53 protein-coding genes and 1 pseudogene (1 of these 54 cut by a window edge) are annotated in these 57022 nt (G+C 74.8%); 40 read left to right on the plus strand and 14 right to left on the minus strand.

Features of this window, described 5'->3' with window-relative positions; genetic code table 11:
• The 3 genes and pseudogenes from GYH36_RS06605 to GYH36_RS06615 all read left to right on the plus strand — a co-directional run.
• A pseudogene (locus GYH36_RS06605) lies at positions 1-281 on the plus strand (hypothetical protein); the annotation flags it as partial.
• Between the two features lie 63 nt (positions 282-344).
• On the plus strand, positions 345-1661 hold the full coding sequence (locus tag GYH36_RS06610; protein WP_115942487.1) for a UDP-glucose dehydrogenase family protein: 1317 nt from the start codon (positions 345-347) through the stop codon (positions 1659-1661).
• Positions 1658-2233, plus strand: a complete 576-nt coding sequence (locus GYH36_RS06615; protein WP_115942488.1) for a CAP domain-containing protein — start codon at positions 1658-1660, stop codon at positions 2231-2233. The genes GYH36_RS06610 and GYH36_RS06615 overlap by 4 nt, the downstream gene beginning before the upstream one ends.
• 156 nt (positions 2234-2389) lie before the next feature.
• Here the strand turns inward: GYH36_RS06615 and GYH36_RS06620 are convergent, their stop codons facing one another.
• The 3 genes from GYH36_RS06620 to GYH36_RS06630 are packed head-to-tail and all read right to left on the minus strand — an operon-like array spanning position 2390 to position 4297.
• The gene (locus GYH36_RS06620; protein ID WP_162289445.1) at positions 2390-3478 is read right to left on the minus strand and encodes a hypothetical protein; all 1089 of its coding nucleotides are present in this window, start codon (positions 3476-3478) and stop codon (positions 2390-2392) included.
• Positions 3475-3876 carry a hypothetical protein gene (locus GYH36_RS06625; protein WP_162289446.1) on the minus strand — a complete coding sequence of 134 codons (402 nt, stop codon included), beginning with the start codon at positions 3874-3876 and terminating at the stop codon, positions 3475-3477. The genes GYH36_RS06620 and GYH36_RS06625 overlap by 4 nt, the downstream gene beginning before the upstream one ends.
• Positions 3869-4297, minus strand: coding sequence for an XRE family transcriptional regulator (locus GYH36_RS06630; protein WP_115942491.1), 429 nt, complete (start codon positions 4295-4297; stop codon positions 3869-3871). Before GYH36_RS06630 ends, GYH36_RS06625 begins: the two co-directional genes overlap by 8 nt.
• A 322-nt stretch (positions 4298-4619) precedes the next feature.
• Here GYH36_RS06630 and thrS point away from each other — a divergent pair, with 322 nt between their 5' ends.
• The 8 genes from thrS (at position 4620) to GYH36_RS06670 (ending at position 12528) form a co-directional block, all read left to right on the plus strand.
• Positions 4620-6647 (plus strand): threonine--tRNA ligase, encoded by a 2028-nt coding sequence (gene thrS, locus GYH36_RS06635; RefSeq protein ID WP_376739807.1) that lies wholly within the window; start codon positions 4620-4622, stop codon positions 6645-6647.
• 49 nt (positions 6648-6696) lie between these two features.
• Entirely contained in the window at positions 6697-7281 is a 585-nt protein-coding gene (locus GYH36_RS06640) for an HIT family protein (RefSeq protein WP_312028534.1), read from the plus strand.
• A complete protein-coding gene (pgsA, locus tag GYH36_RS06645; RefSeq protein ID WP_115942492.1) occupies positions 7281-7943 on the plus strand; it encodes a phosphatidylinositol phosphate synthase in 663 nt (220 codons plus the stop codon). Before GYH36_RS06640 ends, pgsA begins: the two co-directional genes overlap by 1 nt.
• Positions 7943-8923, plus strand: coding sequence for a phosphatidylinositol mannoside acyltransferase (locus tag GYH36_RS06650; protein ID WP_115942493.1), 981 nt, complete (start codon positions 7943-7945; stop codon positions 8921-8923). Before pgsA ends, GYH36_RS06650 begins: the two co-directional genes overlap by 1 nt.
• A 2-nt stretch (positions 8924-8925) precedes the next feature.
• Positions 8926-10131: a glycosyltransferase family 4 protein gene (locus GYH36_RS06655; protein ID WP_187308733.1), complete on the plus strand. Its 1206-nt coding sequence runs from the start codon at positions 8926-8928 to the stop codon at positions 10129-10131.
• A complete protein-coding gene (locus GYH36_RS06660) occupies positions 10128-10778 on the plus strand; it encodes a hypothetical protein (protein ID WP_115942495.1) in 651 nt (216 codons plus the stop codon). The genes GYH36_RS06655 and GYH36_RS06660 overlap by 4 nt, the downstream gene beginning before the upstream one ends.
• A gap of 180 nt (positions 10779-10958) precedes the next feature.
• Positions 10959-11903: a pyridoxal 5'-phosphate synthase lyase subunit PdxS gene (gene pdxS / locus GYH36_RS06665; protein WP_376739808.1), complete on the plus strand. Its 945-nt coding sequence runs from the start codon at positions 10959-10961 to the stop codon at positions 11901-11903.
• Between the two features lie 61 nt (positions 11904-11964).
• On the plus strand, positions 11965-12528 hold the full coding sequence (locus GYH36_RS06670; protein ID WP_115942496.1) for an NUDIX hydrolase: 564 nt from the start codon (positions 11965-11967) through the stop codon (positions 12526-12528).
• Positions 12529-12570: 42 nt separating this feature from the next.
• Here GYH36_RS06670 and GYH36_RS06675 read toward each other — a convergent pair whose 3' ends face one another.
• Positions 12571-13290 carry a hypothetical protein gene (locus GYH36_RS06675; protein WP_162289447.1) on the minus strand — a complete coding sequence of 240 codons (720 nt, stop codon included), beginning with the start codon at positions 13288-13290 and terminating at the stop codon, positions 12571-12573.
• Between the two features lie 62 nt (positions 13291-13352).
• On the opposite strand from GYH36_RS06675, the gene pdxT reads away from it, so the two are divergent.
• The 11 genes from pdxT (at position 13353) to GYH36_RS06730 (ending at position 25471) form a co-directional block, all read left to right on the plus strand.
• Positions 13353-14015 (plus strand): pyridoxal 5'-phosphate synthase glutaminase subunit PdxT, encoded by a 663-nt coding sequence (gene pdxT / locus GYH36_RS06680; RefSeq protein WP_162289448.1) that lies wholly within the window; start codon positions 13353-13355, stop codon positions 14013-14015.
• Between the two features lie 6 nt (positions 14016-14021).
• Positions 14022-14783: a YebC/PmpR family DNA-binding transcriptional regulator gene (locus GYH36_RS06685; protein ID WP_024839595.1), complete on the plus strand. Its 762-nt coding sequence runs from the start codon at positions 14022-14024 to the stop codon at positions 14781-14783.
• A 222-nt stretch (positions 14784-15005) separates the two neighbouring features.
• A complete protein-coding gene (gene ruvC / locus GYH36_RS06690; protein WP_024839596.1) occupies positions 15006-15575 on the plus strand; it encodes a crossover junction endodeoxyribonuclease RuvC in 570 nt (189 codons plus the stop codon).
• 161 nt (positions 15576-15736) lie between these two features.
• Entirely contained in the window at positions 15737-16372 is a 636-nt protein-coding gene (gene ruvA / locus GYH36_RS06695; protein WP_162289449.1) for a Holliday junction branch migration protein RuvA, read from the plus strand.
• Between the two features lie 2 nt (positions 16373-16374).
• Positions 16375-17451: a Holliday junction branch migration DNA helicase RuvB gene (gene ruvB, locus GYH36_RS06700; RefSeq protein ID WP_024839598.1), complete on the plus strand. Its 1077-nt coding sequence runs from the start codon at positions 16375-16377 to the stop codon at positions 17449-17451.
• Between the two features lie 176 nt (positions 17452-17627).
• Positions 17628-18077, plus strand: coding sequence for a preprotein translocase subunit YajC (yajC, locus tag GYH36_RS06705; protein WP_034603493.1), 450 nt, complete (start codon positions 17628-17630; stop codon positions 18075-18077).
• A gap of 81 nt (positions 18078-18158) precedes the next feature.
• Positions 18159-20150: a protein translocase subunit SecD gene (gene secD / locus GYH36_RS06710; RefSeq protein WP_162289450.1), complete on the plus strand. Its 1992-nt coding sequence runs from the start codon at positions 18159-18161 to the stop codon at positions 20148-20150.
• Positions 20150-21268: a protein translocase subunit SecF gene (gene secF, locus GYH36_RS06715; RefSeq protein WP_024839601.1), complete on the plus strand. Its 1119-nt coding sequence runs from the start codon at positions 20150-20152 to the stop codon at positions 21266-21268. The genes secD and secF overlap by 1 nt, the downstream gene beginning before the upstream one ends.
• The gene (locus GYH36_RS06720) at positions 21265-21870 is read left to right on the plus strand and encodes an adenine phosphoribosyltransferase (RefSeq protein ID WP_115942499.1); all 606 of its coding nucleotides are present in this window, start codon (positions 21265-21267) and stop codon (positions 21868-21870) included. Before secF ends, GYH36_RS06720 begins: the two co-directional genes overlap by 4 nt.
• A 74-nt stretch (positions 21871-21944) precedes the next feature.
• Entirely contained in the window at positions 21945-24290 is a 2346-nt protein-coding gene (locus GYH36_RS06725) for a RelA/SpoT family protein (RefSeq protein ID WP_162289451.1), read from the plus strand.
• Between the two features lie 74 nt (positions 24291-24364).
• Positions 24365-25471 (plus strand): ATP-dependent DNA ligase, encoded by a 1107-nt coding sequence (locus GYH36_RS06730; RefSeq protein WP_162289452.1) that lies wholly within the window; start codon positions 24365-24367, stop codon positions 25469-25471.
• A 77-nt stretch (positions 25472-25548) separates the two neighbouring features.
• On the opposite strand, the gene ligD is transcribed toward GYH36_RS06730, so the two are convergent.
• The 6 genes from ligD to GYH36_RS06760 form a co-directional block, all read right to left on the minus strand.
• A complete protein-coding gene (ligD, locus tag GYH36_RS06735) occupies positions 25549-26625 on the minus strand; it encodes a non-homologous end-joining DNA ligase (RefSeq protein WP_115942501.1) in 1077 nt (358 codons plus the stop codon).
• Positions 26626-26635: 10 nt separating this feature from the next.
• On the minus strand, positions 26636-27277 hold the full coding sequence (locus tag GYH36_RS06740) for a hypothetical protein (protein ID WP_162289453.1): 642 nt from the start codon (positions 27275-27277) through the stop codon (positions 26636-26638).
• 88 nt (positions 27278-27365) lie between these two features.
• Positions 27366-28661 carry a DUF349 domain-containing protein gene (locus tag GYH36_RS06745; RefSeq protein ID WP_162289454.1) on the minus strand — a complete coding sequence of 432 codons (1296 nt, stop codon included), beginning with the start codon at positions 28659-28661 and terminating at the stop codon, positions 27366-27368.
• 192 nt (positions 28662-28853) lie between these two features.
• Positions 28854-29342 carry an SRPBCC family protein gene (locus tag GYH36_RS06750; protein WP_162289455.1) on the minus strand — a complete coding sequence of 163 codons (489 nt, stop codon included), beginning with the start codon at positions 29340-29342 and terminating at the stop codon, positions 28854-28856.
• A complete protein-coding gene (locus GYH36_RS06755) occupies positions 29339-29707 on the minus strand; it encodes an ArsR/SmtB family transcription factor (RefSeq protein WP_162289456.1) in 369 nt (122 codons plus the stop codon). Before GYH36_RS06755 ends, GYH36_RS06750 begins: the two co-directional genes overlap by 4 nt.
• Positions 29708-29814: 107 nt before the next feature.
• On the minus strand, positions 29815-31194 hold the full coding sequence (locus GYH36_RS06760) for a cryptochrome/photolyase family protein (protein WP_162289457.1): 1380 nt from the start codon (positions 31192-31194) through the stop codon (positions 29815-29817).
• 51 nt (positions 31195-31245) lie between these two features.
• Here GYH36_RS06760 and GYH36_RS06765 point away from each other — a divergent pair, with 51 nt between their 5' ends.
• Positions 31246-32892 carry a peptide MFS transporter gene (locus tag GYH36_RS06765; protein WP_162289458.1) on the plus strand — a complete coding sequence of 549 codons (1647 nt, stop codon included), beginning with the start codon at positions 31246-31248 and terminating at the stop codon, positions 32890-32892.
• A 21-nt stretch (positions 32893-32913) separates the two neighbouring features.
• Here the strand turns inward: GYH36_RS06765 and GYH36_RS06770 are convergent, their stop codons facing one another.
• The gene (locus tag GYH36_RS06770) at positions 32914-33537 is read right to left on the minus strand and encodes a DoxX family protein (RefSeq protein ID WP_162289459.1); all 624 of its coding nucleotides are present in this window, start codon (positions 33535-33537) and stop codon (positions 32914-32916) included.
• Between the two features lie 315 nt (positions 33538-33852).
• Between GYH36_RS06770 and ilvD (GYH36_RS06775) the strand changes: the two genes are divergently transcribed.
• The gene (gene ilvD / locus GYH36_RS06775) at positions 33853-35718 is read left to right on the plus strand and encodes a dihydroxy-acid dehydratase (protein WP_024842121.1); all 1866 of its coding nucleotides are present in this window, start codon (positions 33853-33855) and stop codon (positions 35716-35718) included.
• Positions 35719-35778: 60 nt separating this feature from the next.
• Here the strand turns inward: ilvD (GYH36_RS06775) and GYH36_RS06780 are convergent, their stop codons facing one another.
• The gene (locus tag GYH36_RS06780) at positions 35779-36357 is read right to left on the minus strand and encodes a hypothetical protein (protein WP_151192091.1); all 579 of its coding nucleotides are present in this window, start codon (positions 36355-36357) and stop codon (positions 35779-35781) included.
• 83 nt (positions 36358-36440) lie between these two features.
• Here GYH36_RS06780 and ilvD (GYH36_RS06785) point away from each other — a divergent pair, with 83 nt between their 5' ends.
• The 3 genes from ilvD (GYH36_RS06785) (at position 36441) to GYH36_RS06795 (ending at position 39725) form a co-directional block, all read left to right on the plus strand.
• On the plus strand, positions 36441-38141 hold the full coding sequence (gene ilvD / locus GYH36_RS06785) for a dihydroxy-acid dehydratase (protein ID WP_024842119.1): 1701 nt from the start codon (positions 36441-36443) through the stop codon (positions 38139-38141).
• Positions 38142-38215: 74 nt separating this feature from the next.
• On the plus strand, positions 38216-38890 hold the full coding sequence (locus tag GYH36_RS06790; RefSeq protein WP_024842118.1) for a 4a-hydroxytetrahydrobiopterin dehydratase: 675 nt from the start codon (positions 38216-38218) through the stop codon (positions 38888-38890).
• 37 nt (positions 38891-38927) lie between these two features.
• Complete coding sequence (locus GYH36_RS06795; protein ID WP_162289460.1) at positions 38928-39725, plus strand: hypothetical protein; 798 nt, start codon at positions 38928-38930, stop codon at positions 39723-39725.
• A gap of 21 nt (positions 39726-39746) precedes the next feature.
• Here GYH36_RS06795 and GYH36_RS06800 read toward each other — a convergent pair whose 3' ends face one another.
• Positions 39747-41069, minus strand: coding sequence for a cytochrome P450 (locus tag GYH36_RS06800; RefSeq protein WP_312028533.1), 1323 nt, complete (start codon positions 41067-41069; stop codon positions 39747-39749).
• A 128-nt stretch (positions 41070-41197) separates the two neighbouring features.
• On the opposite strand from GYH36_RS06800, the gene GYH36_RS06805 reads away from it, so the two are divergent.
• The 12 genes from GYH36_RS06805 to GYH36_RS06860 all read left to right on the plus strand — a co-directional run bounded on the left by GYH36_RS06805 (position 41198) and on the right by GYH36_RS06860 (position 55248).
• On the plus strand, positions 41198-42295 hold the full coding sequence (locus GYH36_RS06805; RefSeq protein ID WP_231492930.1) for a 3-oxoacyl-ACP synthase III family protein: 1098 nt from the start codon (positions 41198-41200) through the stop codon (positions 42293-42295).
• Complete coding sequence (locus GYH36_RS06810) at positions 42292-43083, plus strand: glycosyltransferase family 2 protein (RefSeq protein WP_162289461.1); 792 nt, start codon at positions 42292-42294, stop codon at positions 43081-43083. Before GYH36_RS06805 ends, GYH36_RS06810 begins: the two co-directional genes overlap by 4 nt.
• Entirely contained in the window at positions 43080-44351 is a 1272-nt protein-coding gene (locus tag GYH36_RS06815; protein ID WP_203231651.1) for a cytochrome P450, read from the plus strand. Before GYH36_RS06810 ends, GYH36_RS06815 begins: the two co-directional genes overlap by 4 nt.
• Complete coding sequence (locus GYH36_RS06820) at positions 44348-46099, plus strand: class I adenylate-forming enzyme family protein (RefSeq protein ID WP_162289462.1); 1752 nt, start codon at positions 44348-44350, stop codon at positions 46097-46099. The genes GYH36_RS06815 and GYH36_RS06820 overlap by 4 nt, the downstream gene beginning before the upstream one ends.
• Positions 46096-47076: an NAD-dependent epimerase/dehydratase family protein gene (locus GYH36_RS06825; RefSeq protein ID WP_162289463.1), complete on the plus strand. Its 981-nt coding sequence runs from the start codon at positions 46096-46098 to the stop codon at positions 47074-47076. Before GYH36_RS06820 ends, GYH36_RS06825 begins: the two co-directional genes overlap by 4 nt.
• 82 nt (positions 47077-47158) lie before the next feature.
• Positions 47159-47692: a hypothetical protein gene (locus GYH36_RS06830; protein WP_162289464.1), complete on the plus strand. Its 534-nt coding sequence runs from the start codon at positions 47159-47161 to the stop codon at positions 47690-47692.
• Positions 47693-47765: 73 nt separating this feature from the next.
• Positions 47766-49634, plus strand: coding sequence for a glycoside hydrolase family 13 protein (locus tag GYH36_RS06835; protein WP_162289465.1), 1869 nt, complete (start codon positions 47766-47768; stop codon positions 49632-49634).
• Positions 49635-50002: 368 nt separating this feature from the next.
• Positions 50003-51916 (plus strand): acetolactate synthase large subunit, encoded by a 1914-nt coding sequence (locus GYH36_RS06840; RefSeq protein WP_115942868.1) that lies wholly within the window; start codon positions 50003-50005, stop codon positions 51914-51916.
• Positions 51917-51972: 56 nt separating this feature from the next.
• Complete coding sequence (ilvN, locus tag GYH36_RS06845) at positions 51973-52497, plus strand: acetolactate synthase small subunit (RefSeq protein WP_024842107.1); 525 nt, start codon at positions 51973-51975, stop codon at positions 52495-52497.
• A 105-nt stretch (positions 52498-52602) separates the two neighbouring features.
• Positions 52603-53628 carry a ketol-acid reductoisomerase gene (ilvC, locus tag GYH36_RS06850; protein WP_024842106.1) on the plus strand — a complete coding sequence of 342 codons (1026 nt, stop codon included), beginning with the start codon at positions 52603-52605 and terminating at the stop codon, positions 53626-53628.
• A gap of 313 nt (positions 53629-53941) precedes the next feature.
• Positions 53942-54619, plus strand: a complete 678-nt coding sequence (locus GYH36_RS06855) for a cysteine hydrolase family protein (protein WP_162289466.1) — start codon at positions 53942-53944, stop codon at positions 54617-54619.
• Positions 54620-54705: 86 nt separating this feature from the next.
• Complete coding sequence (locus GYH36_RS06860) at positions 54706-55248, plus strand: ASCH domain-containing protein (protein WP_024840687.1); 543 nt, start codon at positions 54706-54708, stop codon at positions 55246-55248.
• Positions 55249-55315: 67 nt separating this feature from the next.
• Here the strand turns inward: GYH36_RS06860 and GYH36_RS06865 are convergent, their stop codons facing one another.
• Positions 55316-56533 carry an ROK family transcriptional regulator gene (locus GYH36_RS06865; RefSeq protein WP_162289467.1) on the minus strand — a complete coding sequence of 406 codons (1218 nt, stop codon included), beginning with the start codon at positions 56531-56533 and terminating at the stop codon, positions 55316-55318.
• A 130-nt stretch (positions 56534-56663) separates the two neighbouring features.
• Between GYH36_RS06865 and GYH36_RS06870 the strand changes: the two genes are divergently transcribed.
• Positions 56664-57022: the start of a 3-isopropylmalate dehydrogenase gene (locus GYH36_RS06870; RefSeq protein ID WP_162289468.1), read on the plus strand. Its footprint extends 685 nt past the window's final position; the window shows 359 of its 1044 coding nt (coding positions 1-359); its start codon is at positions 56664-56666; the stop codon falls past the right edge of the window.

The following is a 57022-nucleotide window of genomic DNA, read 5'->3' on the forward strand; positions in this document are numbered from 1 at the left end:
CGGCGACGGCGCCGGGCCCGTGGGCGCCGGTCGCGGCGGGGGAGGAGAGCGAGCCCGGCGGTCCCGGTGCGGCGGGCACGGCACCCGTGCCCGCACCGCCGCACCAGGCGGGGGACGCGGCCACCGTGCCCGCACCGCCCGACGCGGCCGGGGCGCCGATCGCCCGGGCGCGGACGGGAGCGCGCGGCGAGACCGTCGCCGTCCTGCCCCCGCCGCCGCCCGCCGCGCTCGAGGAGACCGCGTCGTTCGACGACGCGGTGCTGCCGCGCGAGCGGAGATGACCCGCGCGCCCGACTCGCGGGCCGGGCGCGCGAACTGGTGAGGACGAGCAGGGGGACGAGCACATGAGGATCTCGGTGATCGGCTGCGGGTACCTGGGCGCCGTGCACGCGGCGTGCCTGGCGAGCCTGGGCCACGACGTCGTGGGCGTGGACGTCGACGCGCGCAAGGTCGAGGCGCTGCGCGCGGGGCGCGCGCCGTTCTACGAGCCCGGGCTCGACGACCTGCTCGCCGACGTCGGCGCGACCGGACGCCTGACCTTCACGACCGACGTCGCGCGCGCGGCCGACGCGGACGTGCACTTCCTGTGCGTCGGCACGCCCCAGCGCGCCGACTCCTACGCCGCCGACCTCACGTACGTCGACGCGGCGTTCCGGGCGCTCGTCCCGCACCTCGGCCCCGACGCGGTCGTGGCCGGCAAGTCGACCGTCCCGGTGGGCACCGCGGCGCGACTCGCGGGCGAGCTCGCCGCGGCGCGCCCCACGGCGACGCTCGTCTGGAACCCCGAGTTCCTGCGCGAGGGCTTCGCCGTCCAGGACACGCTGCACCCCGACCGCCTCGTCTACGGCGTCCCCGACGACGCGCACGGCGCACGCGCCGTCGACGCGCTCGACGCCGTCTACGCGGAGGCGCTCGCGGACGGCACGCCACGGCTCGTCGTCGACCGCGCGACGGCCGAGCTCGTCAAGGTCGCCGCGAACTCGTTCCTCGCGACGAAGATCTCCTTCATCAACGCGATGGCGGAGCTGTGCGAGGTCGCGGGCGGCGACGTCACGCGCCTCGCCGACGCGATCGGGCTCGACGAGCGGATCGGGCGGCGGTTCCTCAACGCGGGCCTCGGGTTCGGCGGGGGCTGCCTGCCCAAGGACATCCGCGCGTTCATGGCGCGCGCCGAGGAGCTGCACGCCGACCCGGCCGTGAGCTTCCTGCGCGAGGTCGACTCGATCAACCTGCGCCGCCGCGAGCGCATGGTCGACCTCACGGTCGGCGTGCTCGACGGCCGCCCGCTCGCCGGCGCACGCGTCGCGGTCCTCGGCGCCGCGTTCAAGCCCGACAGCGACGACGTGCGCGACTCCCCGGCCCTGGACGTCGCCCAGCGTCTGCACCAGCGCAGCGCGCGCGTCGTCGTCACCGACCCGCGCGCGCTCGCGAACGCGCGGTCCAAGGCGCCGCACCTCGGGTACGCCGAGACCGTCGAGGAGGCGGTCGACGGGGTCGACGCCGTGCTCGTGCTCACCGAGTGGCGCGAGTACCGCGAGCTCGACCCGGGCAAGCTCTACGGCCTCGTCGCCGCGCCGCGCGTCGTCGACGGGCGCAACGCGCTCGACGCCGCGGCGTGGCGCGAGGCGGGCTGGACGTACCGCGCGCTCGGGCGCCAGTGACCGCGCGCCCGCGCCGCCGACCCGCCGCGGTCGTCGCGGGGGTCGTGGCGGCGCTCGCGCTGGTCGCGTGCATGCCGGACGGCGGCGGGACGGACGACGGCGCGTCCGGCCCTGGCGCGCGGTCCGCGCCCGCGACGGCGGGGGAGGCAGCGGAGGGCACGGGGCCGGCGGACGACACGGGGGCGGCTGATGCGGACCCGGCGGACTACGCCGCGCGGCTCGTCGCGCGGACGCAGGAGGTCCGGGACGAGGCGGGGGTCCCGCGGCTCGAGGAGAGCGCGTGCGCTCAGGACGCGGCCCGGGCCCGCGCGGCGGCGCTCGTCGGGGCCCCGCTCGAGCACGCGCCGCTCGACGACGTCGTCGCGACGTGCGCGCCCGCGGGCGGCACGGCCGCGGAGAACCTCAGCCGCGCCGCCGCCGGCCCGGCGGACGTGGTCGACGCGTGGATGGGGTCCCACGGGCACCGGGCGAACCTGCTCGACCCCGCGCTCACGGCCGTCGGCGTCGCGTGCGCGCCCGACCCCGGCGAGGGCGATGGAGCGCTCGTGTGCGCGCAGGTCTTCCTGGGCTGAGCGCACGCCTCGTGATGCCCGCCAACCGTTGAGATTTCAACTGCGAGGCATGTTGCGCCGCCGGTCGTCTGTCTGTAGGTTGAGGCCCGCCGGCCGAGGCTCGGCGCGGGGCCAAGCGCGCAGGGGGAGCTTGGCGTCGGGTCCCGGCGGCGACGATCACACCCCCGCGAGGACGCGGGTCGACTCCTCCAGGCTCGTCCGGTCGCGCAGCGCGCGCCCAAGCCGCCGCAGCGCGTCGTCGTCCGCGAGCAGCCCCGACCAGTCGTCCGGGTCGGCGCTCGGCGCGTCCCCCCGGGCCCGCCGCGTCGCGGCCACGTGCAGCTGGTAGGCGAGGATCACCTCGCGCGGGCTCCCCGGCACGGCGATGCGCACGTGGTCCACGTCGTCGCGCCGCGAGTGCAGCGCGAGCGCCGTCAGCCCGTCGAAGATCTCGATGGTGCGGTGGTACTCGTCGACGGCGGCGCTCGACCCGAGCGACCCGCCCTCGCCGACGGCCGCCACGAGGAACGCGTGCAGGTGGTGCAGGTCGCGGCGCCGCTCCCGGGCGAACGCCGCGGACGAGGCGAGTTGGCCGACGATCCCGACCGTCAGCAGGACGCTCGCCGCGAGCACGAGGTAGCGCGTGCGCACGCCGAGCACGAGGTAGGGCTCGGTGCTCCCCGGCTCGTGCAGGAGCATCGCGACGAAGCTCACGACCGCCCACGCCACCGCGACGACCGCGCCCGCGGCCGCGAGGTCCATGCCCCAGCGCAGCCGCAGCGGGCGCCGCGACCGCGTGCGGACGCACGACACCGCGAACGTCGCCGTCGCCGTGACGAACGTCCCGTAGTACAGCGCCCAGTACCCCCACATGAGCGGGCGGTCGCGGACCTGGGCGTCGAGGTCGTGCGTCGTCCAGGGCCCGCTCGCCACCGCGACGGCGACCATCGCGGCGCCCACCGCGGCGGCCGCGAGCGCGACGTGCCGCGTGCGCGGGGCGCGCCCCGTCGTCGCGCTGTACGCCCACACGCCGACGAACAGGCAGCCGGTGACGAGCGCGACGTGCTTGGCGACCTCGTGCGTGCCCGCGGGCGCGTGCGCCTTGAGCAGCTCGGCGACCACGGGCACCCGCAGCGCGGAGGCGAGCGCGACGAAGCCCAGGCCGACGGGCAGCGACGCGTCGGCGCTCGTGCGCGCGCGCAGGCCCGTCCAGGCCGCCGCGGCGGCGAACAGCGCGACCGCGAGCACCCCGGCGGCGTGGCTCACCGGTAGAGCTCCAGGGACGTCAGCCGCGAGGCCGAGCTGCCGTGCGACGCGATGGAGATCATCAGCTCGCTCGCGAGCCGCTCGACGCGCCGCTCCGCCGGGTCGTCGTACCCGTCGCGGCACGCGCCGGCGGGCGGCGAGCACGACGCGGCGGCGTCCAGGACGTGCACGAGCTCGTGCGCGACGACGTGGTCGCGGTGCTGCCCGGGCAGCGTCTGGCGCGCGTCGACGAGGACGAGGTCACGGTCCGGGAACGCGAGCCAGAGCCCGGTCACCCCGGGTCCGAGGTCGCCCTCGACGACCTCCAGGGGACGGCCGCGGACCGCGGCGACCAGGCGGCACGCCTCCTCGATGCTGCGCGCGCGGTCGAGACCCGCGCCGCGCAGGAGGTCATCCACGGTCGTCCTCGACGGGCGGCAGGTGCTCGAGGCGCCGCACGCGGTCCACGATCTCGATGATCGCGCGCACGTTCTCGGGCGACAGGCCCTGCGCGCGCAGCGCGAACTGCTCGACGCCCTCGTCCGCGAGCGCCGCCCGCAGCCGCGCGTCCGGCGCCTCGTCAGGGTCGACGAGGCTCCCGGTGCTCACGCGGAAGAACGCCGCGATGCCCTCGACGACGCGCAGGCTCGGTGACGAGCGGTGCCCGCCGCGCAGCGCGCTGAGGTACGCCTCGTTGATGGAGTAGCCCTGCTCGGTCATCCACTGGGCGGCCTCGCGGTTGGTCACGGGGCGGCCGCCGCGCCCGCGCGCGAAGAGCTCGTTGAGCCGTCGGCGGAAGACCCGCGCGGTCCGCTCGCCGGGTGCCACGTCGTCGTCCATGGCGATGATTGTGACAGGCCGCGGAGCGGGCGGGGCGCCCGGTCCGGGCCGGTGCTCGCGTCGCGACGCACGCGAGCCCGTGGCCGACGATCGGATCGACCACGTGGCGGAGAGGATCCGGTCCGTCGCGCCGGGCTCGGTCGACCCGCACGTCGACGCCCTCGCCGAGAAGGCCGAGGAGGCCGACGACCGACCTCCGGGTCGGTACGATCGAGGGGCGCCGTCCACGACGGCGCCCTTCGTGCTGTCGGGCAGCGCCCGCCGGCCGCAGGACCGAACCGGGAGCCGCGCGCGCCTCCCGCCAGCAGAACGGAGCACGGACGTGTCTGACGTCGTCTCGACACCCCTCACCATCACCCTCGACGCGGAGGAGACCACGGTGACGGCGGGCACGACGGGCACGGAGCTGTTCGCGTCGCGTCGCGACGTCGTCGTGATCCGCGTGAACGGCGTGCTCAAGGACCTCGACACCCCGGTCGCGGACGGCGACGTCGTCGAGGGCGTGACGATCGACTCGCCCGACGGCCTCGCGGTGCTGCGCCACTCGGCCGCGCACGTGCTGGCCCAGGCCGTGCAGCAGGTCAACCCCGACGCGAAGCTGGGCATCGGCCCGCCGATCACGGACGGGTTCTACTACGACTTCGACGTGGACACGCCGTTCACGCCCGAGGACCTCAAGGCGCTCGACAAGGCGATGTCGCGCATCGTCAAGGAGGGGCAGACCTTCCGCCGCCGCGTCGTGACGGAGGACGAGGCGCGCGCCGAGCTCGCCCACGAGCCGTACAAGCTCGAGCTCATCGGGCTCAAGGGCGGGGCGGCGGACGACACCGAGGGCGCGAGCGTCGAGGTCGGCGGCGGCGAGCTGACGATCTACGACAACGTGCGCGGCGCCGGTCGCGAGAGCGAGACCGTGGTGTGGAAGGACCTGTGCCGCGGCCCGCACCTGCCGAGCACGCGCCTCATCGGCAACGGGTTCCAGCTCATGCGCTCGGCCGCGGCGTACTGGCGCGGGAGCGAGAAGAACCCGCAGCTGCAGCGCATCTACGGCACGGCGTGGCCCACGAAGGACGAGCTCAAGGCGTACCTCGACCGCCTCGCCGAGGCCGAGCGCCGCGACCACCGGCGCCTGGGCAACGAGCTCGACCTGTTCTCCTTCCCTGAGGAGATCGGCTCGGGCCTGCCCGTGTTCCACCCGAACGGCGCGACGATCCGCATGGAGATGGAGGAGTACTCCCGCAAGCGGCACGTGGAGGCGGGCTACTCGTTCGTCAGCACGCCGCACATCACCAAGGCGAACCTGTTCCACACGTCGCGCCACCTCGACTGGTACGCGGACGGGATGTACCCGCCCATGCACCTCGACGAGGAGCTCGACGACGAGGGCAACGTCAAGCGCGCCGGCCAGGACTACTACCTCAAGCCGATGAACTGCCCGATGCACAACCTCGTGTACCGCTCGCGCGGGCGCTCCTACCGCGAGCTGCCGCTGCGGCTGTTCGAGTTCGGGACGGTGTACCGGTACGAGAAGTCGGGCGTCGTGCACGGCCTCACCCGTGCGCGCGGCTTCACGCAGGACGACGCGCACATCTACACCACGCGCGAGCAGATGCGCGACGAGCTGAGCTCGCTGCTGTCGTTCGTGCTCGACCTGCTGCGCGACTACGGGCTCGACGACTTCTACCTGGAGCTGTCGACGCGCGACCCCGAGAAGTCGGTCGGCGACGACGCCACGTGGGAGGAGGCGACCGAGGTCCTGCGCCAGGTCGCCACGGAGTCGGGCCTCGAGCTCGTCGCCGACCCGGGCGGCGCGGCGTTCTACGGCCCGAAGATCTCGGTCCAGGCGAAGGACGCGATCGGGCGCACGTGGCAGCTCTCGACGATCCAGCTCGACTTCTTCGAGCCGGAGCTGTTCGAGCTCGAGTACACCGCGTCCGACGGCTCGCGGCAGCGCCCGGTCATGATCCACCGCGCGCTGTTCGGCTCGATCGAGCGGTTCTTCGGCATCCTCGTCGAGCACTACGCGGGCGCGTTCCCGGCGTGGCTCGCGCCCGTGCAGGTCGTCGCCGTCCCGGTCGCGGAGCCGTTCAACGACTACGTCGCGGACGTCGTCGCGCAGCTCAAGGCGCAGGGGATCCGCGCGGAGGTCGACTACTCCGACGACCGGTTCGGCAAGAAGATCCGCAACGCGAGCACGCGCAAGGTGCCGTTCGTCCTCATCGCGGGCGGCGAGGACGCCGAGGCCGGCGCCGTGTCGTTCCGCTACCGCGACGGACGCCAGGACAACGGCGTGCCCGTCGCCGAGGCGGTCGAGCGGATCGTCGTCGCCGTCCGCGACCGCGTGCAGGTCTGACCGCGTGAGCGACGAGCGCGCGGGGGTGCCCGGCGCGGCCGACGAGGCCGTGCCGGGCGCCGGCGACCCCGGCACGACGGTCGAGTCCCCGGACGACCACCCCGGGTTCGACGACGGCCTCGACCGGCTCTGGACGCCGCACCGCATGGTGTACATCGGCGGGCAGGACAAGCCCGCGGACGACTCGCGCGGGCAGTGCCCGTTCTGCCGCATCCCGGACCGCTCCGACGAGGACGGGCTGATCGTCGCGCGCGGGGAGACGGCGTACGTCGTGCTCAACCTCTACCCGTACAACCCGGGCCACCTCATGGTCGTGCCGTACCGCCACGTGTCCGACTACACGGACCTCACCGAGGCGGAGACGGTCGAGGTCGCGCACCTCACGCAGACCGCGATGCGCGTCGTGCGCGCGGTCTCGGGCCCCGACGGGTTCAACCTCGGGATGAACCAGGGCGCCGTCGCGGGCGCGGGCATCGCGGCGCACCTGCACCAGCACGTGGTGCCGCGGTGGGCGGGCGACGCGAACTTCCTGCCGATCGTCGCGCAGACCAAGGCCGTGCCCGAGCTGCTCGGCGACACGCGCGCGCGGCTCGCCGCCGCGTGGCCCGACCGCGACGCGGAGGGGGAGGCCTGATGTTCGGACGCCTGCGCGCGCTCACCACGCGCCTGTTCACCCCGCTCGCCGCGCTCCTCATCCGCCTCGGCGTGAGCCCCGACGCGGTGACGGTCGCCGGGACCGTGGGCGTCGTCGTCGGCGCCTTGTGGCTGTTCCCGACGGGGCACCTGTTCGCCGGGGTCATGGTCGTCATGGTCTGCGCGTTCGCCGACGTGCTCGACGGCGTCATGGCCCGCCGGGCCGGACGCTCCGGCCCGTGGGGCGCGTTCCTCGACTCGACGCTCGACCGGCTCGCGGACGCGGCCGTGTTCGTCGGCCTCACCCTGTGGTTCGTCCGCGCCGACGACCCGCGCCTCACGCCCGACCTCGCCGCGTGGGGGACGGGCGTCGCGCTCGCGTGCCTCGCGCTCGGGGCCGTCGTGCCGTACGCGCGCGCCCGTGCCGAGAGCGTCGGCATGACGGCGCAGGTCGGGATCGCCGAGCGCGCCGACCGGCTCGTCGCGGCGCTCGTCGCCGCCGGGCTCGTCGGGCTCGGCGTCCCGCCCGTCGTGCTCGTCGTCGTCCTCGGCCTGCTCGCCCTCGCGAGCGCCGTGACGATCGTGCAGCGCGTCGCGACGGTGCGCCGCCAGGCGCTCGCGCTGGTCGCCGCCCACCCCGACGAGAAGGAGGACGGTCGCTGATGGCCCTCGACGCCGGCAGGGCGTTCACGTTCGCCTGGCGCCACGCGCGCAAGGTCCCCGAGCCCGTCCTGCGCGGGCTGTTCAGCGCGATCGCCGACGTGGCGTGGCTCGCGCACGGCGGGGGAGTGCGCCAGCTCGAGCGCAACCTCGCGCGCGTCCGGCCGGACCTGTCGCCGCGCGCGCTGCGCCGCCTCTCGCGCGCGGGCATGCGCTCGTACATGCGGTACTACCGCGAGGCGTTCACGCTCCCGGCCTGGTCGCCGGAGCGCGTGCGCGCGCGGGTGCGCGTGGAGGGCCTCGAGAACCTCGCGTCGCACCTCGACGGCGACCGGAGCCCCGTGCTCGCCCTGTCGCACCAGGGCAACTGGGACCTCGCGGGCGCGTACGCGACGCCGAACATCGCACCCGTGCTCACCGTCGCGGAGCGGCTGAAGCCCGACGAGCTCTTCGAAGAGTTCCTCGCGTTCCGCACGTCGATCGGGCTGGAGATCCTCGCGCTCGGCGACGGCGACGTCTTCCGCGACCTCGTGCGCGGCGCGAGCCGACCGGGCCGGATCATCCCGCTGCTCGCCGACCGCGACCTCACCCACCGCGGCGTCGAGGTCGACCTCTTCGGCCGCCGCGCGCGCGTCGCCGCCGGGCCCGCGGCCCTCGCGGTGACCACCGGGGCGCCGCTCGTCCCGGCGGGGATCTGGTACGAGCGGCTGCGGGGTGCACGACGACGCGCGGCGGGCTCCCCGTGGGGACTCGTCATCCGGTTCTTCCCCCGCGTGGAGATCGCGCAGGACCTCCCCCGCTCCGAGCAGGTCGCGCGCGCGACCCAGGGGTGGGTCGACGCGCTGAGCGTCGCGATCCGCGAGCACCCCGAGGACTGGCACATGCTCCAGAAGGTGTTCGTCGACGACCTCGACCCCGAGCGCTACGCGCGCACGCGGTCGGCCGCGGGCGAGGAGCCGGCGGACGCGGGGCGGGCCGCATGAGCCTGCGCGTGGGCATCGTGTGCCCGTACTCGTTCGACGCGCCCGGCGGCGTGCAGTTCCACGTCCGCGACCTCGCCGAGGCCCTCATGGCCCGGGGCCACGAGGTCTCGGTGCTCGCCCCGGCCGACGACGACACGCCCGTCCCCGACTACCTGACCCCCGCCGGGGGTGCGGTCCCGGTGCGCTACAACGGCTCCGTCGCGCGCCTCACGTTCGGGCCGCGCACCGCGGGCCGCGTGCGCCGCTGGCTCGACGCCGGGCGCTTCGACGTCCTCCACCTGCACGAGCCCGTGACGCCCTCGCTGAGCATGCTCGCGCTGTGGATCGCGCAGGGCCCGATCGTCGCGACGTTCCACACGTCGCTCGTGCGCTCGCGCGCGCTGCAGGTCGCCTACCCGCTCGTGCGGCAGAGCCTCGAGAAGATCGACGCGCGCATCGCCGTGTCGGAGGACGCGCGGCGCACGCTCGTCGACCACCTGGGCGGCGACGCCGTCGTCATCCCGAACGGCGTGTACGTCGACACGTTCGCGGGTGCCGCGCCGAGCCCGGCGTGGCAGGGCACGCCCGACGCGCCGACGATCGCGTTCCTCGGGCGCCTCGACGAGCCGCGCAAGGGGCTGCCCGTGCTCACCGCCGCGATCCCGGAGATCCTGCGGCACGTGCCGGGGGCACGGTTCCTCGTCGCGGGCCGCGGCGACGACGGCCGCGACGCGGCGGTCGAGGCGCTCGGCGAGCACGCGGCGTCGGTCGAGTTCCTCGGTGGCGTGAGCGACGAGGACAAGGCGAGCCTGCTCGCGTCCGCCGACCTCTACATCGCGCCGCAGACCGGCGGCGAGAGCTTCGGCATCGTGCTCGTCGAGGCGATGAGCGCGGGCGCGTGCGTCGTCGCGAGCGACCTCGGTGCGTTCCGCCGCGTCCTCGACGACGGTGCGGCCGGCGTCCTGTTCCCGGTCGGCGACCCCGCGGCGCTCGCCCGCGCGGTCGTCGACGTCCTGGCCGACCCGGAGCGCCGCGCCGTGCACCGCGAGCGCGCCGCCGAGTTCGTGCGCCGCTTCGACTGGTCCGCCGTCACCGACCAGGTGCTCGCCGTCTACGACACCGTGCTCGCGGCGTCCGAGGCCGTGATCCCCGTCCACGAGGACCCGCGCTCGCGGCGCGGCGGACGCCTCCTGGGCCGGGCGCGCGAGGAGGAGGTGGGTCGCCCGTGACCTGGTCCGAGACCGCCGTCCTCGCGCTCGTCCTCGCCGCGCTCGTCGCGTGGCTCCTGTGGGTCGCCGCGTCGCGGCTCGACCGCCTGCACCGCAAGGTCATGGCCTCGCGGCTCGCGCTCGACGCCCAGCTCGTGCGCCGCGCGTCGGCCGCCGTCGACCTCGCCGCGTCGGGCGAGCTCGACCCCGCCAGCTCGGTGCTCGTCGCCGAGGCCGCGCACGCGGTCCTCGACGACGACGCGGACGCGCGCCGTCTCGCCGACCAGGTGCCCGGCCTCGTCGCGCCCGACGGCGCGCCGCCGCGCCGGCTCCTGGGCGGCATGGCCTCCTCGCGCGCGCTCGCGGAGAGCGACCTCACGGCGACGCTGCGCTCGGCGCTCGAGGACGCCGACGACGTCGCCGACCTGCGTGCCGCGCCCGTGGGCGACGAGCTGCTCGACACCCTGTCCGCCGCGTGGTACCGCGCGCAGCTCGCGCGCCGGTTCCACAACGAGGCGGTCGCCCAGGCGCAGCGCGTGCGCCGCAAGTGGTGGGTCCGCCTGTTCCACCTCGCGGGGCACGCGCCGATGCCCGCCACGGTCGAGCTCGACGACGCCGCGCCCGACGCGCTCGTCCGGCCCGCCGCGTCGGCGCCCACGCCCGACTGAGCCGACCGGAGGTCGACCGCTCCGGCGTCGTGCCCTGCGTGGGCGTCCGCGCCGGCCCGGGAGGGTGGACGCCCCGGCGATAGGATGGGAAGGGCGTGGGAGCATGTGCCGTCGAGCATGTTCGACGGCGTCCGCGCGCGTGCGCGCGACGTTCCCCTGAAGCGAAGGTGTGAGGTACCGGTGACCAACGTGGCCGACCAGAACGTCCCTGCCGAGAGCGCTCCGGGCGCCGCGACCGCGGAGGGTGCCGTCGGCACCGCCAAGGTCAAGCGCGGCATGGCGGAGATGCTCAAGGGCGGCGTCATCATGGACGTCGTCACGCCCGAGCAGGCGAAGATCGCCGAGGACGCCGGCGCGGTCGCCGTCATGGCGCTCGAGCGCGTCCCCGCGGACATCCGCGCCCAGGGCGGCGTCTCGCGCATGTCGGACCCGGACATGATCGACGGCATCATCGAGGCCGTGTCGATCCCCGTCATGGCGAAGGCGCGCATCGGCCACTTCGTCGAGGCGCAGGTGCTCCAGTCGCTCGGCGTGGACTACGTCGACGAGTCCGAGGTGCTCACGCCCGCGGACTACGCGAACCACATCGACAAGTGGCAGTTCACCGTCCCGTTCGTGTGCGGGGCGACGAACCTCGGCGAGGCGCTGCGCCGCATCACCGAGGGCGCGGCGATGATCCGCTCCAAGGGCGAGGCCGGCACGGGCGACGTCTCCAACGCCACCACGCACATGCGCACCATCCGCGCGGAGATCCGCCGCCTCACGTCGCTGCCCGAGGACGAGCTGTTCGTCGCGGCCAAGGAGCTCCAGGCGCCGTACGAGCTCGTCAAGGAGGTCGCCGGGACGGGCAAGCTGCCCGTCGTCATGTTCACCGCCGGCGGCATCGCGACGCCCGCCGACGCGGCGATGATGATGCAGCTCGGCGCCGAGGGCGTGTTCGTCGGCTCCGGCATCTTCAAGTCGGGCAACCCGGCCCAGCGCGCGTCGGCGATCGTCAAGGCCACGACCTTCTACGACGACCCCGACGTCATCGCCAAGGTCTCGCGCGGGCTCGGCGAGGCGATGGTCGGCATCAACGTCGACGACATCCCGGTGCCGCACCGCCTGGCCGAGCGCGGCTGGTGACCGGCCGCCGGGTGCGCACCACCGTCCGTCGCCAGGCCGTCGTCGGACGGCCGACGCCTGCATGAGCGAGGCTGCCGGAGCGCCGTCGTCCCTGGGCCCCGACTGGGTGCTCGGGGACGACGGGCTCTACTTCCGCCGCGGCGCGCGCGTGCTGCTGCTCGACGACGCGGATCGGCTCCTGCTCGTGCGCGGGCACGACCTCGACCAGCCCGAGCGTTCGTGGTGGTTCACCGTGGGCGGGGGAGTCGACCCGGGCGAGAGCGACCTCGACGCGGCCGTGCGCGAGGTGCGCGAGGAGACGGGCATCGTCCTCGACCCGGCCACCGTCGTCGGTCCCGTCTACACGCGCAGCGCGATCTTCGACTTCTACCGCCAGCACTGCCGCCAGGACGAGGTGCTCTACCTCGCGCGCGTGCCGGGCCACGTCGCGGCGTCGGGGCTCAGCCGGGACGGCTGGACCGACGTCGAGCTCGACGTGGTCGACGAGATGCGCTGGTGGTCCCTCGACGACCTGCGGCGCGTCGAGATCGAGGTGTTCCCCGCGGGCCTCGCGGACCTCGTCCTCCCGCTCCTGCGCGGTTGGGACGGCGTGACGCGCCACCTCGGGACGGCGCACGAGGACTGAGCCGTGCGCCGCGGGCGCAGGGTCACGGGCGAGCTCGCGGGGTCACGGTCGGCGCGCCAGGACCCGCCAGACGATCCCGCCGACCAGCAGCCCCACGCCGAGCAGCCCGCCGCCGACGGCGACGAACCACAGCAGGACCGTGCCGCCGATCGTCGTGAAGAACTCGCCGAACCGCCAGCCCTCCGTCACCACGAACGTCGTCCCGGGGTCGGACGAGCCCGCGGCGACGGCCACCGTGCAGCGCTGCGACGTCGCTGCGCTCACCTCCGCGACCGTGGTCGCCTCGTACGCGCCGAGACCCGCGTTGCCCGTCACCGCCGGCCAGCCCACCCCGAGCTCGCCGTCGGGACACGTCACCGTGACGTCGGCGACCGAGAACCCGTCGTCGCCGGCCGGGCGCACCGCCCACACGGTGTACGGCTGACCGCCCACCAGGTCGACCTCCGCCTCGCCGGGCACGTCGCCCGACGCGAGCGCGTCCGAGCCGGGACGGCCCGTGGCGTCGACCACGCCCGTGGGCAGGGCGCGCACGAACGTCGTCGCGCCGAGGACGCCCGCGACGAGCGCGAGGACCATCACGACGGCGCCGACCACGACGAGCGCCGTCGCACCCTTCGTGCTGCGGGGCGGGCGCGGTGGGCGCGGCGCGGCGCCCGGGTACGGGGCCGGCAGACCGGCGTACCCCGGGCCGGGATACCCGGGGGCCGGGTACGGGCCCTGCGGGCCGGGAGGCGGGGCGGGCGGTCCGGGCGGGTAGGTCACGACCGCGAGGCTAGCAACCGTCGCGGCCGGAACGGCCGCCCGCCGACGTATCATCACCCCTCGTGACGATCACGATCGGTGTCCTCGCCCTCCAGGGCGACGTGCGCGAGCACCGCGCCGCGCTCGAGTCCGCGGGCGCCCGCACGGTCGGCGTGCGCCGCCCCGAGGAGCTCGCCGCGGTCGACGGGCTCGTGCTCCCCGGGGGCGAGTCGACCACCATCGACAAGCTCCTGCGGATCTTCGACCTCGCCGAGCCGCTGCGCGCCCGGATCCGCGAGGGTCTGCCCGTCTACGGCTCGTGCGCCGGGATGATCCTGCTCGCCGACCACATCCTCGGCGGCACGGCCGACCAGCGCACCCTCGGCGGGCTCGACGTGACCGTGCGCCGCAACGCGTTCGGCCGCCAGGTCGACTCGTTCGAGACCGACCTCCCGTTCGAGGGCCTCGCGCCGGGCGGCGCGGCCGACGAGCAGGGCACGGTCCCGGACGGGGCGACCGGGTCCGTGCACGCCGTGTTCATCCGCGCGCCGTGGGTCGAGGACGTCGGACCCGGCGTCCGGGTGCTCGCGCGCATCCCCGACGAGGAGGCCCCCGGCATCCCCGCGGCCGCCGCCGGTAGGATCGTCGCAGTCCAGCAGGGATCGCTGCTCGCCACCTCGTTCCACCCGGAGATCTCCGGGGACACGCGCGTGCACGAGCTGTTCGTCAGAATCGCGAAGGGGTAGGAACGCATGTCAGGGCACTCCAAGTGGGCCACGACCAAGCACAAGAAGGCGGCCATCGACGCCAAGCGCGGCAAGCTCTTCGCGAAGCTCATCAAGAACATCGAGGTGGCCGCCCGCACGGGCGGCGGTGACCCCGCGGGCAACCCGACCCTCTTCGACGCCATCCAGAAGGCCAAGAAGTCGTCGGTGCCCAACGACAACATCGACCGCGCCGTCAAGCGCGGCTCCGGCGAGGGCGCCGACGCCGTCGACTACCAGACGATCATGTACGAGGGCTACGGCAACAACGGCATCGCCGTGCTCGTCGAGTGCCTCACCGACAACAAGAACCGCGCCGCCTCCGAGGTGCGCCTCGCGTTCAGCCGCAACGGCGGCAACCTCGCCGACCCCGGCTCAGTGTCCTACCTGTTCTCGCGCAAGGGCCTCGTCGTCGTGCCCAAGGCCGACGGCGTGACCGAGGACGACGTCATGCTCGCCGCGCTCGACGCGGGCGCCGAGGAGGTCACCGACGCGGGCGACGTCATCGAGGTGCTGTGCGAGGCGAGCGACCTCGTCGCCGTGCGCACCGCGATCCAGGAGGCGGGCATCGAGTACGACTCCGCCGACTCGATCTGGCACCCGTCCATGGAGGTCGAGGTCGACGCCGAGGGCGCGCGCAAGATCCTGCGCCTCATCGACGCCCTCGAGGACAGCGACGACGTGCAGAACGTCTACGCGAACTTCGACGCGTCGGACGAGGTCATGGCGGAGCTCGAGAACGACGACTGATCTCGCTGGTTCGGTCACCGAGGCCGACGGCGTGGTCGCTCTGGGTGGCGGGGCGAGCGAGGTGCGCGCGGTCTACCATCCGCGGCGCTCGTTCCTCGCGCCGCTCCCGCCAGGCCCGCCACGACCGCGCGCACCTCACCCGCCCCGCCCGCTTCGGCTCGCCGTGGTCCGCGGCCCGCGGGGCGTCCGGGTTTCGTCGTCGGGTCGTGGGAGGGTAGCGGCGTGCGCGTTCTCGGAGTGGACCCTGGGCTGACCCGGTGCGGTGTCGGGGTGGTGGACTCCGCGCGGGGGCGGCGGGCCGAGCTCGTGGCCGTCGGCGTGATCCGGACGGACCCCGAGCTCAGCGTGGACCTGCGCCTGCTGCGCATCGCGGAGCGGCTCGACGCGTGGTTCGACGAGCACGTGCCCGACGTCGTCGCGGTCGAGCGCGTGTTCGCCCAGCACAACGTCGGGACGGTCATGGGCACGGCCCAGGCCGCGGGGCTCGCCATGGTCGGCGCGGCCCGGCGCGGCGTCCCCGTCGCGCTGCACACGCCGTCGGAGGTCAAGGCCGCGGTGACCGGGAGCGGGCGCGCGGGCAAGGAGCAGGTCCAGCGCATGGTCGCCGGCATCCTCGGGCTCGCGGAGCCACCGAAGCCCGCGGACGCGGCCGACGCGCTCGCGCTCGCCATCTGCCACCTGTGGCGCCCCGCCGGCGCGCTGCAGGGCGGCGAGCGGCACGAGCTGACGCCCGCGCAGCGTGCGTGGGCGGCGGCCGAGCACGCGGCCAAGGGGCGCCGGGCGCCGCGGTGACGGCCCTCGTGTCGCTCGTCCGGTGCGTGGGCGACCCTTGCTAGAGTGACCGCGGTCGTACGGGTGTTCGACGCGCTCCGCGGAGCGCCGCCCGACGGCGGTCGTCGGGCCCGGCGGACCATCGGACCAGGCCGGTACCGCCGGCCGGGAGAGGAGCCTGCGTGATCGCGTCCCTGAGCGGCGTCGTGGCGAGCGTCCAGCTCGACCGCGCCGTGCTCGAGGTCTCCGGGGTGGGCTACCTCGTCCACGCCACGCCCGCCACGCTCGCCGGTCTGCGCGTCGGCGAGACCGCGCGGCTCGCGACGAGCCTCGTCGTCCGCGAGGACTCCTTCACGCTCTACGGCTTCGCCGACGACGACGAGCGCGCCGTGTTCGAGACCGTGCAGACCGTGAGCGGCGTCGGCCCGCGCCTCGCGCTCGCGATGCTCGCGGTCCACACGCCGGACGCGCTGCGCCGCGCCGTCGCCGGGGGCGACATCGCCGCGCTCGTGCGCGTGCCCGGGATCGGCAAGAAGGGCGCCCAGCGCATCGCGCTCGAGCTGGGGGACAAGCTCGGGCCGCCCACGGGCGCGGACGCCCCCGAGCCCGGGGCCGCCGCGTCGGGTGCCCCGCGGCGTGTCGACGACCGCCGCGACCAGGTGGTCGAGGCCCTCGTCGGCCTCGGCTGGAACCTCAAGGCCGCCGACGACGCGGTCGCGACCGTGCTCGCCGAGGCGGGCGTCGACGTCGTCGAGGCGCCGGACGTGGCCGGGGCGCTGCGCGCCGCGCTGCGCGTGCTCGGCGGACCGAGGGGCTGAGCATGGCGACCTTCGACCAGGTGGGCGTCGGCGACCTCGGGGGAGACGGGACCTTCTCGTCCGAGCGCATCGTCGCGGCGGGTGCGGACGACCTCGAGCGCGCGGCCGAGGCGGCGCTGCGCCCGCGCCGCCTCGAGGAGTTCGTCGGCCAGGCCGTCGTGCGCGACCAGCTCTCGCTCGTCCTCCAGGCCGCGCTCGCGCGCGGCAGCTCGCCCGACCACGTGCTCCTGTCCGGGCCGCCCGGGCTCGGCAAGACGACGCTCGCCATGATCATCGCGGCGGAGCTCGGCACGTCGCTGCGCGTCACGTCCGGGCCGGCGATCCAGCACGCGGGCGACCTCGCGGCCGTGCTGTCCTCGCTCGAGGAGGGCGAGGTGCTCTTCATCGACGAGATCCACCGGCTCGCGCGCCCGGCCGAGGAGCTCCTCTACATGGCGATGGAGGACTTCCGCGTCGACGTCGTCGTGGGCAAGGGCGCCGGGGCGAGCGCGATCCCCCTGTCCCTGCCGCCGTTCACCGCCGTGGGCGCGACGACGCGCGCCGGTCTGCTCCCCGCGCCCCTGCGCGACCGGTTCGGGTTCACCGGCCACCTCGACTTCTACTCGAGCGACGAGCTCGAGCGCGTGCTCGCGCGGTCCGCGGGGCTGCTCGGCGTCTCGCTCGACGCGGACGCGGCACGCGAGATCGCCGGGCGCTCGCGCGGCACGCCGCGCATCGCCAACCGTCTCCTGCGGCGCGTGCGCGACTGGGCGCAGGTGCGCGGCGACGGCAGCATGGACCTGGCCGCCGCGCGCGCGGCCCTCGAGGTCTACGAGGTGGACCCCATCGGCCTGGACCGGCTCGACCGCGCCGTGCTCACGGCGCTGTGCACGCGGTTCAACGGCGGTCCCGTGGGCCTGACGACGCTCGCGGTCACGGTCGGCGAGGAGGCGGAGACGGTCGAGACGGTCGCCGAGCCGTACCTCGTCCGTGAGGGGCTGATCGGGCGGACCCCGCGCGGGCGGGTCGCGACGCCGGCCGCGTGGGCCCACCTCGGGCTCACCCCGCCGCGCGAGGGCGGGACGCTGTTCGACGCCTGACGGGAGCCCCGGCGGGGCCGGCCCGTGACGGCGGTCACAGGCCCTGCCGACCAGGCCCTAGAATGGTCGGGATCCGAGCGGGCGGAACTCCGCGGCGAGACGGCTCGTTGGTGAACCGTGCGCGCACGCCTAGACTGCGCGCAGATCCCGCACAGAACAGGACACGAGACTCCGTCATGGATATCAGCTTCATCCTCATCCTCGCCCTCGCGGCGGGCGCGATGTTCCTCATGACCAGCCGCACCCGCAAGCAGCAGCGCGAGGCCCAGAACTTCCGGGCGAACCTCGCCCCCGGGCAGGAGGTGATGACGGGCTCGGGCATGTTCGGCACGATCGTCGACGTCGACGAGGAGGCTGACGTCATCACGATCGAGTCCACGCCGGGCAACCAGTCCCGGTGGCTGCGCGCGGCGATCGCCAAGCTCGTCGAGCCGCCGGTCGCGGCCGAGGAGGAGGCCGACGAGACGTCCGACGAGGACGCCGCGTACGGCAGCGCCGACCCGGACGCCGGGACCACCTCGGGCGACGTCGACGACCTCGTCGTGCCCGACGACCTGTCCGGCCTCACCGACGGCGGATCGGACAAGGACCGCGGGCGCCGGGACGACGGCACCGACACCAAGTGACCATGTGCCGGTCGCTGCCGCGACCGGTCTGACGCGGTGGGCCGCGAGGCCCACCGCACACGCACGAGAAGAGACGGACAGTTGGCCACCAGCAGCACACGAGCGAGGCCCGTACGGACCCTCGTCACCCTGGGAATCCTTATCGTCGTCCTCTTCGGGTCCCTCTTCGCGGGCACGAAGCTCGACCCGAAGACCGAGGACAACCCGGGCGGGGCGAGCCTGACCCCGGGCCTCGCGCTCGATCTCGAGGGTGGCACGCAGATCATCCTGCAGCCCGTCACCACCGACGGCTCCCAGCCGACGGCCGAGGACATCAACCAGGCGATCAACGTCATCCGCCAGCGCATCGACGCGCAGGGCGTCTCCGAGGCGGAGATCACGAGCCAGGGGCAGAACAACATCGTCGTCGGCATCCCGGGACGCCCGTCCCAGGAGACGATCGACCTCGTCAGCACCTCGGCGCAGATGCGCTTCCGCCCGGTGCTCTCGGTCGGCATGCCCACGGCGACGCCGACCGACGAGACGGCTGACGAGGCCGCGGGCGAGGACGCCGCGGCCGACGAGGCGCCGGACGCCACGGAGTCGGCCGACGCGACCGCGTCGGACGACGCCGACGCCGCGACCGACGAGGCTGCCGACGCCCCGGCCGGCGAGTCGACGGACGCCCCGGCGGACGAGTCGACGGACGCCCCGGCCGAGACCACGCGCCCGGAGGACCCCAGCGACCTGTCGCAGATCACGCCCGAGCTGCAGGAGCAGTTCGACGCGCTCGACTGCACGCTCCCCGAGAACCTCGTGGGCGGCGACAGCGGCCCGACCGACAGCGCGTTCGTCGCGTGCGCCGACGACGGCACGGCCAAGTACATCCTCGGCCCGGTCGAGATCGAGGGCACGGACATCTCGAACGCCAACTCCGGCCTGCGCGTCGGTCAGAACGGCGTCGTGACGAACGAGTGGGTCGTCAACATCGAGTTCGACTCCGAGGGGACCAAGGCGTTCCGCGACGTCACGACGCGACTCACGTCGCTGCCGTCCCCGCAGAACCAGTTCGCGATGGTCCTCGACGGCCTCGTCATCTCCGCACCGGTCTCGCAGGTCGTCATCCCCGACGGCAAGGCCGAGATCTCGGGCAGCTTCACGCGCGACTCCGCGGCGACGCTCGCCAACCAGCTCAACTTCGGCTCGCTCCCACTGACGTTCGAGGTGCAGAGCCAGGAGCAGATCTCCGCGACGCTCGGCTCCGAGCAGCTCGAGAAGGGTCTGCTGGCCGGCGCGATCGGCATGCTGCTGGTCGTCATCTACTCGCTGTTCCAGTACCGCGTGCTCGGCCTGGTCACCGTCGCGTCGCTCGGCATCGCCGCCGTCGTCACGTACGGGGTCATCTCGGTCCTGTCGTGGACGATCGGCTACCGCCTGTCGCTCGCCGGCGTCGCGGGCCTCATCGTCGCGATCGGCATCACCGCGGACTCGTTCATCGTGTACTTCGAGCGCATCCGCGACGAGCTGCGCGACGGCCGCACGCTGAACTCCGCGGTCGAGAAGGGCTGGCAGCGCGCACGGCGCACGATCCTCGCGTCGGACGCCGTGAACTTCGTCGCCGCGATCGTCCTGTACTACCTGGCCGTCGGCGGCGTGCGCGGCTTCGCGTTCACGCTCGGCCTGACGACCCTGGTCGACCTCGTCGTCGTGTTCCTCTTCACGCACCCGCTCATGCAGCTGCTCGCCCGCACGAAGTTCTTCGCGAACGGGCACCCGGCCTCGGGTCTCGACCCGCGGCGGCTGGGCGTGCGGACGGCGCGGTACGCCGGTCGTGGGCGCGTCGTCGGCGCGACGGCGGCACCCGGCACGGCGGACGACACCACGCAGGACGCCCCGGCGCAGGACGCTCCCGCGCCCGAGCGCTCGGCGCCCGTGCGCGAGACGGTCGGCGCCGGCGTCGGCCGTGGGGACGGGCCCCGCATGACGATCGCGGAGCGCCGCGCGGCCGAGCGGCGAGCCGCCGCGCCGGCCGACGGCGCCGACGGGTCCCCGACCGCGGACGCGGCCGGCGACGAGAACGAGGAGAAGCACTGATGGCCAGCGGTTTCGCCCAGTGGGGCAACGACCTGTACACGGGCCGCCGGTCCTACGCCATCGTCGCGAAGCGGCGTGCCTACTTCGTGGTGGCGGCCGTGCTGGTCGTCCTGTCCCTCGGGATCATCGGCGTCCGGATCGCCGGCGACGGTCTCAACCTCGGGATCGAGTTCCGGGGCGGGTCCGAGTTCACCGTCTCGGGCGTCTCGGACACCTCGCAGCAGCCGGCGCTCGACGCCGTGGCGGCGGTCGCTCCGGAGGAGGTGCCGCGTGTCACGTCCGTCGGCGGCAGCACGGTGCGCGTCCAGACGGCGCAGCTGAGCAACGCCCAGGTCGAGCAGGTCGCGACGGAGCTCGCCGGTGCGTACGGGGTCGACGCGGGCGAGGTGACGAGCTCGTACATCGGCCCGACGTGGGGCAAGGACGTGTCCCAGAAGGCGCTCGTGGGCCTCGTCGTCTTCCTGCTCCTCGTGAGCCTCGTCATGACGGTCTACTTCCGCAACTGGCGCATGGCGCTCGCCGCGGTCATCGCGCTGTTCCACGACCTCGTCGTGACCGTGGGCATCTACGCGCTCATCGGCTGGGAGATCACCCCGGCGACGGTGATCGGCCTCCTGACGATCCTCGCGTACTCGATCTACGACACGGTCGTGGTGTTCGACAAGGTGCGCGAGAACACGGCGGGGGTGCTCGACCAGACGCGCTCCACGTACGCCGAGCGGGCGAACCTCGCGGTCAACCAGACGCTCGTGCGCTCGATCAACACGTCGGTCGTCGCGCTGCTGCCCGTCGCGGGCATCCTCTTCATCGGCGCGTTCCTGCTCGGCGCCGGCACGCTGCGCGACATCGCGCTCGCGCTGTTCGTCGGCATGGCCGTCGGCGCCTACTCGTCGGTGTTCCTCGCGACGCCGCTCGAGGTCGAGCTGCGCGAGCGCGAGAAGCCGATCCGCGACCACACGGCCAAGGTGCTCGCGCTCCGTGCCGAGCGCACGGAGACGTCGGGCGACGACGAGGACGCCGCCCTCGCCGCCGCGGGGGTCGCAGCGGGGTCGCGCCAGCTGCAGCCGGGAGCGCACCAGGGCAACAAGGCGCAGCCGCGCCGCCGTCGCCCCCGATGACGGACCCCGGTCCCACGCCGACCGGCGAGGTGGGCGGCCTGCGGGCCGCCGGCCTCGCCGGTCTCGGCGTGGAGCGCGCGAACCGCGTGCTCGAGCTCGTCCGGGCCGTCCCCGACTACCCGGGGCCGGGCATCACGTTCCGCGACATCACGGGTCTGCTCGCCGACGGCGACGCCTTCGGGCACGTCGTCGAGGCGCTCGGGGACGTCGTCCGCGCCGCAGGCGGGGTCGACCTCGTCGCGGGGATGGAGGCGCGCGGGTTCCTCGTGGGCGCTCCGCTCGCGACGCACCTCGGCGTCGGCTTCGTGCCGTTGCGCAAGGCGGGCAAGCTCCCGCCGCCCACCGACTCCGTGACGTACGACCTCGAGTACGGGACGGCCACGATCGAGCTGCGCGCGGGAACACTGCACCCCGGTGCGCGCGTTCTGGTGGTGGACGACGTCCTCGCCACGGGGGGCACGGCCGCCGCGGGCGCCGAGCTCGTCGAGCGCGGGGGCGGCGTCGTGGTCGGGATGGCCTTCCTCCTGGAGCTCGACGGACTGGGTGGTCGGGAGCGGCTCGCGGGCCGCGAGGTGACCACGCTCGTCCACGTCGAGTCGTAGGATTGCCACTCCGGTCGTCTCGGCTGGTCGTCGGCACGGTGTCGGCGGTGGTCGGCCTGCGGAAGGAGGCGCGCATGAGCGAGAACACCCGGACGTCGCGCGCCCCGGAGAAGTCGGGCCAGCAGCCCTCGTCCGGCTCGTCGGGTTCCGGCGGGCGGGGCGTGCGCTCGCGCCTCGTGCGGTTCGGCGCGCGGCCCAACGCGGGCAGCCCCGCCCTCGAGCCCGTGCTGCAGGCCGTGCGCACCAACCACCCGCGCACCGACCTCAGCGTGATCGAGCGCGCGTACGAGACGGCGGAGCGCGCGCACCGGGGCCAGCTGCGCAAGAGCGGCGACCCGTACATCACGCACCCGGTCGCCGTCGCGACGATCCTCGCCGAGCTCGGGTTCGACGGCTCGACGCTCGCCGCGGCGCTCCTGCACGACACGGTCGAGGACACCGAGTACTCGCTCGCCCAGCTCACCGAGGAGTACGGCGAGGAGATCGCCATGCTGGTCGACGGCGTCACCAAGCTGGACAAGGTGACGTACGGCGACGCGGCGCAGGCCGAGACCGTGCGCAAGATGGTCGTCGCGATGGCACGGGACATCCGCGTCCTCGTCATCAAGCTCGCCGACCGCCTGCACAACGCGCGCACGTGGAAGTACGTGTCGTCGGCGTCCGCGAGCCGCAAGGCCCGCGAGACCCTCGAGATCTACGCGCCGCTCGCGCACCGCCTCGGCATGAACACCATCAAGTGGGAGCTCGAGGACCTGTCGTTCCAGGCTCTCTACCCGAAGGTGTACGACGAGATCGTGCACCTCGTGGCGGAGCGCGCCCCGGCGCGCGAGGAGTACCTCGCCGTCGTGCGCGAGCAGGTCACGGCGGACCTGCGCAGCGCGAAGATCAAGGCGACCGTGACGGGCCGCCCGAAGCACTACTACTCGATCTACCAGAAGATGATCGTGCGCGGTCACGACTTCGCGGAGATCTACGACCTCGTCGGCGCGCGTGTCCTCGTGGACACCGTCCGGGACTGCTACGCGGCGCTCGGTGCGCTGCACGCGCGGTGGAACCCCGTGCCCGGGCGGTTCAAGGACTACATCGCGATGCCGAAGTTCAACATGTACCAGTCGCTGCACACGACGGTCATCGGTCCGGGCGGCAAGCCCGTCGAGATCCAGATCCGCACGCACGAGATGCACCGGCGCGCGGAGTACGGCGTCGCGGCGCACTGGAAGTACAAGGAGACCGCGAAGGCGGGCGGCAAGACGGCGAAGGACGACACCGCCGCGAACGACATGCGGTGGCTGCGCCAGCTCGTCGACTGGCAGCGCGAGACCGCGGACCCGGCGGAGTTCCTCGACTCGCTGCGGTTCGAGATCGGCGGCGCCGAGGTCTACGTCTTCACGCCCAAGGGCGACGTCATGGCGCTCCCGGCCGGCTCGACGCCGGTCGACTTCGCGTACGCGGTGCACACCGAGGTGGGGCACCGGACGATGGGCGCGCGCGTCAACGGCCGGCTCGTGCCGCTCGACTCGACGCTCGAGAACGGCGACTCCGTCGACGTGCTCACCTCGAAGTCGGAGAACGCCGGTCCGAGCCGCGACTGGCTCGCGTTCGTCAAGAGCCCTCGCGCGCGGAACAAGATCCGGCAGTGGTTCTCCAAGGAGCGCCGCGAGGAGGCCGTCGAGCACGGCAAGGACGCGATCGCCAAGGCGATGCGCAAGCAGAACCTGCCGATCCAGCGCCTGCTGTCGCACGAGTCGCTCGTCGCGCTCGCCAACGAGCTGCGCTTCGCGGACGTCACCGCGCTGTACGCCGCGATCGGCGAGGGGCAGGTCTCGGCCGCGAACGTCGTCTCCAAGCTCGTCCAGGCGATGGGCGGCGAGGAAGGCACGGTCGAGGACGTCGCCGAGACCGCGCGTCCCGGCCACACCGCGCGCCGCGTGCGCACGGGCGACCCGGGCGTCATGGTCAAGGGCGTCGACGACATCTGGGTCAAGCTCGCGAAGTGCTGCACCCCGGTGCCGGGCGACGAGATCATCGGCTTCATCACGCGCGGGCAGGGCGTGAGCGTGCACCGCGCGGACTGCGCGAACGTCGTGGGGCTGCGCAGCCAGCCCGAGCGCATCGTCGACGTCTCCTGGACGACGGGGAGCAACGCGATGTTCCTCGTCCAGATCCAGGTCGAGGCGCTCGACCGCGCGCGCCTGCTCTCCGACGTGACGCGGGTCCTGTCGGACAACCACGTGAACATCCTCTCGGCGACCGTCTCGACGACGAACGACCGCGTCGCGATGTCGCGGTTCGTGTTCGAGATGGCGGAGCCCGCGCACCTGGCCCAGGTGCTCAGCGCGGTCCGCAAGGTCGACGGCGTGTTCGACGTCTACCGGATCACCGGGACGAAGGCCGCCGAGGCGACCCAGCTCCCCGCCTGACGGCGGACACCCCGGGGCACGTCCCCGCGACGTGTCGTCGCGCACGGGTCACCGGCCGGTGGCAGCATCGCCCCATGGACCTGCCCGTCATGCCGCCCGTGCTGCCCATGCTCGCCAAGTCCGTGCCGGACGTGCCCGAGCCCGACGCGGTCGCCGGCGGGTACGTGTACGAGCCGAAGTGGGACGGCTTCCGCGCGATCGTCTACCGCGACGGGGACGAGGTGCGGCTCGACAGCCGCAACGCGCGCCCCATGGAGCGCTACTTCCCCGAGGTGGTCGAGGCGGTGCGCGCGGCGCTGCCCCCGCGCTGCGTGGTCGACGGCGAGATCGTCGTCGCGCAGGGCGGTCGCCTCGAGTTCGAGGTGCTCCAGCAGCGGATCCACCCGGCGGCCTCGCGGGTGCGGCTGCTCGCGGAGCAGACGCCCGCGGCGCTCGTCGTGTTCGACGTGCTCGCGCTCGGCGACGACGACCTCACGCACGAGCCGCTCGTGCGGCGCCACGAGGTGCTCGACTCGCTCGGCCTTGACGGCCCGGCCGTGCACGCGACGCCCCGCACGCGGGACGTCGCGGTGGCGCGTGACTGGTTCGACACGTTCGAGGGCGCGGGGCTCGACGGGGTCGTCGCGAAGCCGCTGGACGGGAGGTACCAGCCGAACAAGCGCGCGATGCTCAAGATCAAGCACGGGCGCGAGGCGGACGTCGTGCTCGCGGGGTACCGCCTGCACAAGACGTCGACGCCGGAGCGCCCGCTGCTGGGCTCGCTCCTGCTCGGGCTGTACGACGACGCGGGGCAGCTCCAGTTCGTCGGTGTCGCCGCGTCGTTCCCCGAGAAGCGCCGGGCGGCACTCGTCGCGGAGCTCGCGCCGCTCGTCGTCGAGCCCGGCACGCCGGACGCGGACGCGCACCCGTGGTCCGGGTGGGAGAACCCGGCGGGGGAGCGGATGCCGGGCGCGGTGTCGCGCTGGAGCTCGGGGAAGGACCTGTCGTTCACGCCGCTGCGGCCGGAGCGCGTCCTCGAGGTGGCGTACGACCACATGGAGGGGCACCGGTTCCGGCACACGGCGCAGTTCCGGCGCTGGCGCGAGGACCGCGATCCCGCCTCGTGCACGTACGAGCAGCTCGAGGAGCCGGTGCGGTACGACCTCACCGACATCCTGCCGGGCGCACCCGGCGTCGCGTGACCGCAGGCGGGCACGCGTGACGCCTGCCACCCCCGCGTGACCGCCGTCGGGCCCGCGGGTCGCGTCCTGGCGGACGGTCAAGTGTCGCGACGGGCGCGGTCCTTGCTCGGCTGCACCCGCTTGGGCTCGCCCGGCATCTTCGGGTACTCCGGCGGGTAGGGGAGGTCGCCCAGGCCGTGCTCGGCCTCGTCGCGGCGCGAGAGCTCGAGCGCGGGCTCGAGCGACGCGCCGGGGTCGTCGCGGTCGGCCCGCAGGGGGGCGAACAGGTCGCCCACCTCCGCGAACCGCGCCGGCATCGTCAGCACGTCGAAGTCGTCGGGGTGCACGTCGCCCAGCTCCTCCCAGCGCAGCGGGGCGGAGACCGTGGCGCGCTGGTTGGCGCGGATCGAGTACGCGGACGCGATCGTGCGGTCGCGTGCCATCTGGTTGTAGTCGACGAAGATCTTGGCGCCGCGCTCCTCCTTCCACCACTTGGTGGTCACCTGGTCCGGCAGCCGGCGCTCGAGCTCGCGCCCGATCGCGATCGTCGCGCGCCGCGCCGCGACGAAGTCCCACTCGGGCGAGACCGGCACGAAGACGTGGATGCCCCGCCCGCCCGACGTCTTCGGGTAGCCGGGGAGCCCGAGCTCGTCGAGCACCTCGCGCAGGTGCGGCGCCACGCGTACCGCGTCGTCGAAGTCGGTGCCGGGCTGCGGGTCGAGGTCGATGCGGAGCTGGTCGACCGCCTCGACGTCCGCGCTGCGCACCGGCCAGGGGTGGAACGTCAGCGTCCCGAGGTTGGCCGCCCACGCGACGACCGCGAGCTCGGTGGGGCAGACCTCGTCCGCCGTGCGGCCGCTCGGGAACGCGATGCGCGCGGTGCGCACGTAGTCGGGCGCGCCCTTCGGGATGCGCTTCTGGTAGAACGCGTCGCCCGTGTTGTCCGTGCGCGTGCTCATCCGCGCCCCCTCGAACACGCCCTTCGGCCAGCGCTCGAGCGTCGTGGGTCGGTCCAGCAGCGCGCCGAGGATCCCGTCGCCGACGCTGAGGAAGTACTGGACCACGTCGAGCTTGGTCACCCCGCGCGCGGGGAAGACGACGCGGTCGGGGCTCGTGACGCGCACCGTGCGTCCGGCGACCTCGAGCTCCACGGGCGGTGTCGTGGCTGCGGCCATGCCGACCAACCTAGACCGGGTCGTCCTCGGCGGCGAGCAGGGAGAGCACGTGCCGCGCCCGCGGCCGCTCCGGCCACCGGTGGCGCAGCTCGAGCGAGCGCGCGGCGGCGCGCACGTCGAGGTCGCACGCCGACCGTAGCCGCCGGAGGACCGCGAGAGCCGGACCGGTCTCGAGCCGGGTCGCCACGTCGAGCGCCGTCCGCACGACCGCGGTGACGAGCACCCCGGCGACCAGGACCGTCTCGTCGTGCAGCACGCTCGCCTGGCGCGGGGCGCGACCGCTGCGCGGGGCCGGGCGGTGCCGGCCCGACGGGTACACGACGTCGAGCACGCGCGGCGCGGGCGACCCGCACAGCACCCACGCGGCGGCCGCCCCGGCGAGCACCGTGCCGCGCGGCACGAGGTCGCGGACCGCGAGCGCGCGCAGCGTCGCCGTGACCGGCACGCCCGCGGGCGCGGCGACGTCGCCCCACAGCGCGACGAGCGCGCCGCGGTGCACGAGGTCCTGGAACGCGGCGGCGCCGCCGACGTCCGCCGGGGTCACGAGGGGGCCGACCTCGGCGGGGGCGGGGGGACCGAGCAGGCGCGCGAGGGCGGCGGCCGCGCCGTCGGCACGGGCGGGCGTCGGGGCGAGCGCAGGTGCGGCGGGCATCACCCCACCGTGCCGCATCCCCCGCGGGACGGGAAGGGGCCGGCACCCGTCTGTGGACGAGTGCCGGCCCCACCGAGGGCGAGAGGCGTCAGCCGCGCGAGTCCTCCGCCGCGCGCACGACCTGCTCGAGCCACGAGCGTCGCGCGGTGAGCGCGGTCTCGAGGTCCTTCACGGCGCGCTGGTCGCCACGGCTCTGCGCGGCCGCGAGGTCGGCCTCGAGCGCCTCGATCGCGGCCTCGAGCTGCGCCGCGGCCCCCTCGGCCCGCGCGCGCGTCTCGGGGTTGGTCCGCGTCCACTGCGCCTGCTCGGCGTCGCGGACCGCGTTCTCGACCGCGCGCAGGCGGCCCTCGACGCGCTGGAGGTCGCCGCGCGGCACGCGCCCGGCCTCCTCCCAGCGCTCCTGGATGTCGCGCAGCGCGCTCTTCGCGGCGGCGAGGTCCTTGACGGGGACGAGCGCCTCCGCCTCGACGAGCAGCGCCTCCTTGACCTGGAGGTTGGCCGCGTACTCCGCGTCGGTCGCCGAGTTCGCGGCGTCGCGCGCCTGGAAGAACGTGTCCTGCGCGGCGCGGAACCGGGCCCACAGCGCGTCGTCGTCCTTGCGGCTCGCCCGGCCCGCGGCCTTCCAGCGCGCCATGAGGTCGCGGTACGCACCCGCGGTGGGGCCCCAGTCGGTGCTCGACGACAGCGCCTCCGCCTCCGCGACGAGCTTCTCCTTGGCGGCCTTGGCGGCGGCGTTGCGCTGCTCGAGCTCCGCGAAGTAGTGCCGGCGCTCGCGGTCGAACGCGGTCCGCGCGTGGCTGAAGCGCTTCCAGAGCGCCTCCTCGCTCGCCCGGTCGATGCGCGGGCCCGTGCGCTGCGCCTCCTTCCAGCGCTCGAGCAGGGCGCGCAGCTCCTCGCCCGCGGGGCGCCACTGCATGCGGCTCGGGTCGGTCGCGGCGATCTTCTCCGCGGCCTCGATGATCTCGGTACGCGCCGCGAGCGCGGCGGCCTTGGCGGCGGCGCGCTCCGCCTCGAGCTGGCTGCGGCGCTCCGCCGCGGCGCCGCGCAGCGCGTCGACCCGCGCCCGCAGCCCGTCGAGGTCGCCCACCGCGGACGGCTCCGCGGTCTCCTCCGTGAGGCGCGCAAGCGTCTGGTCGATCTCCTTGACGGACAGGTCCGTGCTCGTGAGGCGGGCCTCGAAGAGCGCGACCTTCGCCTGCAGGTCGAGGTAGCGGCGCACGTACAGCGCGAGCGCCTCCTCGGTGCTGACGCCGGGGAACTGGCCGACGGTGCGCTCGCCCGCCTGCTCGCGGACGTAGACGGTGCCGTCCTCGTCCACGCGGCCGAACGCGGCGGCGGCCTTCGCCGCGGCGGAGTCGTCCGCGAGCGCCGGGACGACGGGCACCTCGGGCGCGGCCGCCGCCGGGGCCGGGGCGCCCGCGGGGGGGCGGGGGGCGGGGCCTCCCCCCCCCGGCCCCGCCGGGGGGGGCGGGCCCGGGGGACCACGACAGACGGGGCGGCGCCGCTGGTGGGCGCCGCCCCGTCGTCGTGGGCGCGGGTCCCGGCCTGGTCGGGACGTCCGGTGGGGCCCCGTCGCTCAGGACTCCGCGAGGATCTCGTCGAGCTGCTCGTAGCCCTCGCGGATCCCGACCTCCATGCCGCTCGAGACGAAGCCGTCGCGGCCCTCGAACGAGTCGACGAGCGACGTCGCGGTGAGGCGGCAGCGTCCGCCGGGCAGCTCCTCGAACTGGAGGCGGTCGAGCGACACCCCGTCGGGGAAGCCCTCGTAGGTGAACGTCTGGACGATGAGCTCGTCCGGGCGCACCTCGTGCACGCTGCCGAAGAACGCGTACTCGTTGCCGTCGGGGTCCACGTGGACGTAGCGGTAGGCGCCGCCGGTGCGCACGTCCCAGTGCTCGGTGCGCTGGGTGAGGTTGCGCGGGCCGTTCCAGCGCGCGAAGAGGTCCGGGTCGACGTGGGCCCTGAAGACCTTCGCGACGGGCGCGTCGAACTCGCGCACGATGCGCACGATCGGGAGGTCCGTGGGGACGACGATCTCGGTCTCGTGGGTGCCGGTGGTGGTCATGGTGCTGCTCCTGTCGTCGGGTCGTTCTCGGTGGTGCCCGGTTGGTCGGGCAGGTCGCGCAGGACGTCGTCGAGGCGGCGGTACCGCTCCTCGGCCTCACGCCGGTAACGCTCGATCCACGCCGTCATGAGATCGAGGACCTCCGCCTCGAGGTGCACGGGGGCGCGCCGGGCGTCCGTCGTGCGGGTCACCAGTCCGGAGTCCTCGAGCACCCGCAGGTGCTTGGACACCGCCTGGACGGACATGTCGTACGGCCGGGCGAGCTCGCCCACGCTGGCGTCTCCCGACGCGAGCCGGGCCACCATGTCGCGGCGCGTGGGGTCGGCGAGCGCCGAGAACACGCGCGAGAGCGGGTCGGCCGTCACAGGACCTCCTTCGCGGCGCCCGGGTCGGACGCCTCTTCTCAACTGATCGGTTGACTAAGACGCTACGCCCGCCCTCGGCGCTGGTCAACCGTTCGGTTGAAAAAAGGTCAGGAGCGCCGGGCTCGCTCGAAGTCGTCGAGCGACACCCGGCGCTCGACGGCGTGGTCGACGATCCGCTCGGGGTAGCCCGCGGGCCGCTCGCGGAGCGTCCACGGCTCGTGGACGGCCCGGCCCTCGACGCCGCGCAGCTCCGGCACCCAGCGGCGCACGTACGTGCCGTCGGGGTCGAACTTCCGTGCCTGCGTCACCGGGTTGAAGATCCGGAAGAAGGGCGACGCGTCGCGCCCCGTCCCGGCGACCCACTGCCAGTTGAGCTGGTTCTGCGCGACGTCGCCGTCGGCGAGGTGCGCCATGAAGTGCGCCGCGCCGCGCTGCCAGCGCACGTGCAGGTCCTTGACGAGGAACGACGCGACGACCATCCGGACCCGGTTGTGCATCCACCCCTCGCCGAGGAGCTGGCGCATGCCCGCGTCGACGAGGGGGTAGCCCGTGCGGCCGGCGGCCCACGCGGCGAGGTACGCGTCCTCGTCCGCGCCCTCGGCCCACGCGTCCTCGGGCACGACCGGGCGCAAAGACCGGTGCGCGGCGTCGGGGTGGTGGAACAGGACGTCGGCATGGAACTCGCGCCACGCGAGCTCCGACCGGTACGCGAGCGCGTCGTCCGACGGCACGAGCCCGTCGTGCAGCGCGCTCCGCACGTCGGCGAGCAGCGTGCGGGGATGGAGCTCGCCCCACTTGAGCGGGATCGACATGCCCGACGTCGCGGGCCGGTCCGGGCGGTCGCGCTCGGTCGCGTAGCCCGCCAGCCGGTCGGCGACGAACTCGTGCCACCGTCGGCGCGCGGCCGCCTCGCCCGCCGCCGGCAGGTGCGCGTCCGTCCCCGGGTCCGGCGGGACGCCGTCGGAGCGCAGCGTCGCCCACGGGATCTCGCGCGGGCGCGGCACCGGGTCGCGCCAGCCGTGCGCGACCCAGGCCTCGCGGAACGGCGTGAACACCTGGAACGGCGTCCCCGTGCGCGTGAGCACGCGCCCCGGCGCGACGGCGTACGGCGAGCCCGTGCGCACGAGGCGCGCGCCGGCGTCGGGCAGCGCGGCCTCGACCGCCTCGTCGCGCGCGACGCCGTACGGCTCGTACGACGCCGCGACGTGCACCTCGGCGGCGCGCGTCTCGCGCGCGACCGCGGGCACGACCTCGCGCGGGTCGCCGTGGCGGACCACGAGCCTGCCGCCCGTGGCCTCGTCCAGCGCGGCGAGGCTGCGCGCGAGGTAGGCGCGGCGCGACCCGCCGGCGGCACCCCACAGCGCCGGGTCCAGCACGTAGAGCGCCGCGACCTCGTCGCCGGCGGCGCGCGCGGCCTCGACCGCGGCGACGAGCGCGGGGTTGTCGGCGAGGCGCAGGTCGCGTCGGCACCACCAGAGGGTCGGCATCCGGCCACGCTAACGGTCGCCGGTCCGGCACGCCGGTGGGAGCATCGCAGGATGGACGGTGACGACCCGAAGGGGCAGGAGGACGCGGGACGCCGCGGCCTCGGGCGCGAAGGACGGACGGAGCCGGACCCCGGCGCGCCCCCCGTCGGCCCGGGCACGGCGGCGGTCGTCGGCGCGTCGCAGGACGAGGGCCCGGTGGGCCCGGCGGCGGGGGCGATCGAGGGCGACCACGCGTTCTTCGGGCACCCCCGCGGGCTGCTGACGCTCTTCACCACGGAGCTGTGGGAGCGGTTCAGCTACTACGGGATGCGCGCGATCCTGCTCTTCTACCTCACGGACACCGTCGCGAACGGCGGCCTGGGGATCGCGGAGACGACGGGCCTCGCCCTCGTCTCGATCTACGGCACGAGCGTCTACCTGCTGTCCGTCGTGGGCGGGTGGCTCGCCGACCGCGTGATCGGCTCGCGGCGCTCCGTCCTGTACGGCGGCATCATCATCGCGGCCGGCCACGTGAGCCTCACGATCCCCGGTGCCGGGTTCTCGATGGTCGGCATCGCGCTCGTCGCGCTCGGCACCGGCCTGCTCAAGCCCAACGTGTCCTCGATGGTCGGGGAGCTCTACGCGCGCGACGACCCGCGGCGCGACTCCGGCTTCTCGATCTTCTACATGGGCATCAACATCGGCTCGTTCGTCGCGCCCTTCCTCGTCGGCGCCGCGCGCGCCTGGGGCGGCTACCACGCCGGCTTCGCCGTCGCCGCGGTCGGCATGGCGGTCGCGCTCGTGTTCTTCGTCGCGGGCCGGCGGTTCCTCGGCGAGGCGGGCGCGCACGTGCCGAACCCGGTCCGCCCCGAGGAGCGCGCGAAGATCGCGCGCATCTTCGCGCTCATCGCGGCGGGCGTCGTGGTCGTGGGGCTCGTCGCCGTCCTCATCTCGGGCGGGTTCGACATCACGACGTTCATCGACACGATGTCCTACCTCGCGTTCCTCGCGCCCATCGCGTACTTCGTCGTCATGTACCGCTCGCCGCGCGTCACCGACGCGGAGCGCCCGCGCGTCATCGCCTACATCCCGCTGTTCGTCGCGGCGATGCTGTTCTGGATGATCTTCGAGCAGGCCGCCACGACGCTGTCCGCGTTCGCGAAGGACCGCACCCAGCTGAGCATCTTCGGCATCGGCATCAGCCCGGAGTTCTTCCAGTCCGTGAACCCGCTGTCGATCATCCTGCTGGCGCCGGTGTTCGCGTGGATCTGGATCAAGACCGGCGACCGCCCGACGACGGCCAACAAGTTCGCGATCGGCCTCGCGCTCGCGTCGGTGTCGTTCCTCTTCCTCGCCGCGGCGTCGGCCGTCGTCGGCGACGGCAAGGCGCCCGCGTGGGTGCTCGTGCTCGTCTACGTGATCCAGACGCTCGGCGAGCTGTGCCTGTCTCCGGTGGGCCTCGCCGCCACGACGCTGCTCGCGCCGAGGGCCTTCCGGTCGCAGGCGATGGCGCTGTGGTTCCTCGCGCCCGCGGCGGGCCAGGCGATCACGGCCCAGGTCGTGCAGGTCACCGAGGGCGCCTCGGACACCGCGTACTTCGGCAGCATCGGCGCCGTGACGCTCGTGTTCGCGCTCGCGCTGTTCGCGCTCGCGCCGTGGGTCACGCGGCACATCCGCCACGCCGACGAGCTCGAGGGCGCGCACACGGCCGGGGCCTGACCGGCCCCGGCCGCGCGCGGGTCAGCGCAGCCAGGGCGCCCGACGGACGGCGGGCAGCGCGGCCCAGCGGCGCCCGAGCCCCCACGTGTCGCCCGCGAGCGTCGTCGCGAGCACGGCGAGCACGAGCACCACGAGGACGTGCTGGTCGACGACGGGGTTGGTGGAGCCGGGCGAGAACGGCCACTGCGACAGCCACAGCAGGACGAACAGCAGACCGCCGCTCACCGCGGCCGCGCGCAGCCCGACGCCCAGCAGGAGCGCGAGGCCCACGCCCAGCAGGCCGAGCATGAACAGCCAGTCGGTGACGGGCCCGGACGTCGCGGTGAACGCGCCCGCGAGCGGCCCCTGGACGCCGTGCTCGAGGTACCCCTGGGTGGGGGCGGCGCCGGCGAGCCACGCGCGCTCGCGCGGCGTCGCGTACCCGAGCCCGAGGAGCTTGTCCGCGAACGGCCAGAGGAAGACGACGGCGGTGCCGACGCGAGCGAGCGCGAGGGCGACGCGGGCGGGCGCGCGCGTGACGACGTCGTGCTGCGTGACGGGACCGGCCGGAGCGCGGCGGGGTGCGGGCGACGCGCCGGGCGACGCGCCGGGCGACGCGCCGGGCGACGCGCCGGGCGGCGCGGTGCGAGCGGTGGACGTGGACATGAGGTGCCCCCTCGGGTGTGCGGTCTGAGGAACGGCCGGCGCCGGGGCCCCGCGGGCTGCGCCGCGCGGTGCCGCTCGTCGTCGAGAGCCGCGGCGGTCCCCGGCCGTGCGTGCCCGACCACGGTGGCAGGGGCGGATCCGGCGGTTCAACCCTTACGTCCGGATCGCGTGGACATCACGTAGCCCCGCTACGGCTACGTACGTACCGCGACGACCACGAGGCGGACGCCTCGCCCGCGGCCGTGCCGGGAGGCGTAATGTGACCCGGCGGCCGGAGGATCGGTCGCGGCCCCCCGTCGAAGGAGCTGACCCGGAATGAGCCGCCCGCTGCGCTCTCGGACATCCACCCACGGCCGCAACATGGCCGGTGCCCGCGCCCTGTGGCGCGCGACCGGCATGGGCGCCGACGACTTCGGCAAGCCGATCATCGCGATCGCGAACTCGTACACGCAGTTCGTCCCCGGCCACGTGCACCTCAAGGACATGGGCGACCTCGTCGCGTCCGCGATCCGCGAGGCGGGCGGCGTGTCCAAGGAGTTCAACACCATCGCCGTCGACGACGGCATCGCGATGGGCCACGGCGGCATGCTCTACTCGCTGCCGAGCCGCGACCTCATCGCCGACTCCGTCGAGTACATGGTCAACGCGCACTGCGCCGACGCGCTCGTGTGCATCTCCAACTGCGACAAGATCACGCCCGGCATGCTCAACGCGGCGCTGCGGCTCAACATCCCGGTGATCTTCGTGTCCGGCGGGCCCATGGAGGCCGGCAAGGCGGTCGTGGCCGACGGCGTCGCCAGGACCCCCCTCAACCTCGTCAACGCGATCAACTACTCGGCCGACGACGACGTGTCGGACGCCGCGCTCGCGCAGGTCGAGGAGAACGCGTGCCCCACGTGCGGGTCGTGCTCGGGCATGTTCACCGCGAACTCGATGAACTGCCTCACCGAGGCGCTCGGCCTGTCCCTGCCGGGCAACGGCTCGACGCTCGCGACGCACGCCGCGCGCAAGGAGCTCTTCCTCGAGGCGGGCCGCACGATCGTCGAGCTCGCCAAGCGCTACTACGAGGACGAGGACGACTCCGTCGCGCCGCGCTCCATCGCGACCAAGGCGGCGTTCTCCAACGCGATGGCGCTCGACGTCGCGATGGGCGGCTCGACCAACACCGTGCTGCACATCCTCGCCGCGGCCCAGGAGGCCGAGGTCGACTTCGACCTCACCGACATCGAGCGCATCAGCCGCCGCGTCCCGTGCCTGTCGAAGGTCGCGCCGAACCACCCGAGCTTCCACATGGAGGACGTGCACCGCGCCGGCGGCATCCCCGCGCTCCTCGGTGAGCTCGACCGCGCCGGCCTGCTCGACCACGACGTCACGAGCGTCCACACGCCGACCCTGCGCGAGTGGCTCGACGACTGGGACGTCCGCGGCGGCAAGGCGACCGACCGCGCCGTCGAGCTCTTCCACGCCGCCCCCGGCGGGGTGCGCACGACGCAGGCGTTCTCGACGTCGAACCGGTGGGAGTCGCTCGACACGGACGCGGCGAACGGCTGCATCCGCGACCTCGAGCACGCGTACACCGCGGAGGGCGGCCTCGCCGTGCTGCGCGGCAACCTCGCCGAGGACGGCGCCGTGTTCAAGACCGCCGGGGTCGACCCGGACGTCTTCCACTTCGTCGGGACGGCGCTCGTCTGCGAGTCGCAGGACGAGGCCGTCGAGAAGATCCTCACCAAGCAGGTCCAGCCCGGCCACGTCGTCGTCGTGCGCTACGAGGGCCCCGCGGGCGGCCCCGGCATGCAGGAGATGCTGTACCCGACGTCGTTCATCAAGGGCCGCGGCCTCGGCAAGGTCACCGCGCTCATCACCGACGGCCGCTTCTCCGGCGGGTCGTCGGGCATCTCCGTCGGCCACGTCTCGCCCGAGGCCGCCGCGGGCGGCGTGATCGGCCTCGTCGAGGACGGCGACGAGATCGAGATCGACGTCGACACGCGCCTCATCCGCCTCAACGTGCCGGACGACGTGCTCGCCGAGCGCCGCGCCAAGATGGAGGCGCGCGAGAACCCGTGGCAGCCCGTCGACCGCGACCGCTACGTCTCGCCGGCGCTCCAGGCGTACGCCGCGATGGCCACGTCCGCCGACCGCGGCGCCGTGCGCGACGTGTCGCTCATCAAGCGCGGCCGCTGAACCCGACGACGACGGGCCCGCACCTGACGAGGTGCGGGCCCGTCGTCGGTACCCGGTGCGTCAGCACTCCTCCTGCGACTGCTCGCCGATCCGCCACCTCGTGCCGTCGGGGACCATGACCGCGCTGCCGCAGCTTCCGCTCGCGTACACGACCCCGAGCACGACGGCGTCGGGGCGCTCCTCGCGCACCTGGATCTCGACGTCGGCCACGGAGCCCAGCGCGGCGTACAGCGCGGCGGTCGTGGTCACCATCGACGCGCAGTCGGTGATCCCCGGCCAGCCCTGCGCCGTCATCTCCGCGACCATCCGGTCCACGAGCGCGGGCTCCATGTAGCCGCACGCGACCTCGACGTCCGGGGCCCGGCTCGCGGCGAGCCACGCGCGGAACGCCTCCTCGGGCGACTCGGCGGCGCCGGCGTCGTCGGACGCGGGCGGCTCCTCGGTCTCGGTCGGCTCCGTCGCGGGAGGCTCCGAGGGGGAGGTTCGCGACGTCGGGGTGGTCGTGGTCGTGGCGTCGTCCGGAGGCGCCGGGGCGGTGCACGCCGTCGTGGCGGCGACGACGAGGGCGACGAGGAGCGCGAGGGACCGGGGGCGGCGGGCGGCGCGCGGACGGGCGCCGTGCGGGGCTGCGGGAGTCACGGACGGCATCCTGCCGCACCGGGCGTGCCGGGGAGCCCGTGCGTCGTCGTGGCCCAGGTCACGCCCGGAGGTGATACTCGGGTATGACCACCGAACAGTTCGACCTCAAGCCGCGCTCCCGCCAGGTCACGGACGGCCTGGAGGCGACGGCGTCGCGCGGGATGCTCCGCGCCGTCGGGATGGGCGACGAGGACTTCGGCAAGCCGCAGATCGGCATCGCGAGCTCGTGGAACGAGATCACGCCGTGCAACCTGTCGCTCGACCGGCTCGCGCAGGGCGCCAAGGAGGGCGTGCACGCGGGCGGCGGCTACCCGCTGCAGTTCGGGACGATCTCCGTCTCCGACGGCATCTCGATGGGCCACGAGGGCATGCACTTCTCGCTCGTGAGCCGCGACGTCATCGCGGACTCGGTCGAGACGGTCGTCCAGGCGGAGCGGCTCGACGGGACCGTGCTGCTCGCCGGGTGCGACAAGTCGCTCCCCGGGATGCTCATGGCCGCGGCGCGGCTGGACCTCGCGAGCGTGTTCCTCTACGCGGGCTCGATCATGCCGGGTTGGGTCAAGCTGTCCGACGGCACGGAGAAGGACGTCACGCTCATCGACGCGTTCGAGGCCGTCGGCGCGTGCGCGCGCGGGCTCATGAGCCGGGAGGACGTGGACCGCATCGAGCGCGCCATCTGCCCCGGCGAGGGTGCGTGCGGCGGCATGTACACGGCGAACACGATGGCGTCGGTCGCCGAGGCGATGGGCATGTCGCTGCCCGGCTCGGCGGCTCCGCCCTCGGCGGACCGGCGCCGGGACGCGTTCGCGCACCGCTCGGGCGAGGCCGTCGTCAACCTGCTGCGGCTCGGCATCACGGCGCGCGACGTCATGACCAAGGAGGCGTTCGAGAACGCGATCGCCGTCGTCATGGCGTTCGGCGGGTCGACCAACGCGGTGCTGCACCTGCTCGCGATCGCGCACGAGGCCGAGGTCGACCTCACGCTCGCCGACTTCGACCGGGTCGCGAGCCGCGTGCCGCACCTCGGCGACCTCAAGCCGTTCGGGCGCTACGTCATGAACGACGTCGACCGGATCGGGGGAGTGCCCGTCGTCATGAAGGCGCTGCTCGACGCCGGGCTGCTGCACGGCGACGCGCTCACCGTCACGGGTCGCACCGTCGCGGAGAACCTCGCCGACATCGACCCGCCGGACCCGGACGGCAAGATCCTGCGGGCGCTCGACGATCCCATCCACCACACCGGGGGCATCACGATCCTGCACGGGTCGCTCGCGCCCGAGGGGGCCGTCGTGAAGTCCGCCGGGTTCGACGAGGACGTGTTCGAGGGCACCGCGCGCGTCTTCGAGCGCGAGCGCGCGGCGCTCGACGCCCTGGAGGACGGCACGATCACGGACGGGGACGTCGTCGTCATCCGGTACGAGGGGCCCAAGGGCGGCCCGGGCATGCGCGAGATGCTCGCCATCACGGGCGCGATCAAGGGCGCGGGGCTCGGCAAGACGGTCCTGCTGCTCACCGACGGCCGCTTCTCGGGCGGCACGACCGGCCTGTGCGTCGGCCACGTCGCACCCGAGGCGGTCGACGGCGGCCCGATCGCGTTCGTGCGCGACGGCGACCGGGTCCGGCTCGACGTCGCGAGCAAGACGCTCGACCTGCTCGTCGACGCGGACACGCTCGCCGCGCGCCGCGACGGGTGGGCGCCGCTGCCGCCGACGTTCACGCGCGGGGTGCTCGCGAAGTACGCCAAGCTCGTCCAGTCGGCGTCGCGCGGCGCGATCCTCGAGTAGCCGGGCACGCGCGGGTGTCGCCGGCGCCCGCTAGCGTGGTCGGAGCACCGCAGCGACGCACACCGGAGGCCGGCATGACCGAGACCGCGGACGACCGCATCACCGCTCGGCAGTTCCACGACAGCGACGGCGTCGAGGACTGGCGGGTCCTCCTCGGCACGGTCCAGGCGCTGTACCGGACGGGGTCGTTCACGGCCGGGGTCGAGCTCGTCGACGCGATCGGCGAGCTCGCGGAGGCGGCGAACCACCACCCGGACGTCGACCTGCGCTACGGCACCGTGACGGTGCGGCTCACGTCCCACGACGTCGGCGGGATCAGCCACCGCGACGTCGCGCTCGCGCGGCAGATCTCCGCCGCGGCGCGCGAGCTCGACCTGCGGCCGGACCCGACGGCGGTGCAGAGCCTGGAGATCGCGGTCGACACGCTCGTCGGCACCGCGGTCCAGCCGTTCTGGCGCGCCGTCCTGGGCTACGACGAGGGCGCCCCGGGGCTCCCGGCCCCCGACCTGCACGACCCGACCGCGCACGGTCCGGCGTTCTGGTTCCAGCAGATGGACGCGCCGCGCGAGCAGCGCAACCGGATCCACGTCGACGTGACGGTGCCGCACGACGTCGCCGAGCGGCGCGTCACCGCGGCGATCGCGGCAGGCGGGCACCTGGTCTCGGACCGCCGGGCTCCCGCGTTCTGGGTGCTCGCCGACGCCGAGGGCAACGAGGCGTGCGTGTGCACGTGGCAGGCGCGCGACTGACCGGCACCCCGTCGAGGCGGTCTGAGAGGCTGTCCGGATGATCCCCTCCCGCACACGACCCCCGCGCGGTCGTGCGACGGCGCTCGTCGTCGCCCTCACCGCGGCCGCGACGCTCGCCGCGTGCTCGACGGCCGGCCCGGACCCAGAGCCGTCCACCCCGCCGCCGAGCGCGTCGACGGCCACCGACGCGACCGAGGCGCCGACCGAGGATCCGACCGACGAGCCGACGGAGGACGCCGCCGACCCGCTCGCGGACCGGCCCACGGAGCCGCCCGCCCAGGCGGTCGACGCGGGCACGGTCGCGGCGGGCGCGCCCGCCACGGCGAGCGGGACGGGCAGCGCCGCCGTGACGTTCGTGCGCGACGGCGAGTTCGCCGTCGTCGTGCACCTCGACTGCGGCGACTGCGCGCAGACCCGGGCCTTCATGGCGCCGACCGAGGTCACCCCGTACCCCGGCACGCTCGGCGAGGCGACCGGGTCGTACCTCATGGACGTGTTCGAGGACTCGGACCCGCGGCAGTCGATCTGGCTCGAGACGACGGGGGACTGGTCGGTCCGGCTCGAGAGCTGGAACGACCTGCCGCCCGTGACGGGCGCGCAGCAGGGCACGGGCTCGACGGTCCTGCGCCTCGACGGCACGGCCACGAGCGCAGAGGTGTCCTGGACGCCCGCGGGTCAGGGCGACTCGTTCCAGGGACGGTACTTCGGCGTCACGCGCGAGGCGTCGCGCATGTTCGGCGACTCGGAGGCGTTCACCGAGACGATCGACCTCGCGCTGCCCGGTGTCCTGGCCGTGAAGACGGCGGGCACGTGGAGCGTCACGCCGCAGGGCTGACGCCCCGCGTCCGTGCGGTGGTCAGGCGCGCGCGACGACGAGCTCGTCGTACCCGGGCACGAGGACCCGCCGCTTGGCGCGGCGCGACACGACGCGCAGGGGCACGCCGTCGTCCCACAGCGCGTGCAGCAGCGCGGCGATCTCGGCGCGTGCGAGCGCGGCCCCGAGGCACAGGTGACGCCCGGCGCCGAACCAGAGCTGGCGGGTCTCGCGCACGTAGGGGCGGTCCGCGCGGAACGGGCCGACCCCGGCGTTGGCCGCCCACGTGAGGATCATGACGCGCTCCCCGGCGCGCAGCGTGCGGCCCGCGACCTCGACGTCCGCCGACACGCCACGGCCGATGACGGAGGCGGGGCTCGTCACGCGCAGGCCCTCGCGGACCGCGTTCTCCACGACGTCGGGCTCGCCCGCGGCGCGCACGACCGGACGGGCGCGCTCGTCGGCCAGGAGGCGCAGCAGCCGGTGCTGCTCGCCCGTGTCGACGAGGAGCGCGGTCGTGCGAGCCATCGCGGACGCCGACGTCTCCGTGCCCGCGACCATGAGCAGGCTCGCGAGCCCCGTCGTCTCCTCCAGCCCGAGGCCGAGCTCGCGGCACCGGCCGAGCAGGCGGTCCGCGGGCGCGTGCCGCCAGCCGTCGGGCACGCCCCGCGTGAGCTCGGCGACGATCTCCCGCGCGGCCGCGACCTGCCCGGCCGAGAGGTAGGTCGAGCCCGCGCTGCCGAGCGCGATGGACGCGAGGCGCTCGCCCGTCGCGAAGGCCGCGAGCGCGTCGTCGTCGCTCGGCACGGCGTCCGTGCCGCCGGGCGACGACGCCCCGCCGGGCGTGGGGATGCCGAGCAGGGAGATCATCATGCGGCCCACCAGTTCGCGGGCGAGCCTGCCGACGTCGACCGTCCCGCCGGCGGCGAGCGTCGCGCGCGCCTCGTCCAGGGCGGCCGACCACGCGCCGTCGACGAGCGCCGCGGCGCTCGCCTCCGTGAACAGCTCGCGCGAGCGCGTGCGCAGGTCGTGGTGGCCCGGGCCGTCGAACAGGTCGAGGACCCAGTCGCCGAGGATCTGCGCCCACAGGTGACCGACCCCGCCCTCGCCGACGATCGTGAAGTGCCGGTGGTCGGTGAGGACGCGCCGCCCGACCGTCGGGTCCGCGGTCACCCAGCCGAGCCCCGGCACCTTGCGCAGCCCGCCCCGGCCGTCGCGCCGCGGCCCGGCGACCGCGCCGCCCGCGAGGAGGACGCCCGCCATCGCGGGGCGGGCGGCGGCGAGCACGCGCAGCTCCTGGTGCGTGGTGGGCACGACGCGTCGGCGCTCCGTGGTCGTGGTGGCGGGGGTCGTCGTGGCGGTCACCGGGTCAGTCTGGCGCACGCGACGCCTCCGGAGCCCCGCGGACGCACGCCTGTGGATGGGCAGTTCACCCCATCGGGCCGTGTGGACGGCGGCCGTGGGAGGGGGCGCGCTTGGCTACTGTGTCGCGGGTGCCTGACAACTCTCCCGGGGCGGCGTCCCGCCCGCTCCTCGCACCGGCGCGCCCCGCGGCCGTGATCGCCGCCGTCGGGGTGCACCTGCCCGAGCGGACGGTCGACGTGCGCGAGGCCGAGCGCACGCTCGCCGCCCGCAACCCCGGCGCGGCCCCCCGCGTCCCCATGGTGTCCCGCCTCACGGGCGTGCGCCAGGTCCACGTCCTGCCCGACGACTGGGACGCGTCCGACCTCGCGGTCGCGGCGGCCGAGAAGCTCCTCGCGACCGAGGGCCTCGCGCCCGCGGACGTGGACCTGCTGCTCTTCGCGTCCGCGAGCCAGGACATGGTCGAGCCCGCGACGAGCCACATCGTTGCGGCGAAGCTCGGCGTGCGGTCCCCGGTCATGGACGTCAAGAACGCGTGCAACTCGGTGCTCAACGCGGTCGAGGTCGCCGAGGCGCTCATCGCGACGGGCCGCTACGGCACCGTGCTCGTCGCGTGCGGCGAGGCGCCGTCGCGCGCGGTGCGCTGGGACGTGCCGGACCGCGCCACGTACCTGCTCTCGGCGCCGGGGTACACGATGTCCGACGCCGGGGCTGCCGTCCTCGTGCGGCGCGCGACCCCGGCGGAGGCCGACGCGCGCGACGCCTCCGGGGCGCCCGCGCCCCGGGGCATCCTCGCGAGCGCGTTCGGCGCCGAGTCCACGCACTGGGACGTCGGCATGCTTCCCGGCGGCGGCACCGCCCACCCCCGCGACCTCGAGCGCACCTACTTCGAGATCGACGGCTCGCGCCTGCGGGACGCGTTCCTCGCGCTCGGGCCGGGCGTCGTCCTCGACGCGCTCGGCCGCGCGGGCCTCACGTGGGACGACGTCGCGCTCGTCGCGGTCCACCAGGTCGCCGTCGCGTACCTCGACGACGTGCACGCGGCCCTCGGCCTGCCCACCGGCCGCACGCTCGTCACCGTCGCCGACCACGGCAACGTCGCGTCCGCGACGCTCCCGCTCCAGCTCGCGACCGCGCTCGAGACGGGCCGCGTCGGCCCGGGCGACGTCGTCGTGCTCGTCGGCCTCGCGGGGGGCATCAGCATCGGCGCCACGGTGGTGCGGCTGTGAGCGCGCGCCGGTTCGCGGGGCACGTCACGGGGCCGCAGCGCCTCGCGGTCGTGGTGCCCGCGCGGGACGAGGCGCACGGGATCGTCGCGACGCTGGAGGCCCTGCGCGCGCAGCAGGACACCGACTTCGACCTCGTCGTGGTCGACAACGGGTCGTCGGACGGCACGGGGGACCTCGTCCGCGAGACCGCCGCGGCGTGGGGCATGACGCGGTGGCGCGTCGTCGAGGAGCCGCAGAAGGGCACGGGCGCGGCGGCCGACACGGGCATGCGCGCCGCGATCGCGGGCGGTGCCACGCACCTCGCGCGCACCGACGCCGACTGCCTGCCGCTGCCGGACTGGACGCGCCGCGTGCGCGCGGCGTTCGCGAGCGGTCACGACCTCGTCGCGGGGCGCCTCGTGCCGCGCACCGACGACCGCCCCGTCTCGCGCGTCCAGCAGGGCGTGCTGTCCGCGGCGGTGAGCGTCGCGAGCACGTTCGGGCGCTTCCGGCCCGGCAACCAGGACCCGTCCTACCTCGGCCCGTACGTCATGGCCCCGGGCTGCAACATGGCGATCACGGCCGAGCTCTACGAGAAGGCGGGCGGCTTCCCGCGCACCGCGATCGAGGACGTCCACGAGGACCGCGCGCTCGTCAACGCCGTGCGCCGCCTCACGCGCCGGTACGGCGCGCACCGCGAGGTCGTGGTGCGCGCGTCGACGCGTCGCGCGCACGCCTGGGGGCTCGTCCGCACGCTCGGCTGGTACGCGGACCATCGGTACCGCCCCGAGGTGGTGGACATCCGATGACGACGGCTGCCGCGCCGGTCGCGGCCGGGTCCGCGGCGCTCGCCGCGGCGATGCGCTGGGAGGAACGGGTCCAGCGCGGCGCCCATCCCGTCGTCTACCCGGCGATCCGGTCGCTGCGCCGCCGCGGGCCCGTCGTGCGCGTCCCGGGCATCGGCGTCGTCGTGTCCGACGCCGCGACCGCGCGCGCCGTGCTGCTCGACACCGAGCGCTTCACCAAGGTCGGCCCCGGCTCGCCGTCGGACCTGTGGACGCCCGTGCTCGGCCCGTCCGTGCTGCTCAACATGGAGGGAGCCGATCACGCGCGGCTCCGGCGGGCGCTGTCCGGGCTGTTCACGCCGCGCGCGGTGCGCGAGCTCGTCGCGGTGAGCGTGCCCGACGTCCTCGCCGGGCTCGCCCCGCGACTCCTCGCGGGCGAGCGCGTGGACCTCGTCGTGGAGACCGCGGCCATGGCGGGCACGGTCATCTGCGCCATGACGGGCCTGCCGCCGACCGACGCCGCGGTGCGCGATGCGATGACGGCCGCGCAGTCCGTCGTCGGCCTCGTGCGCCTGCACCGGCGCAGCCTCACGCCCGGGCAGGTGCGGCACGCGCGCGCCGTCCTCGCGCGCCTGTCGGCGCCCGCCCGCGACGCCTACCGCGACGGCGACCCCTCGACCGTTCCGGGGCGCATGCGCGAGCTCGGACTCTCGGAGGACGAGGCGCTGGGTGCCGTCGGCGCGTTCGTCCTCACCGGCACCGAGACGATCCAGTCCTTCGTGCCGCGACTCGTCGCGCTCACGGCGGACACGGGCTGGCTCCCCGCGCTCCTCGCGGGCGGGGGAGCCGACGACGCCGCGCTGCGTGGCCGGGTCGTCGAGGAGGCGCTGCGCGTCACCGCCCCGACGCCCGCGATGCTGCGCTCGGTGCGCACCGACGCCACCGTGGGCGAGGTCCGCGTGCGCGCGGGGGACCGGGTCGTGATCGCCACGGTCTCGTGCTGCAAGGACGCCGGGCCGTTCGACCCCGACGCACCCGTCGACCCGGCCGTCCGCCACCTCTGGTTCGGCGCCGGCCCGCACTTCTGCCTCGGCATGCCCCTCGCCATGGCGCAGGTCGACGCCGTCCTCGACGCGCTGCAGCCCGTCGCCGAGGTGGGGCGTGGCCTCGAGGTCGTGGAGCGCGCCGTCGCGCGCGGCGTGCTCATCCCCGCGTACCGCTCGCTCGTCGTCCGTGCCACGGTCGGCGGCGCGGACGCCACGCGGCGGCCGACCGCGCGGGAGGCGGCGTGACCACGCCCGACGACGCGACCCGCCACCTGCTCGCCCCGATCCTCGCGCGGGGCGCGCCCGGCCACGCGTCCGCGGACGCCGTCGCGCTGCGGCGCTGGACCCGCCCCGGGCGGCGCGGGGCCCGCGTGCGCGAGGAGACGACGTACGCCGACCTCGCGCGGCGCGTCGAGGCGACCGCGACGGCGCTCGCGGCCGACGGCCTCGCCCCGGGCGACCGTGCGCTGTTCTCCGTACGGCCCCGGCCCGCTGGCGTCGTGCTCGCGTTCGGCGTCGTGCGTGCCGGCGGCACGGTCGTGTTCGTGGACCCGGGTTCGACGCCCGAGCTCTTCACGGCCCGCGTGGGCGCCGCGGGGCCGTCGCTCGCGACGACCGAGTCGCTCCTGTACGCCGTCTCGCGCGGTCCGCTGCGCCGTCTGGCCCGGTCGCGCGGGCTGCTCCTGCCGGACTACGCGAGCCTGCCGCTGCGCCACGTGCACGCCGGGCCCTGGCTGCCCGGCGTCCCGCGCGGCTCGCGCGCGGCGCGCCGCCTCGCCGCGGGTCGCGTCGACCGCGACGCGCTCCCCGCGCTCGACCCGGGACGTGAGGCGCTCACCGTCTTCACGTCCGGCACGACGGCGCAGCCCAAGGCCGTCGTGCACACAGCCGGGTCGCTGCTCGCCGGGTGCGACCTGCTGCGCGACGTGTTCGCGCTCGCGCCGGGCGACGTCGTGCACACCGACCAGATGCTGCTCGGCGTCCCGGCGCTGCTCGCGGGCGCCACGTGGTCCGTGCCCGCCGACCCGCCGAGCCGCGACATCACGACGTTCGCGCGTCAGCTCGACGGTGCCGCCGGGACCTACCTCGTCCCGGCGGACGTCACCGCGCTGCTCGACGCGGTCGAGGGCGGCGTCGTGCCCGCGCGCGGCCCGCGCGTCGCGCTCGTCGGGGGCGCGCCCGTGACGCGGGCGCTCCTGGAGCGCGCCACGCGCGTGCTGCCCGGCACGCGGTGGGTCGCGGTGTACGGGATGACGGAGATCCTGCCCGTCGCGGTGGTCGAGGCGCAGGAGAAGCTCGCGCACGCGGGCGACGGCGACCTCGTCGGCGTCCCGCTGCCCGGCACGGTCGCGCGGCTCGACCCCGTGGAGGACGCGGACCCCGCCGACGACGGTGCCGTCGTCGGCGAGCTCGTGCTGTCCGGCCCGTCGCTCATGGCCGGCTACCTGCACGACCTCGACGCCCCCGCCCGCGGCGCGGGCCCGCGCGCCGCGGAGCACCGCACCGGCGACCTCGCGCGCCTCGACGGCCGCGGCCGGGTCGTGCTCGTGGGACGCACGCGCGACATGATCATCCGCGGCACGACGAACATCTACCCCGGCCTCTTCGAACCGCGTGTCGCTGCGCTCGACGGCGTGGCCGAGGCCCTGCTCGTCGGCGTGCCCCAGGTGGACGGCGACGAGCGCGTGGCGCTGGTCCTCACCGCGGCGGTGGACGCCCCGGGGCGCGACGACGCGGCGGCGCGCGGTCCGCGGGCCGACGACGGCACGGCGGTGAGACTCGACCCCGACCACCCGCTCGTCGCCCGCGTGCGCGCCGCGCTGCCGGACGTGCTCGACCACGACGCGCTGCCCGACGTCGTGCTCGTCGCCGACCGCGTCCCGCTCGCCGGGCGCTCCCGCAAGCCCGACCGGGCGGCGCTCGCGCGCGCCGCCGCACCGTTCGTCCCCGCGACGGCGGTCGCGGCGCGCTCCGCCGAGGGCGCGTCCGCGTGAGGGTCGTCGTCACCGGCGCGTCGGGGTTCGTCGGCGGCGCGGTCGCGCGCGGGCTCGTCGCGGACGGCCACGACGTGTGGACGACGTCGCGACGCGACGCCCGGGTCGACGGCGCCCGCCACCTCGCGTGGGACCTCACGGCGGGGCCGCTCGCCGACCCGCCCGCGGCGGACGCCGTCGTGCACGCGGGCGCCGCCGTCTCCGACTGGTGCGCGCTCGACGTCGCGCGCGCCACCAACGTCGACGGGACGCGCGCCGTGCGCGCGACCTTCCCGGGCGCACGGTTCGTGCACGTGTCCTCGGGCAGCGTGTACGACCCGTACCGGCCGAGCGTGCGGGCGCGCGAGCAGGAGGCGCCGGTCGGCCGGTACCTCGACGCCTACGGCGCCACGAAGGCGGAGGCGGAGCGTGCGCTCGCCCGCGACGCCGCACGCCACCCCGACCGCGGCGCCGTCGTCGTGCTGCGACCGCACGCCGTGTACGGGCCGGGGGACACCACGCTCCTGCCGCGCGTCGAGAGCGCCGTGCGACGGGGCCGCCTCGTCCTGCCCGGCGGCGGTCGCGTGCTCCAGTCGCTCACGCACGTGGACACGCTCGTCGGGGCGGTGCGCGCCGCCGTCGCGCTCCCGGACGCGACGGCGCGTGCGGGGCACGGGGGAGCAGGAGCGACCCGCGGGATCCTCGTCGCGAACGTCGCCGACGCCGAGCCGGTCGTGCTGCGCGACGCGCTCGTCGACGCGCTGCGCCGCCGCGGCACCGACGTCCGGGTCGTCGCCGTCCCCGTCCGTCCGGCGTGGGCGCTCGCGGGCGTGGTCGAGACCGTCGCGCGCCGCCTGCGCCGCCCGGAGCCGCCGCGTCTGACGCGGTACGCGCTCAGCCACCTCGCGCTCGAGCGCACCTACGACCTCGCCGTCCTGCGCGACGTGCTGGGCGTCGAGCCGGCCCCGACGTCGTTCGCGGGAGCCGGCTCGTGGTGAGCGTGCGCACGACGGCGGACGCCCCCGAACCGGGCCTGTGGACGACGGCGGAACGGGGTCTCCCGGCTGCTTGACTGGCGGAATGCACCGTTTCCTCCGTGGTCCTGTCGTCCTGCTCGCCGCCCTGACCCTCGCGGGGTGCGGGCTCCCGCGCGTCGCGGTGAGCGACGCGTCGAGCCCGTCGCCCGGGCCGGAGGAGCGGGTGACGGTCGACGGCGGACTGAGCCTCGTGGTGCCGGACGGGTGGGAGCCGGTCGGGGACGAGCTGCCCGACGGCGTCGTCTTCGCGGCGACCGCGGCGGACGACGACGAGCAGCAGCTCATCGTCTGGGCGGGCGACGCCGAGGTCGGGTCCGAGGACACGATGCTCTCCGTGGCCGTCGGCATCGCCCGGCAGGGCGGCGTCTGCGAGCGGCTCCACGACGACACGACCTTCGGGGCGCCGCGCCCCGTCGTCGACTGCTCGTTCGCCACGCCGGGGGCACCGCGCAAGGTGCTCGTCGGAGTGGCCGGCGGCGAGCGCTCGGCCATGGTCCTCGCCCAGCTCGACGGCGAGGACCTGGCGGACACCGCGGCGGTGCTCGGCCCGTTCCTCGACGCCGTCGCATGGACGTGACGACGCGTGCGGGCGCGCGTCGTCGGGCGCCGTCGGGCAGGGTGGGAGCAGGCACCACGCGAGAGGACGGGCGATGACGCAGGCTGCCAGGACCGCGACCGACGACGCACCGCGCGGCGGGTGGCCCGGTGCCGGGACACCGGGCGACGCGCCCTGGTGGACGCGGGCCGTCGTCTACCAGGTGTACCCGCGGTCGTTCCAGGACACCGACGGCGACGGCGTCGGTGACCTCCCCGGCATCACGCGCCGGCTCGACCACCTCGAGCGGCTCGGGGTCGACGTCGTGTGGCTGTCGCCGGTGTACCGCTCGCCGCAGGCGGACAACGGGTACGACATCAGCGACTACGAGGACGTCGACCCGCTGTTCGGGTCGCTCGCGGACCTCGACGCCCTGATCGAGGGCCTGCACGCACGCGGGATGAAGCTCGTCATGGACCTCGTCGTCAACCACACGAGCGACGAGCACCCGTGGTTCGTCCAGTCGCGGTCGTCGCCCGAGAGCCCGCGGCGCGACTGGTACTGGTGGCGCCCGGCGCGCCCCGGGATGGAGCCCGGGGCACCAGGGGCCGAGCCCACCAACTGGCGCTCGTTCTTCGGCGGCAGCGCGTGGCGGTTCGACCCGGCGTCGGGGGAGTACTACCTCCACCTGTTCGACTCCAAGCAGCCCGACCTCAACTGGGAGAACCTGGAGGTCCGCCGGGCCGTCCACGCCATGATGCGGCGGTGGCTCGACCGCGGCGTCGACGGGTTCCGCATGGACGTGATCAACCTGATCTCCAAGGACGTCGCGCCCGACGGCTCGCTGCCCGACGGCGAGGTGCACTGGGGCACGTACGGTGACGGGAGCCCGCACTACACCGACGGCCCGCGCGTGCACGAGTTCCTCGCCGAGATGCACCGCGAGGTGTTCGCCCCCTACCTCGCGCAGGGACGCGAGATCCTCACCGTGGGGGAGACGCCCGGCGTCACGGTCGAGCACGGCGTGCGCTACACGGACCCGGAGCGCCGCGAGGTCGACATGGTGTTCCAGTTCGAGCACATGGGCATCGACCACGGCGCGACGCGCTACGACCCGGTCCGGTGGCGGCTCGCGGACCTCAAGGCGACGCTCGGCCGCTGGCAGGCCGGGCTCGCCGAGCGCGGCTGGAACGCCCTGTACTGGGACAACCACGACCAGCCGCGCGTGGTCTCGCGCTTCGGCGACGACTCGCCCGCGCACCGCGTCGCGTCCGCGAAGGCGCTCGCGCTCCTGCTGCACCTGCACCGCGGCACCCCCTACGTGTACCAGGGGGAGGAGCTCGGCATGACGAACGCCCCGTTCACGCGGATCGAGCAGTACCAGGACGTCGAGTCGCTCGGCTACTTCCAGGAGCTCACGGGACGCGCCGGCGGGCCGCGCCTGCGGACCGACGGCGAGATGCTCGCGGTCCTTGCGCACGCGAGCCGCGACCACGCGCGCACGCCCGTGCAGTGGGACGCGACCGCGAACGCCGGGTTCACCACGGGCACCCCGTGGCTCGAGGTCAACCCGAACCACGTGACGATCAACGCCGAGGCGGCCTGGGCGGACGGCGGCTCCGTGCTGCACTTCTACCGCCTGCTCGTCGCGCTGCGGCACGACGAGCCGGTCGTCGCGCTCGGCGACTTCCGCATGCTCCTGCCGGAGCACGACGCGATCTACGCGTTCACGCGCGCGCTCGACACGCCCCGCGCGGACGGGACCGTGACGCGCGACGAGCTGCTCGTCGTCGTCAACGTCGGCGGCACGCCGCAGGAGGTCCCCGCCGACGTGCTCGCGGGGTGGCACGACGCGTCCGTCCTGCTCACGACCCACCCCGAGCGGGACGACGACGGCCGGTCGGGCGCCGTCGCGGACCTCGCCGCGTGGGAGGGCCTTGTGCTGCGCCGAATGCGCGACCTCGCTGCGCGTCCCAGTGCGTGAGACGGGCGCCTCGATACGTGACATCCCCGAAACATGGGCGTACAGTCCCATGCCGTGCAGACGATCCTTCTCGTAGTACTTCCTGAGCGCGCCGGCTGAGGCCACGCCACCAGGCTTCGTCAGCGCGCTCACCCCTCGTCCAGCCCGACATCCCGGGTTCGAGGGGTTTTTTGTTGCCACCACAACCCCACACCGACCGCGGACGGCCCCACCCCGGCCACCGCAGCGCCGCACCCCGCGAGACCCGCGAGGACCGGCACCGCACCCCGCGACCAGCACGACCCCACCACCCCGGGCGGCTCCGGCTCCCGGGGGCGCGCCCCCCCGGGGCGCCCGCCGGGCCGAGGCCACGACACGCAGGAGACACCATGGCCCAGGGACCCACCCCGGCACCTCCGCGACCGGGCGCCGCGGCGCCCGCACCCGCGGCGCCGAAGCCCGCCCCGACGCCCGCGTCCGTCGCCCCGCGCGGCGACGCCCGGCGCGCCGCGACGGCGCGTCCGGCCGGCGCGTCCGCCGGCGCCTCGCAGGGCGAGGAGATGACCGGCGCGCAGTCGATCGTCCGCTCGCTCGAGGAGGTCGGCGCCGAGGTCGTCTTCGGCATCCCGGGCGGTGCGATCCTCCCCACGTACGACCCGCTCATGGACTCCCAGCGCCTGCGGCACATCCTCGTGCGGCACGAGCAGGGCGGCGGCCACGCCGCGCAGGGGTACGCGCACGCGACGGGCAAGGTCGGCGTCACGATGGCGACCTCCGGCCCCGGGGCGACCAACCTCGTCACCCCGATCGCCGACGCGAACATGGACTCGATCCCGCTCGTCGCGATCACCGGCCAGGTCGGGGCGTCCGCGATCGGCACCGACGCCTTCCAGGAGGCGGACATCGTCGGCATCACGCTGCCGATCACCAAGCACAACTTCCTCGTCACCGACCCCGACGAGATCCCGCGCACCATCGCCGAGGCGTTCCACATCGCCTCGACCGGCCGCCCGGGCCCCGTGCTCGTGGACATCGCGAAGTCGGCGATGCAGTCCCGCACGACGTTCTCGTGGCCGCAGGACGTGCAGCTCCCGGGCTACCACCCGGTGACGAAGCCGCACAGCAAGCAGATCAAGGAGGCCGCGCGCCTCCTCGCGTCGGCGCGCCGGCCGGTGCTGTACGCGGGCGGCGGCGTGATCCGCGCCAACGCGTCCGCCGAGCTGCGCCGCCTCGTCGACCTGTCGGGCGCGCCCGTCGTCACGACGCTCATGGCGCGCGGCGCGGTGCCCGACACGCACCCGCAGAACCTGGGCATGCCGGGCATGCACGGCACGGTCCCCGCCGTCGCGGCCCTGCAGAAGGCCGACCTCGTCGTGTCCCTCGGCGCGCGCTTCGACGACCGCGTCACGGGCGCGCTGTCGAGCTTCGCGCCGCACGCGCAGGTGGTCCACGCGGACATCGACCCCGCGGAGATCGGCAAGAACCGCGACGTGGACGTGCCGATCGTGGGCGACCTCAAGGAGGTCATCTCCGACCTGCTGCCCGAGCTCGAGCGCGAGCACGAGGCGAAGGGCAAGCCGGACGTCGAGGCGTGGTGGCGCCAGATCGACGACTGGCGCGAGACGTACCCGCTCGGCTACTCCGAGCCGGAGGACGGCCACCTCGCGCCCCAGTACGTCATCTCGCGCCTGGGCGAGCTCTCCGGACCCGAGTCGATCTACGTCGCGGGCGTCGGGCAGCACCAGATGTGGGCCGCGCAGTTCATCCGCTACGAGCACCCCCGGACGTGGCTCAACTCGGGCGGCCTCGGCACGATGGGCTTCTCCGTCCCGGCGGCCATGGGCGCGAAGGTCGGCCGCCCCGACGCCACCGTGTGGGCTATCGACGGCGACGGCTGCTTCCAGATGACCAACCAGGAGCTCGCCACCTGCACGATCAACGAGATCCCGATCAAGGTCGCGCTCATCAACAACAGCTCGCTCGGCATGGTCCGGCAGTGGCAGACGCTGTTCTACGACCAGCGCTACTCCAACACCGACCTCCACACCGGCCACGGGACGGCGCGCGTGCCCGACTTCGTCAAGCTCGCCGACGCGTACGGGTGCGAGGGCATCCGCGTCGAGTCCATGGGCGAGGTGGACGCCGCGATCAAGCGCGCCATGGAGATCGACGACCGCCCCGTCGTCGTCGACTTCAACGTCTCGCGCGACGCGATGGTGTGGCCCATGGTCGCCGCCGGCGTCAGCAACGACGACATCCAGTACGCGCGGGGCATCTCGCCCGCGTGGGACCGAGAGGACTGAGCGCGGTGCGCCACGCAGCCTCGATCCGACCCCTGTCACGGGAGGACTGACCCGCCATGTCCCGCCACACCCTCTCGGTGCTCGTCGAGAACAAGCCCGGCGTGCTCACGCGCGTCGCCGGCCTGTTCGCCCGCCGCGCCTTCAACATCCACTCCCTCGCCGTGGGCCCCACGGAGCACGAGGAGATCTCGCGCATCACCGTCGTCGTCGACGTCGAGGAGCGCCCGCTCGAGCAGGTGACCAAGCAGCTCAACAAGCTGGTCAACGTCATCAAGATCGTCGAGCTCGACGCGGCCGCGTCCGTGCAGCGCGAGCTCCTGCTCGTCAAGGTCCGCGCCGACGGCGCGAACCGCACGGGCGTGCTGGAGGTCGTCAACCTCTTCCGCGCCAAGGTCGTCGACGTCGTGCCCGACGCCGTGACCGTCGAGGCGACCGGCACCGCCGACAAGCTCAACGCGCTGCTCGGGGCCCTCGAGCCCTACGGCGTGCGCGAGATCGTGAAGTCGGGGACCGTCGCCGTCGGGCGCGGGGCCCGCTCCATCACCGACCGCGCGCTGGAACGCGTGGTCCGCTCGGCCTGACCATCGCCTACCCTCGCACCGAGACCCCACGGGGCGTCGGTGCGCACCGGGCACGTCCCACCCCGCAGACACCGCACCCCCACCGAAGAACCGAGGAGATCCATCGTGGCTGAGCTGTTCTACGACGACGACGCCGACCTGTCCATCATCCAGAGCAAGAAGGTCGCGATCGTCGGCTACGGGAGCCAGGGCCACGCGCACGCCCAGAACCTGCGCGACTCCGGCGTCGAGGTCGTCGTCGCCCTGCGCGAGGGCTCGAAGTCCGTCGCGAAGGCCCAGGACGAGGGCTTCGAGGTGAAGTCCGTGGCGGACGCCGCCGCGTGGGCCGACCTGATCATGATCCTCGCGCCGGACCAGCACCAGCGCTCGATCTACAACGACGAGATCAAGCCGAACCTCGCCACGGGCAAGACGCTCGCGTTCGCGCACGGCTTCAACATCCGCTTCGGCTACATCGAGGCCCCCGAGGGCGTCGACGTCATCCTCGTCGCCCCGAAGGCGCCGGGCCACACCGTGCGCCGCGAGTTCGTCGCGGGCCGCGGCATCCCGGACATCATCGCCGTCGAGAAGGACGCGTCGGGCCAGGCCTGGGACGTCGCGCTGTCGTACGCGAAGGCGATCGGCGGCACGCGCGCCGGCGTCATCAGGACGACGTTCACCGAGGAGACCGAGACCGACCTCTTCGGCGAGCAGGCCGTCCTGTGCGGTGGCGTGTCGCAGCTCGTCCAGTACGGCTTCGAGACCCTCACCGAGGCCGGCTACCAGCCGGAGATCGCGTACTTCGAGGTGCTGCACGAACTCAAGCTCATCGTCGACCTCATGTGGGAGGGCGGCATCGCCAAGCAGCGCTGGTCCGTCTCCGACACCGCGGAGTACGGCGACTACGTCTCGGGCCCGCGCGTGATCGACGCGCACGTCAAGGAGAACATGCAGGGCGTCCTCGCGGACATCCAGTCCGGCGCGTTCGCCAAGCGCTTCATCGACGACCAGGACGCCGGCGCGCCGGAGTTCACCGCGCTCCGCGAGAAGGCCGCGCAGCACCCGATCGAGAAGGTCGGCAAGGAGCTGCGCTCGCTGTTCGCGTGGAAGCAGCAGGACGCCGACTACACCGAGGGCAGCGCCGCACGCTGACGCAGGCAGGGCGACGAAGGAGCCCTTGCCGTAGTCGGCGGGAGGTGCCTGCCCGACCGTGAGTACCGAGGGCAGCGCCGCACGCTGACCTGACTGTCGTCGCTCGTCTCGAGGAGGGGGCGGCGGCGCGCGCGATCGACCATCCGGCCTCGTTCCTCGGCCTCCCGCCCCCCCCCCCCCGCCGCCGCGCGCCCCCCCCCCGGGGGGGCCCCCCCCCGCCCCCCCCCCCCCCCCCCCTCCTCGTGCTGTCGGGCCGCCCGGCGTGGGGCACGCGACGGGCGACGGCACCATCTGGACCCGACGGAGGAGAGCGATGACGACGACGGCGGCTGCGACGCGGGACGAAGGGGTGGACCCGTTCCTGGCGCCGCACTGGGGGACGTCGGCCCTGCTGGTGATCGACACGCAGGTCGACTTCGCGGAGGGCGGCAGCACGCCGGTCGCCGGCACGCGGGCGGTCGTGCCGGGTCTCGTCTCGCTCGTCGAGGCGTACCGGCGCGCCGGGCGCCCCGTGGTCCACGTGGTGCGGCTGTACGACGGCGACGACGTGGACCGGGTGCGGCGCGCTGCGGTCGCGGCCGGGGCGCCCGTGGTGCGGCCCGGGACGCCGGGTTCCGCGATCCTCCCCGAGCTCGTGCCGCCGGGTGCGCCTCCGCTGGACCCGCCCACGCTGCTCGCCGGGCGTGCCCAGGAGCTGGGGCCGGACGAGGTGGCCCTGTGGAAGCCGCGGTGGAGCGCGTTCTACCGCACCCCGCTCGAGGAGCTCCTGAGCGAGCGGGGCGTCGACACGGTAGTCGTGGCGGGGTGCAACTTCCCGAACTGCCCGCGCGCCACGGTCACCGACGCGAGCGAGCGGGACCTGCGGGTCGTCGTCGTGCCGGACGCGGTGTCGGGGACGACGGAGGAGGGCCTCGCGCAGGTCGCGGGTCTGGGCGTGGTGCTGCGCCCGGTGCGGGACGTCGTCGCGGCGGTGGCGCGCGACGCGGGGTGACCGTGCGGGCTCTCGCGTCCGCGACACGACGGGGACGAATGGCGAGAGACCGGGCAGATCGCCCTCGGGTGCGCGACGATAGGGTCATGACCCGTGAAGCGGACGAGGGGGAGCCGGTGGCCGAGGACGTGACGGCTGTGGACGAGCGTGGGGCAGAGATCCTGGCGTTCTGGGAGCTGGCCCGGCCGAGCGCCGGGATGGCGCGCGTCGGTGTCGTCACCGGGACGACGGTGGCCGAGACGGTGCCGCCGCCGGCGTGGTCGTTCGGGGACAACCCGGCCTTGGCGGACGACCTGCTGGAGGCGGTGCTCACGGGCGAGAAGACCGCGACGTCGTCGGCCCTGTGGGAGTACGAGGACTCGGGGGAGCAGGTCCCGCGCGTCGGCGAGCTCTCCATCCTGCTCGACGGCCAGGGTCACCCCCGGGCGCTGATCCGCACGACGTCGGTGGAGATCGTCCCGTTCGACGAGGTCGACGCGGAGTTCGCGCGCGCCGAGGGGGAGGACGACCGCTCGCTCGAGGCGTGGCGCGCGGGCCACGAGACGTACTTCCGGCGCGTTCTCGAGCGCGAGTTCTCGCCCGACATGCCGCTCGTGTGCGAGCGGTTCGAGCTGCGCTACCCGCGCTGAGCGGGGTGAGCGGCGGCCCGCCGTGCCACGGTCGGCGGGCCACCGCTCGCGGGGCAGGTGAAGAGGTCTACCCCGGGACCGGGGGCGCGACGACCGGGTGGTCCGGTCGTCCTGCCGCGGCGAGCAGGAGGGTGCGCACGTCCTGCGCGACGACGGACCGGGCGCCGCGCAGGACGGCGAGCTCGGGGACGGCGCTCGCGACGACCGTCCCTGCACGCTGGTCGGTGGCGCGCAGCGCGGCGACCGTCGTCTCGGCGAGCGCCGCGCCGCACGCGACGCCCGTCGGTCCGCCGAGCACGACGGCGTCGGGCTCGAGGATGGCGACGACCGGCTGGAGCACGATCGCGACGCGCCGTGCGAGGTCCTCGACGAGGTCGTGGACGGCGGGGGAGCCCGCGTGCGCGCGGATCGCGTCGACCGCCGCGGCGTAGGGGGTCTCCTCGGTCACGCCGGGCACCCCTGCGCGCGCGCAGAGCTCGACGAGGCGCAGCCCGCCGACGAGGTCCTGGACGTTGACGGAGTCGTCGACGCCGGTGGCGGGCACGGGCAGGTAGCCGATCTCGCCGGCGCCGCCCGCGGTGCCGTGGTGGAGCCGGCCGTCGAGCCACGCGCCGAGACCGATGCCCTCGCCGAGCCACAGGAGCGCGAAGCTCTGCTCGTCGCGCCCGGCGTCGCGCTCGGCGATCGCCGCGAGGTTGACGTCGTTCTCGACGCGGACGCCGACACCCAGGACGTCCTCGAGGTGGCCGCGCAGGTTCTGGCGCGGCCAGCCGGGGAGCTCGCCGACGAGCGCGATGTCGCCCGTGCGGGGCGCGACGGCCGCCTGGACGCCGACGACGGCGGCCGCGACGCGCGCGACCGGGATGCCGGCGGCCGCGCACGCCTCGGCGCGCGCGGTGCGGACGTCGGCGGCCGCAGAGCGGTCGGGGCCCGAGGTGACCGTCGTCTCGCCGAGAGTACGCCCGAGCGCGTCCACGACGCTCGCGCGGACGCCGTCGGGCACGACGTCGAGAGCGAGCCCGACGAGCACGTCCGTGCGTACGGCGTACTGGGTGGCCTGGGGCCCGCGCGCCCCCTGGACGGACCCGGTCGGCTCGATGAGGCCGCTCTGCTCGAGCCGTGCGACGATCTGCGAGGCGGTCGGCCGCGAGACGCCCGTGCGGTCGCCGATCTGCGAGCGCGTGAGAGGGCCGGAGTCGAGCAGGAGCTCCAGCGCCGCGCGGTCGTTGATCGTGCGGAGCAGGCCGGGGGTCCCGGGGATCCTCGACGAGGTGGGCGCGGTCATGGCGGTCCTTCGACGGGCTTTAGGAAAGTTTCCTAATAGTGCCTGCCCGTGCCGTCTCGCGCAACTCGACTCGCGTCCGAGACGTGAGACTGCCGTCCCGAGGAGTGGTTGAGGGCGTAGGCTCGCCGGCATGACGCGCACCATTGATCTGGCAGTCGTGGCCGGCGACGGTATCGGTACCGAGGTCGTCGAGCAGGGTCTCGCCGTGCTCGAGGCGGCGGTGGCCGGCTCGGACGTGAAGGTCTCCACGACGCCGTTCGACCTGGGTGCGCGGCGCTGGCACGCGACGAGGGAGACGCTCACCGACGCGGACCTCGACGCGATCCGCGGCCACGACGCGATCCTCCTCGGCGCGATCGGCGACCCGAGCGTCCCGTCCGGGGTGCTCGAGCGCGGTCTGCTGCTCAAGCTGCGCTTCGCGCTGGACCACTACGTCAACCTGCGCCCGGGCAAGCTGTACCCGGGCGTGACGTCGCCGCTCGCCGACCC

Origin of the sequence: Cellulosimicrobium composti (genome assembly GCF_010287905.1) — a bacterium.
Classification (GTDB): Bacteria; Actinomycetota; Actinomycetes; order Actinomycetales; family Cellulomonadaceae; genus Cellulosimicrobium; species Cellulosimicrobium composti.

Excerpts from the sequence above, each read along its gene's own strand:
- GYH36_RS06610 (WP_115942487.1), top strand. The coding sequence starts at position 345 with ATGAGGATCTCGGTGATCGGCTGCGGGTACCTGGGCGCCGTGCACGCG.
- GYH36_RS06630 (WP_115942491.1), bottom strand. The coding sequence starts at position 4,297 with ATGGACGACGACGTGGCACCCGGCGAGCGGACCGCGCGGGTCTTCCGC.
- pgsA (WP_115942492.1), top strand. The coding sequence starts at position 7,281 with ATGTTCGGACGCCTGCGCGCGCTCACCACGCGCCTGTTCACCCCGCTC.
- GYH36_RS06650 (WP_115942493.1), top strand. The coding sequence starts at position 7,943 with ATGGCCCTCGACGCCGGCAGGGCGTTCACGTTCGCCTGGCGCCACGCG.
- GYH36_RS06670 (WP_115942496.1), top strand. The coding sequence starts at position 11,965 with ATGAGCGAGGCTGCCGGAGCGCCGTCGTCCCTGGGCCCCGACTGGGTG.
- GYH36_RS06685 (WP_024839595.1), top strand. The coding sequence starts at position 14,022 with ATGTCAGGGCACTCCAAGTGGGCCACGACCAAGCACAAGAAGGCGGCC.
- ruvB (WP_024839598.1), top strand. The coding sequence starts at position 16,375 with ATGGCGACCTTCGACCAGGTGGGCGTCGGCGACCTCGGGGGAGACGGG.
- yajC (WP_034603493.1), top strand. The coding sequence starts at position 17,628 with ATGGATATCAGCTTCATCCTCATCCTCGCCCTCGCGGCGGGCGCGATG.
- secF (WP_024839601.1), top strand. The coding sequence starts at position 20,150 with ATGGCCAGCGGTTTCGCCCAGTGGGGCAACGACCTGTACACGGGCCGC.
- GYH36_RS06720 (WP_115942499.1), top strand. The coding sequence starts at position 21,265 with ATGACGGACCCCGGTCCCACGCCGACCGGCGAGGTGGGCGGCCTGCGG.
- GYH36_RS06725 (WP_162289451.1), top strand. The coding sequence starts at position 21,945 with ATGAGCGAGAACACCCGGACGTCGCGCGCCCCGGAGAAGTCGGGCCAG.
- GYH36_RS06730 (WP_162289452.1), top strand. The coding sequence starts at position 24,365 with ATGGACCTGCCCGTCATGCCGCCCGTGCTGCCCATGCTCGCCAAGTCC.
- ligD (WP_115942501.1), bottom strand. The coding sequence starts at position 26,625 with ATGGCCGCAGCCACGACACCGCCCGTGGAGCTCGAGGTCGCCGGACGC.
- GYH36_RS06740 (WP_162289453.1), bottom strand. The coding sequence starts at position 27,277 with ATGCCCGCCGCACCTGCGCTCGCCCCGACGCCCGCCCGTGCCGACGGC.
- GYH36_RS06750 (WP_162289455.1), bottom strand. The coding sequence starts at position 29,342 with ATGACCACCACCGGCACCCACGAGACCGAGATCGTCGTCCCCACGGAC.
- GYH36_RS06760 (WP_162289457.1), bottom strand. The coding sequence starts at position 31,194 with ATGCCGACCCTCTGGTGGTGCCGACGCGACCTGCGCCTCGCCGACAAC.
- GYH36_RS06765 (WP_162289458.1), top strand. The coding sequence starts at position 31,246 with ATGGACGGTGACGACCCGAAGGGGCAGGAGGACGCGGGACGCCGCGGC.
- GYH36_RS06770 (WP_162289459.1), bottom strand. The coding sequence starts at position 33,537 with ATGTCCACGTCCACCGCTCGCACCGCGCCGCCCGGCGCGTCGCCCGGC.
- ilvD (WP_024842121.1), top strand. The coding sequence starts at position 33,853 with ATGAGCCGCCCGCTGCGCTCTCGGACATCCACCCACGGCCGCAACATG.
- ilvD (WP_024842119.1), top strand. The coding sequence starts at position 36,441 with ATGACCACCGAACAGTTCGACCTCAAGCCGCGCTCCCGCCAGGTCACG.
- GYH36_RS06790 (WP_024842118.1), top strand. The coding sequence starts at position 38,216 with ATGACCGAGACCGCGGACGACCGCATCACCGCTCGGCAGTTCCACGAC.
- GYH36_RS06795 (WP_162289460.1), top strand. The coding sequence starts at position 38,928 with ATGATCCCCTCCCGCACACGACCCCCGCGCGGTCGTGCGACGGCGCTC.
- GYH36_RS06815 (WP_203231651.1), top strand. The coding sequence starts at position 43,080 with ATGACGACGGCTGCCGCGCCGGTCGCGGCCGGGTCCGCGGCGCTCGCC.
- GYH36_RS06830 (WP_162289464.1), top strand. The coding sequence starts at position 47,159 with ATGCACCGTTTCCTCCGTGGTCCTGTCGTCCTGCTCGCCGCCCTGACC.
- GYH36_RS06835 (WP_162289465.1), top strand. The coding sequence starts at position 47,766 with ATGACGCAGGCTGCCAGGACCGCGACCGACGACGCACCGCGCGGCGGG.
- GYH36_RS06840 (WP_115942868.1), top strand. The coding sequence starts at position 50,003 with ATGGCCCAGGGACCCACCCCGGCACCTCCGCGACCGGGCGCCGCGGCG.
- ilvN (WP_024842107.1), top strand. The coding sequence starts at position 51,973 with ATGTCCCGCCACACCCTCTCGGTGCTCGTCGAGAACAAGCCCGGCGTG.
- GYH36_RS06855 (WP_162289466.1), top strand. The coding sequence starts at position 53,942 with ATGACGACGACGGCGGCTGCGACGCGGGACGAAGGGGTGGACCCGTTC.
- GYH36_RS06860 (WP_024840687.1), top strand. The coding sequence starts at position 54,706 with ATGACCCGTGAAGCGGACGAGGGGGAGCCGGTGGCCGAGGACGTGACG.
- GYH36_RS06865 (WP_162289467.1), bottom strand. The coding sequence starts at position 56,533 with ATGACCGCGCCCACCTCGTCGAGGATCCCCGGGACCCCCGGCCTGCTC.